This is a genomic window from Paenirhodobacter sp. YD-8 (assembly GCF_056590935.1).
The window spans coordinates 1-56481 of sequence record NZ_CM152649.1; the positions used below are offsets into that span (position 1 = coordinate 1).

The window sequence follows — 56481 nt, forward strand, 5'->3', positions numbered from 1 at the left end:
ATGACCAAAGAAACCTGGGGGCGGGTGTGCAATGAACTTCTCAAGACTGTCGGCAAGAGCAACTACACGACCTGGATTGCGCCGCTGCGCATGATCGACATGTCCGAAGGCATCGCTGCCTTCGAGGCTCCGACGAAATTCATGCGTGACTGGGTGTCGCGCAACTTCGGCGAGGCGATCCTGCGCGAGCTGCGCAACGACGGTCATGTCGTCGAGCGGATCGAGTTCCGCGTGCCCGAGCTGCGCCCGATTCCGGCAAACGAGGTCTCGCGCCCTGCCGTGGCCGCGCCGGCCCCCGCCGCGCCGAAGGCCCGTGCCGAGGAAGATCTGCCCGGCGCACCACTCGATGCCCGCTTCACCTTCGACAACTTCGTCGTCGGCAAGCCGAACGAGCTTGCCCATGCCGCCGCGCGCCGTGTGGCCGAGGGCGGACCCGTCACCTTCAACCCGCTCTTCCTCTATGGTGGTGTCGGCCTCGGCAAGACCCACCTGATGCACGCCATCGCGCATGAGTTGCAGATCCGCCGCCCCGAGGCGCGGGTGCGTTACCTGTCCGCCGAACAGTTCATGTACCGTTTCGTGCAGGCGCTGCGCGAACGCCAGATCATGGACTTCAAGGAGATGTTCCGCTCGGTCGACGTGCTGATGGTCGATGACGTGCAGTTCATCGCCGGCAAGGACAGCACGCAGGAAGAGTTCTTCCACACCTTCAACGCGCTCGTCGATCAGGGCAAGCAGATCATCATCTCGGCCGACCGCGCGCCGGGCGAGATCAAGGATCTCGAGGAACGGATCAAGTCGCGCCTGCAATGCGGCCTGGTCGTCGACCTGCACCCCACCGATTACGAGTTGCGCCTTGGCATCCTGCAGACCAAGACCGAGGCTTACCGCGCGCAATACCCGGGGCTGAAGATGGCCGATGGCGTGCTCGAGTTCCTCGCGCATCGCATCACCACCAACGTGCGCGTGCTCGAAGGCGCGCTGACCCGGCTCTTCGCCTTCGCCTCGCTCGTCGGCAAGGAGATCACCCTCGATCTGGCACAGGAATGCCTCACCGACATCCTGCGCGCCTCGGACCGCAAGGTCACGATCGAGGAGATCCAGCGCAAGGTGGCCGAGCATTACAACGTGCGGCTTTCCGACATGATCGGGCCGAAGCGCGTGCGCACCATCGCCCGGCCGCGGCAGGTGGCGATGTATCTGTCGAAGCAGCTCACCACCCGGTCGCTGCCCGAGATCGGCCGCCGCTTCGGCGGGCGCGACCACACCACGATCATGCACGGCATCCGCAAGATCGAGGAGCTGATGGGCTCTGACCGTCAGATCGCCGAAGATATCGACCTGCTGCGCCGCCTTCTCGAGTCCTGAGTCTTGACGCTTCGGCCAAAGCGGCCGAATGTCCGAAAAAACTTGTGCCGGTGCGGGGAGATGCTACCTTTCCGCCCCCGGTTGCCGTGAGGGATGGAAATGAAGATCAGCATCGAACGCGCCGCACTGCTCAAGGCCGTGGCGCAGGCCCAGTCGGTCGTGGAGCGGCGCAACACCATCCCGATCCTGGCCAACGTGCTGGTCGAGGCAGAGGGCGACAGCGTGTCCTTCCGCGCCACCGACCTTGACATCGAGGTGGTGAACAAGGCTCCGGCGCAGGTCGAACGCGCGGGCGCGACGACGGTTTCGGCGGTGATGCTGCACGAGATCGTGCGCAAGCTGCCCGACGGCGCGCTGGTGGTGCTCGCCGACGATCCGGCCGCGGGGCGGCTGACGATCCAGGCGGGGCGGTCGAGCTTCAACCTCGCCACGCTGCCGAAGGAAGATTTCCCGGTCATGGCCTCGTCGGAATACACGGCGAATTTCACCGCCAAGGCGGGGATGCTGAAGCGGCTGTTCGACAAGTCGAAATTCGCGATCTCGACCGAGGAGACGCGCTATTACCTGAACGGCGTCTACATGCATGTGGCGACCGGCGAGAGCGGCCCGGTGCTGCGCTGCGTGGCGACCGACGGCCACCGCCTGGCCCGCATCGACGCGCCGTTGCCCGCGGGCGCCGAAGGCACGCCGGGCGTGATCGTGCCGCGCAAGACGGTGAACGAGCTGCGCAAGCTTCTCGATGACGACGAGGCCGATATCGCGGTCTCGGTCAGCGAGACCAAGGTCCGCTTCGCCACGCCCGAGATCACCCTGACCTCGAAGGTCATCGACGGCACCTTCCCCGATTATTCGCGCGTGATCCCGATGGGCAACGCCCGTCGGCTGGAAGTCGACGCGGCGGAATTCGCCAAGGCCGTCGACCGCGTGGCGACGGTGTCCTCGGAACGCTCGCGCGCCGTCAAGCTGAGCCTCGAGGAGGACCGGCTGGTGCTCTCGGTCAACGCCCCCGATTCCGGCGCGGCCGAGGAAGAGCTGGCCGTCGCCTATGACGACGAGCGGCTGGAGATCGGCTTCAACGCGAAATACCTGCTGGAGATTGCCAGCCAGGTCGACCGCGAGAACGCCGTCTTCCTGTTCAACTCCTCGGGCGATCCGACGCTGATGCGCGAGGGCAATGACACCTCGGCGGTCTATGTCGTGATGCCGATGCGCGTGTGAGGCGCACGAACGCCTCCGGCGGGAGTCTTTTTGCCAGGAAAACGAGGGGCCGATGCTGCGGGACCTGACGCTGCTGCAGTTCCGCTCGCATCGCCGTGCGCAGTTCACCTTCGACGGCCGGCCGGTGGCGATCTGGGGGCCGAATGGCGCGGGCAAGACCTCGGTGCTTGAAGCCGTGTCGCTGCTGTCGCCGGGGCGCGGGCTGCGCCGGGCGGGCGCCGAGGAGCTGATCCGCCGGCAGGAGGCCGTGGGCTGGAAGATCCGCGCCGAGATCGGCGGTCAGGCGGTCGAGACCATGGCCCTGCCCGGCGCCTCGCGCGAGGTGACGATCGACGGCAAGGCCGCGCCGCAGCTGGCGCTTGGCCGGCTGATGCGGGTGCTGTGGCTCGTGCCCTCGATGGACCGGCTCTGGATCGAGGCGGCGGAGGGGCGGCGGCGGTTTCTCGACCGGATGACGCTTTCCTTCGATCCCTCCCATGCCGAGGCGGTGCTGGCCTATGAAAAGGCGATGCGCGAGCGCAACCGGCTGCTCAAGGACATGGTGACCGACGCGGGCTGGTATGGCGCGCTCGAGACGCGGATGGCCGAGGCCGCCGGGCGGATCAGCGCGGCGCGGACCGAGGCGCTGACCCGGATCGCGGCGGCGCAGGCGGGCGCGGCGACGGCCTTTCCGGCGGCGACGCTGACGCTGGTGAACGAGGGGCCGGCGGATCTGGCGGCGGCGCTGGCCTCGGGGCGGCGGCGTGACATGGCGGCGGGGCGCACGCTCGAGGGGCCGCACCGCGCCGATCTCGAGGCGATCTATGCCGAGAAGGCGATCCCCGCCGCGCAATGCTCGACCGGCGAGCAGAAGGCGCTTCTGATTTCGCTTCTTCTGGCCAATGCGCGGGCCGTTGCGGGCGCGCCTTGCGTGCTTTTGCTCGACGAGGTCGCGGCGCATCTGGACGCGGGCCGGCGCGCCGCGCTTTATGACGAGGTCTGCGCGCTCTCCGCGCAGGTGATGATGACCGGCACCGGGGCCGAGCTGTTCGACAGCCTCGGCACACGGGGTCAGGGCTGGCAGGTGACCGAGGCGGGGGGCACCTCGCAGGTCGAGGAGGTGCGATGAGCTATCCGGTGCAGCGCGTGACCCTGATCACGCTCGGTGTGCGCAACCTGACGAAGGCGCGCCGCTTCTACGAGGCGCTTGGCTGGCGCCCGGCCGAGGCGACGCAGGCGGTGGTGTTCTTCCGCATGCCGGGGATGGCGCTTGGCCTCTTCGGGCTGAAGGATCTGGCCGAGGATCAGGGCCGGCCCGAGGTGCCGCTGGGCACCGGCGCGATCACGCTGGCACAGAATTTCGCCACCGAGGCGGATGTGGACGCGGCCTTCGCGGCCGCGCTCGCGGCCGGAGCCGAGCCGGTGAAACCGCCCGCGCGCACCTTCTGGGGCGGCTATTCCGGCTATTGGGCCGACCTTGACGGCCATGTCTGGGAAGTGGCGCGAAACCCGTTCTGGCCGCTTGCGGAAGACGGCACGCTGGCGCTGCCGGACGGCACCGTCCTGCCCTGAAAACCCCGCTGACGCGTGACATTCCCCCGCCGAACTCCTATAAGTCCGCAACACTTGTCAGGATAGGCGCGCATGACCGAAAACAGCCCGAAGAAGTCCGACTACAGCGCGGAGTCCATCAAGGTTCTCAAGGGCCTGGAGGCCGTGCGCAAACGGCCGGGCATGTATATCGGCGACACCGACGACGGCTCGGGCCTGCATCACATGGTCTATGAGGTCGTGGACAACGGCATCGACGAGGCGCTCGCGGGCTATGCGAATTACGTCTCGGTGAAGATCCATGCCGACAGCTCGGTCTCGGTGCGCGACAACGGCCGCGGCATCCCGGTCGACATGCACCACGAAGAGGGCGTCTCGGCGGCCGAGGTCATCATGACTCAGCTGCACGCGGGCGGGAAGTTCAACAACACCGACGAGGGCGGCAACGCCTACAAGGTCTCGGGCGGGTTGCATGGCGTCGGCGTCTCGGTGGTGAACGCGCTGTCCGACTGGCTCGAACTCAAGGTCTGGCGCAACGACAAGGTCTATTTCGCCCGTTTCGAGAAGGGCGAATGCGTCGAGCATGTGCGCGAGATCGGCGATGCGCCGGGCGAGAAGGGCACCGAGGTGCGCTTCATGGCCTCGGCCAAGACGACCGATCCCGAGGGCACCTTCTCGAACCTCGACTACAGCTTCAAGACGCTGGAAACGCGGTTGCGGGAACTGGCCTTCCTGAACTCGGGCGTGCGTATCCTGCTCGAGGACGAGCGCCCGGCCGAGCCGCTGCATGTCGAGCTGCATTATGACGGCGGCGTCAAGGAATTCGTCAAATACCTCGACCGCTCGAAGAGCGCGCTGATCCCCGAGCCGATCTACATGGTGGGCGAGGTGCGCGGCATCGGCGTCGAGGTGGCGCTGTGGTGGAACGACGGCTACCACGAGACCGTGCTGCCCTTCACCAACAACATCCCGCAGCGCGACGGCGGCACGCACCTGGCCGGCCTGCGTGGCGCGCTCACCCGCACGCTGACGAAATACGCCCAGGACAGCGGCATCGCCAAGAAGGAGAAGATCGACTTCACCGGCGACGATGCCCGCGAGGGGCTGACCTGTGTCCTTTCGGTCAAGGTGCCCGACCCGAAATTCTCCAGCCAGACCAAGGACAAGCTCGTCTCCTCCGAGGTCCGGCCGGCGGTCGAGAACCTGGTGAACGAGAAGCTCGGCGAATGGTTCGAGGAACACCCGGGCGAGGCACGCCAGATCGTCGGCAAGATCGTCGAGGCGGCGCTTGCCCGCGAGGCGGCGCGCAAGGCGCGCGAACTCACCCGGCGCAAGACGGCGATGGACGTCGCCTCGCTGCCCGGCAAGCTCGCCGATTGCCAGTCGAAGGACCCCGCCGATTCCGAACTCTTCCTGGTCGAGGGGGATTCGGCCGGCGGCTCGGCCAAGCAGGGGCGCGAGCGCAAGAACCAGGCGGTGCTGCCGCTGCGCGGCAAGATCCTGAACGTCGAGCGCGCGCGCTTCGACCGGATGCTCGGCTCGGAGCAGATCGGCACGCTGATCACCGCGCTTGGCACCGGGATCGGGCGTGACGAGTTCAACATCGGCAAGCTGCGCTATCACAAGATCATCATCATGACGGATGCCGACGTCGACGGCGCCCACATCCGCACCCTGCTGCTGACCTTCTTCTTCCGGCAGATGCCGGAGCTGATCGAACACGGCTATCTCTACATCGCGCAGCCGCCGCTGTACAAAGTCGCGCGCGGCAAGTCCGAGGTCTATCTGAAGGACCAGGCGGCCTTCGAGGAGTTCCTGATCCATCAGGGCATCGAAGGCGCGCGGCTGCGGCTTGGCGACGGCCAGGAGATCATCGGCGCCGATCTCGAGCGCGTGGTCGAGGAGGCGCGGATGATCCGCCGCATCCTGCAGGCCTTCCCGACGCATTACCCGCAAAGCATCCTCGAACAGTCGGCGATCGCCGGCGCGCTGGTGCCGGGCCGGGTCGATGCCGATGCACAGGGCGTGGCGAATGCGGTGGCGACGCGGCTCGACCTTGTCGCGCTTGAATACGAGCGCGGCTGGAGCGGCCGTCCGACGCAGGACCACGGGCTGCGCTTCGCGCGCATGGTGCGCGGCGTCGAGGAGCACCGCACCCTCGACGGCACCGTGCTGCGCTCGGGCGAGGCGCGGCGGCTGGCGCAGCACACCGCGCTGCTGCAGGAGGTCTATGGCACGCCCGCGAAGCTGATCCGCAAGGACCGCGAGCAGCTGATCTATGGCCCGCTGGCGCTGTTGCAGGCGATCCTGTCCGAGGGCGAGAAGGGGCTGACGCTGCAGCGCTACAAGGGGCTGGGCGAGATGAACCCGGAACAGCTGTGGGAAACCACGCTCGACCCCTCGGCGCGCACCCTGCTGCAGGTGAAGATCGACGACGTGGCCGAGGCCGACGACATCTTCACCAAGCTGATGGGCGACGTGGTCGAGCCGCGCCGCGAATTCATCCAGCAAAACGCGCTCAACGTCGAGAACCTCGACTTCTGAGCCCCGATCGGGCGCCGGCAGATCCGGCGCCCGATCCCGCGCCCCGGGCCTTAACCCTGATGGGCGATCGTTTCCCCATTCTGTGCAATTCCCCCGTATTGTCCCCGCCGGGCCCCATTTGCGCCCGATTTCACACCGATGGATTGAGGGACCGAGAAACGTTCCCGAAGGGTGCACAATGGACCGCCTGACCGAAATGGAAGCCTTCGCCACTGTCGTCGATCAGGGCGGCTTCACCGATGCGGCGAAGAAGATGGGCATCTCCAAGTCTGCCGTGTCGAAGCACGTCTCGGCGCTCGAGGCGCGTCTTGGCGCAAGGCTTCTGAACCGCACCACCCGCCGCGTCTCGCCGACCGAGATCGGCCTTGCCTATTACGACCGCGCCCGGCGCGTGCTGAACGACGCGGGCGAGGCCGACGCGCTGGTCACCGCGATGCAGGTGGCGCCCTCGGGTCTGCTGCGGATTTCCGTTGCCACCGATTTCGGGGTGAACCTGCTCTCGCCGGTGCTGGGCGATTTCCTGCAGGAATACCCCGAGATCACCGTGAACATGGTGCTGACCAACCGCTATGTCGAGCTGATCTCGGAAGGCTTCGACATGGCGATCCGGGTGGGCGAGCTGGAAGACAGCACGCTGCGCGCGCGCAAGCTGACCGAAAGCTCGCGCCGGATGATCGCCGCGCCCTCCTATTTCCAGAAATACGGCCGGCCGCTGAAGATCGACGATCTGAACGAGCACAAGCTTCTGCATTATTCCAGCCAGTCGAACGGCAACGTCTGGAAGATCACCGCGCCCTCGGGCGAGCGGCGGCAGGTGCGCTCGGCCGGCTGGCTGACGGTGAACGACGGGCAGTCGCTGCTGCATGCCTGCATCGCCGGGCTCGGCATCGCCTATCTGCCCTCGTTCCTCTACGCCGACGCGATGAAACAGGGGCTGGTCGAGGAGGCGATCCCCGATCTGCCGATGGAGACGCTCGGCATCTATGCCGTCTATCCGCCCGGGCGCTTCACCCAACCCAAGGTGCGCGCCTTCATCGACTTCCTGGCCCAGACCTTCGCCGACAAGGGCCCCGACAACTGGTGAATTCCCTCGCGCGGCGCCACTCCGTCCGGCGCCGTCACTGGCGGGTCGAGGCCAGCACGGCTTCGACCCGTCTATTTTTGTCCCGCCCCTCGGGGGTGAGGCTGGTGGCGCGCGGCGCCAGCCATCCCGCGCCCTCGGCGCTCAGCTGCTCGGGCGCCACGCCGTAATCGGCGATCAGCCGCGCCCGCACCGATTCCGCCCGCCGCTTCGACAACGCGATATTCGCCTCGAGCCCACCGGTCGCATCGGTATGCCCGACAAGGACGATCACCGCCTCGGGCCGGGTCGACAGGTAATCGGCCAGCGCCTTGAGCGAGGTGAAATCCTCGGGGCCAAGATCGGTGGCACCGCTCTCGAAGATCAGGTCATCGAGGGCAACCGCCCCCTTCGCCTCGATCTGCGTGGCGAAATCCGAGGGCGCGATCGCCGGCGAGGGCGTCGGCGAGGCAAGCGGATTGTCGGGCGTGACCGGGCGCACGTCCTGCACCGTCATCGTCGTCAGATGCACGAAGCCCGATTCCGACGAGCGCGAGACGGTCAGCGCCAGCCAGTCGGTGCCCCGCCGCGCCGAGAGATAGCGGAAATCGCCCAGATCGACGTGCATCTCGGGCTCGGACAGCAGGTCGAGCTCATAGCGGAAGTCGAAGCCGCCGCAGGCCTCGGTCTCGCATTGATAGAGGATGGTATAGCCCGCCGCCTGGATCTGGTCGCGCAGGGGAGCGAGGATCTGCAGCGTCGTCTCCTGATCGGCGCGCAGCCGCCAGGCGGTGTCGGTGCGCGTGCCCTCGAGCGTGCTCGCCGGCCCCATGCCATCCTGCCAGGGACCGGTCAGCACCCGATAACTGGTGGCGGCATTGGTGGCCTCGGCCGAGACCGCCGCGCCCTCGGGCAGCGACAGCTCGAGCGGCGCGGCAAGAACGGGAGAGGCAAGCAGGGTGGCGCCAATCAGCGCCAGAACGGGCAGTCTCATGCGGCAGGCTCGCGGCGATAGTGGTAATTGCCGGCCGGCACCATGCCGAGCGCGGTATAAAGGGCAATCGCCGGCGCATTGGCGCTGCGCACGACCAGGGCGAAGGTCTCGGCGCCCTCGCCCCCGGCCCAGCGGACGGCTTCGGCCATGATCGCGCGGGCAAGGCCGCGACGGCGGAAGGCGGGCAGCACCTCGAGCGCGTGCAGCATCGCGACGCCGTCGTGGATCGCGACGAAACCCGCCCCCGCGACGCGGTCGGACGTGCGGCCCAGAACCGCGGCCTTCGGGCCCGCCGCGCGCTCGGCCACCGCCTGCCGCTCGGGGCCGATCTCGCCCTCGCTCCAGACCTCGCGGGTGATGGCGAGCGGCGGCCAATGCGCGAAGGCGGTGACCGGCGGCACGTCGGAGGGCAGCGCGGCAATCGGCGCGGTGAAGAGGGTGACCGGGTCGAAGAGTTCGAAGCCGCGCCCGGCCAGTGCCGCATCCAGCGCCGCCTCGCCCGGACGGACGATGAACTTCGGCGGCTGGCCAAGGGCGCGATGCGCGGCGACGGCGGCATCGATGTCGGCCTCGTCCAGCGGCACTTCAAGGCTTGCCGTGCTGACGCGCGAGCCGCCGCCCAGCCCCTCGCGCACCTTGAAACCGCCCGCAAGCCGGGTGCTGGCGGCGGGCCAGGTGGCGTCGATCACCTCGAAAAGATCGGTCATTGCCCCTCCGGGAAGGTGGCCTGCAGCGCGGCGAAGGCCCCTTCGAGCGCCGCGGGAACGGTCGAGCGCACCACGAGGTTGGTGCCATAACGCCCCTCGGTGACGAAGGGATAGGAACCGAAGCTCGCCTCGGGATGCGCCGCGGCAAGCGCGCGCAGCGCGTCGGCGATCGTCGCCTCGGGCACCATCAGCTGCAGGCTGCGGCTGAGGAGCGGCGCGCCGCCGGTGAGCCGCGGCAGAAGCCCCGCCACCATCGCCTGGAAGATGTTCGGCACCCCCGCCATCACGTGGCAGTTCTCGACCGAGAAGCCCGGCGCCGCCGAGACCGGGTTGTCGATCAGCGCCGCCCCCTCGGGGATGCGTGCCATGCGCAGACGCGCCTCGGTGAACTCGAGGCCGCGGGCGGCGTAATGGGCGGCCAGGATCGCCCGGGCATCCTCGCGCACGCCGATGGTGCGGCCAAAGGCATCGGCGACGGCATCGGCGGTGATGTCGTCATGCGTCGGCCCGATGCCGCCCGAGGTGAAGAGCTGGTCATGCGCCGCCGAGAGCTCGCGCACCGCGGCGACGATGGTGGCGTGGTCGTCGCCGATGACGCGGATCTGGCGCAGGTCGATGCCCACCTTGACCAGCTCCTGCGCGAGGAACCAGGCGTTGCCCTCGCGGGTGCGGCCGGTGAGGATCTCGTCGCCGATGATCAGGATGGCAGCGGTCGGATTGGGCATGTCGGGCCTCCTTTTGCGCAAATGTATAGGCCCGCGCCCGGTGCCGGAAAAGCCCGGCTCTGGCCAAGCCATGCTTTTGTGACTATCTAGGGGGCCAACAAGCAGGAGAAGATCAGTGGAAGAGAGTCGGGGCCGCGTCACCAAGGACGGGATTCGCATCTACAACACCACCAGCGATTTCGATGGCATCCGCGCCGCCTGCCAGGTCACCGCACAGATCCTCGACGAGGTCGCCGACCTCGTGAAGCCGGGCGTGACCACGGCAGAGCTCGATGATTTCATCCGCAACCGCCTTGTCGAGCTCGGCGCCACCTCGGCGACGATCGGCTATCGGGGCTACAAGCACGCCTCGTGCATCTCGGTGAACCATGTCGTGTGCCATGGCATCCCCTCGGACAAGGTGCTGCACGACGGCGACATCCTGAACATCGACGTCACCGTCATCCTCGACGGCTGGTTCGGCGACAGCTCGCGGATGTATGTCGCGGGCAATCTCAGCCGCAAGGCCGAGCGGCTGATCGACGTCACCCATGAATCGCTGATGATCGGCATCGAGCAGGTGAAGCCCGGCAACACCTTCGGCGACATCGGCCATGCGATCCAGACCTATGTCGAGGGCAACCGGATGAGCGTGGTGCGCGACTTCTGCGGCCACGGCGTCGGCCGCGTGTTCCATGCCCCGCCGAACGTGCTGCATTACGGCCGCGCGGGCTCGGGCCCGGTGCTGGAAGAGGGGATGATCTTCACCATCGAGCCGATGGTGAACCTTGGCCGCTATGAAACCAAGGTGCTGGCCGACGACTGGACCGCGGTGACCCGCGACAAGTCGCTGTCGGCGCAGTTCGAGCATTGCGTGGGCGTGACCGCCGACGGCTGCGAGATCTTCACGCTGTCGCCCGCGAACCGCTTCCATCCGACCTGGCGCTGAGCCGGGGGAAGCGCCGGGGGCCCTGCCCCCGGCCCCCCGGGGTATTTTCGCCAAGAAAACGCCGAAGGCTCAGAGCCCGATCAGGGCCGGCACCTGCGCCATGTCGGTGAAGATCTCTGCCCCCGCCGCCGCAAGCCGCGGGTTCTCTCCCTGCGGCGCATAGCCGAGGCAGCGCATGCCAGCGGCCTTCGCCGCGCGTGCGCCGGTCGCGCTGTCCTCGATCACCACGCAGCGCGCCGGATCGGCGCCAAGCGCGCGGGCGGCGTGCAGGTAAAGATCTGGCGCGGGTTTCGGGCAGCCCAGATCCTGCCCCGAGAACAGCAGCCCCTCGAGCCGGGCACGGATCTTCGGATGCTGGCCCAGCGTCGCCTCCATCTTCGCGCCGCGCCCGTTCGAGCCGACGGCGAAGGGAATCCCCTCGGCGTCGAGCCGGGCGAGCAGCGCGGCCACCCCCGGCATCAGCGGCGTGCCGGCGCGCAGCCGGGCGTAGAGCCGCGGGTAATAGCTGTCGACCCAATCGGCGGGCAGCGTCGCGCCAAGCGCCCGGCCCTGCTCGGCCACGCCCTCGATGGTGCCGCCGATGAACAGATCCTCGAGCGCCGGGATCTCCATCGGCAGCCCGTGCGCGGCAAAGTCCGACTGGATCAGGGCGAAGGTGGCGGGCTCGCTGTCGACGAGCACGCCGTCGCAGTCGAAAAGAACAGCCTGAGGTTTCATGCGGGCATCCGGGCAAGGGTGACAAGGGTATCGCCATAGCGACGCTGGTCGATCTGTTCGAGCGGCGCGGGCACGGTGGGGGAAACGCTTTCCTCCCACACGATCATCGCGCCCGGGGCGATCCAGCCATTCGCGAGACAGGAGGCCACCGCCTTCTCGCCCAGCCCCATACCATAGGGCGGATCGAGGAAGACAAGGTCATAGCCCGCGCCACGGCACGGGCCCATGGCGGTGGCGTCGCGGCGCCAGACATCGGTGACGCCCATCGCCCGCATCAGCTCGATGTTGCGGCGCAGAAGCGCGCGCGCCGCGGTGCCGTCGTCGACGAAGGCCACGCGCGCCGCGCCGCGCGACAGCGCCTCGAGGCCAAGCGCGCCGGTGCCGGCGAAGAGGTCGAGCACCCGCGCGCCGGGCACCGGGTTGCCGTGCGTGCCGTTGATCAGAAGGTTGAAGATCGACTCGCGCACGCGGTCGGTCGTCGGGCGCAGATGCGCCTGCGCATCGCCCTCGCCCACATCGGCGAGCTTCAGGCCACGGCGGTCTCCCCCGATGATCCTCATTTCATCAGCGCCTTCAGGTCGGTTTCGGTGGCGATCTGTTCGGGGGTCACGGGCTTGCCCGCCTCGATCAACCGCTTGCCGATCATGTAGGCCCGGGCGTCGTTCAGCGCGTCGACGGCGAGCAGAGTCTCGCCGCGGAAATACCAGAACGAGGCGCCCTCGCCCTGCCGCGTCACCACCCGGTCATAGCCGGTGTTGAGCCCGGCGATCTGCAGCTTGGCATCGAACTGGTCGGACCAGAACCAGGGCCTGGGCGCATAGGCCTTGCCGGCGCCGAGCATGTTCTCGGCCACCAGCTCGCCCATGTCGATGGCGTTGCCGACGCTTTCCATCCGCAACCGGGCGCCCATCCAGGGGAAGGCGGCGCAATCGCCCGCGGCCCAGATCGACGGGTCGTCTGTGCGGCCCGTCGCATCGACGGCGATGCCGTTCTCGACCTTCAGTCCCGCCGCCGCGGCCAGCCCGGTCTCGGGCGTGACGCCGATGCCGGTGATGACGAAATCGGCGTCGATGACCCGGCCGTCGGCCAGCTCGGCGCCGGTGACGCGGGTCTCGCCGGTCAGCCGCTTCAGCCCGATCCCCTCGAGGATGGTGACGCCATGGGCGACATGCAGGGCGCGGATGGCGTCGGCGGTCTCGGCGCAGGCGACGCGGCCGAGAATGCGCGGCGCCGCCTCGATCAGCGTCACGCTCAGCCCGAGTTTCGAGGCGACCGCCGCGGCCTCGAGCCCGATATAGCCGCCGCCGATCACCACGAGGCGGCGGCCGGCGCGGAATTCGGGCTCCATCGCGTCGACATCGGCAAGGGTGCGCACGGTATAGACGCCGGGCAGCTCGCCGCCGATCGCCGCGGGCAGGCGGCGCGGCGGGGCGCCGGTGCACAGCGCCAGCTGGTCATAGGCGAACACCTCGCCCGCCGCCGTCACCGTCTTCGCGGCGCGGTCGATCGCCTCGACCCGCAGCCCGGTGCGCAAGGTGATGTCATTGGCCGCCCACCAGTCATTGCCGCGCAGCGTCAGCCGGTCAAGCGGCATCTGGCCCAGAAGATAGCCCTTCGACAGCGGCGGGCGCTGATAGGGCGCGACCGGCTCCGCGCCAAGGATCGTCACCGCGCCGACATAGCCCAGCCCCCGCAATTTTGCCGCCATCGACGCCGCCGCCTGGCCGCCCCCGACAATCACGATCCCCGCCATCATCTCACCTCTGGTCCCGTTGCGCGCCGACCCTATATCCTCGGGGCAACGACATGCAACGCGAGAGGGACGACATGACTGTAACGGTTGGGGACGTGCTTCCCGGCGCCACGCTGCTGGTTCTGGGAGACAACGGCCCCGAGGCGGTGAGCCTCGGTGCCAAGATGAAGGGGCGCAAGGTGGTGATCTTTGCCGTGCCCGGCGCCTATACCGGCGTGTGCACCACCGCCCATGTGCCGAGCTTCATCCGCACCAAGGACAAGTTCGCCGCGAAGGGCGTCGACGAGATCATCTGCATCTCGGTCAACGACCCCTTCGTGATGAAGGCCTGGGGCGATGCGACCGGCGCGAATGCGGCCGGGATCTCGATGCTCGCCGATGCGGAATCGGCCTTCACCACCGCAATCGGGATGGATTTCTCGGCCCCGCCCGCCGGTCTCATCAACCGTTCGGCCCGCTATGCGATGCTGGTCGAGGATGGCGTGGTGAAGATCCTGCACCGCGAGGAATCGCCCGGCACCTGCGAGATCTCCGCGGGCGAGGGTCTGCTCGCCGCGATGTGACGATCCGGGGGCGCCGCGTGGCGCCCCTCAGCCTTCGGGCGGGGGCTCCGGGGCCACTGCCGCGGCCTTTTCCGCGCACAGGCAGGCGATCGGGCGCGCGAGATCGAGGACGATCTCGGCCTCGGTCTCGATCGCGTCGAGACAATTCGCCAGCTCGGTGTCCAGCACGCTCAGCCCGCCGCAGGAATGGGTGGTCAGGCGGATGTCCACCACGTTGTAGCTGTTGCGCCAGTCCGGGTGGTGATCCATCTTCTCGGCCTCGAGCGCGACGCGCGCCATGAACCCCCAAGCCTGCGAGAAGCTGCGGAACTTCCAGACCTTGCGCAGCGCGTCCCCCTCGGGGGCGGCACGCCAGCCCGTCGCCTCGAGCGCGGGCAGCAGGGCGGCGCGTTCTTCCTCGCTCAGGATCTCGGCCATTCTCGGTCCTCCGTGCTGTTCGCCCCATCCTTGCACATCGGGGCGCCCGGCCAAAGCCCGCGGTTCACTCCTCGGTGCGGAAGGGGCCAAGTGCGGCCAGCGCCTCGATTTCTGCGGCGATGGCGGGGCGTTCGTCCCCGAGATAATCGCCGACGGCCCGGCGCAGCCCCGGGTGGGTCAGAAGATGCACGGAATGCGTGGTCACCGGCATGTAGCCGCGCGCCAGCTTGTGCTCGCCCTGCGCGCCGGCCTCGACGCGATCCAGGCCATGGGCAATCGCCCAGTCGACGGCCTGATGATAGCACAGTTCGAAATGCAGGAAGGCGTGATCCTCGAGACAGCCCCAATAGCGGCCGAAGAGCGCCTCACGGCCGATCAGGTTCAGCGCCCCGGCGACGGGAATGCCATCGCGCTCGGCCAGCACCAGAAGCACCTCGTCGCGCAGCGCGTGCAGGGCGTCGAAGAAGGCGCGGGTCAGGTAGGGCCGGCCCCATTTCCGCCCGCCGGTGTCCTGATAGAAGGCCCACATCGCTGCCCAGTGCTCGGGCCCGATCGCATCGCCGGTCAGCGCCCGGATGGTGCCGCCGAACCCCTGCGCCCGCTCGCGCTCCTTGCGCAGCGCCTTGCGCTTGCGCGAGGCGAGATCGGCGAGGAAATCGTCAAAGCTGCCATAGCCGCGGTTGGTCCAGTGGAACTGCATGCCAATGCGGTGCAGCCAGCCCGCCCCGGTCGCCGCCGTCACCTCGTCTTCGGTGCAGAAGGTGAGGTGGACGGAGGAGAGCCCCGCGCCCTCGGCCACCTCGGCCATCGCCTGCAACAGCGCGGCGCGGCCCGCAGCCTCGTGCCCCGGGCGGGTCAGCAGGCGACGGCCGGTGACCGGGGTGAAGGGCACCGCGGCCTGAAGTTTCGGGTAATAGCGCCCGCCCGCGCGCTCGAAGGCCTCGGCCCAGCCGTGGTCGAAGACATATTCGCCCTGCGAATGGCTTTTCAGATAGAGCGGCGCGACGGCGATCACCTGCCCCGCTTGCCGCGCCACCATCGGCCGCGGCATCCAGCCGGTGCCCTCGCCGACCGAGCCCGAGGTCTCGAGCGCGGTCAGGAAGCGATGCGTGGTGAACGGATCAAGCGGGCGCCCGCCGTCCTGCGCCTCGGGACAGGCGCAGGCGTTCCAGTCGGTTTCCGAAATCTCGGAAACTCCGGAAAGAATCGAAACTTCGACGGCCGCGCTCATCTGCCCCCTCGGGAAACCTGCCCCGATGGTGGCGCGCCGCGACGCGGCGTCAAGCCGGGATCGGCGCCGGATAGCCCTCGAAGGTGATGTTCTGCGCGATCTTGCGCGCCGTGGCCTCGGCCTCGGGCGAGCGGATCGTCCAGCACAGGATGGCCGCGCCCTGCGCCTTCAGGGCCGCGACCCGTGGCGTGTCCAGCGCCGCCGCCTCGTGCGAAATGAAGCACGCGCCGACGCGGTCGTAATCGGGGATCTCGCGCAGGCTGTCGCGCACCGCGGCGGGCAGCAGAGGCCAGTCCTCGGCGGTATAGGCCGAAGTCGTCAGCCCCACCGCCACATCGGGTGCCGCGGCACGGAAGGCCGCGATGGCGTTCGGGTTGAAAGACATCACCGCGACCGGCCCGGCATAGGCCGCGATCTGCGCCGCCGCCGCGCGTTCGAGCGCACCGTCGGTGCCGCCCATGGCGCCGTGCTGGTCCTTGATCTCGATCAGCAGCGGCACCCGGCCGGCGACGAGGGCCAGAAGCTCTGCGAGCGTCGGGATCCCCTCGTCACCGCCCAGAAGCGGCATCGCGGCCAGCTCGGCCGCGGTGAAGCCGCCGATCCGGCCGGCCACGCCGGTCAGCCGGCGCAGGTCGTAATCGTGAAACACCATCGGCACGCCATCGGCCGAGGGCTGCAGATCGCATTCGATCGCATAGCCCGCGGCAATCGCGGCGCGCGCGGCGGCCAGACTGTTCTCGGGGCGGCCGGCGGCGCGGTCGTGATAGCCGCGATGCGCGACCGGCAGGCGCAGGAAATCGGGGGACAGCATCATGCGACCTCGAAGATCGCCTCGATCTCGACGGCGACGCCCAGCGGCAGCGAGGGCGCAGCGACGGCCGAGCGGGCATGGCGCCCGATCTCGCCGAAGACCTCGACCATCAGGTCCGAGGCGCCATTCACCACCTTCGGCTGGTCGGTGAACTCGGGCGTCGAGTTGACGAAGCCCACGAGCTTGACGACCCGCGTCACCCGGTCGAGATCGCCCAGCGCGGCGCGCGCCTGCGCCAGCAGCGCAAGCCCGCAGCGGCGGGCGGCGGCGGCGCCTTCCTCGATGCTCAGATCGGCGCCGAGACGACCGGTGATCAGCCCCGTCGCATCCGACGAGATCTGCCCCGAGACGAAGAGCTGGTTGCCCGTGCGCACGAAGGGCACGTAATTCGCGGCCGGCGCGGGGGCCGGCGGCAGCTCGAGTCCAAGCTCGGCAAGACGCGTTTCGATCAGGCTCATGATTCCCTCCATGTCCGGCGCGACGCTAGGATCTCGCCGCCCGGGGCTCAAGCGCTTTTGCCGACGAAAGAGGCTGTGAAATGCGCCACAACGCGCTAGATCAGGGGCAGCCGGCGGCACAGGCCGGCGCCGTCGAAAGGGGATGCGATGCGCGAGAGCCACCAGATCGAAGCCGCCGTCAGCCGGGCCGAAGAGGCAAGCCCGATGCCCGACCCGGTCGATCCGCGGCAATTCCGCGACGCGCTTGGCCGGTTCGCCACCGGGGTCACCGTCATCACCACCTGCGAGGCCGATGGCGCCGCGCCGGTGGGGATCACCGCGAACAGCTTCGCCTCGGTCTCGCTCGATCCGGCGCTGGTGCTGTGGTCGGCGGCGCGTTCCTCGATGCGGCACCGGCATTTCTCGGTCGCGCAGGCCTTCGCGGTGCATGTGCTGGGCTTCGGCCAGCAGAGCCTCGCACAGCGCTTCACCGGCAAGGGCGAAGGCTTCGCGGGGCTCGACCACCGGCAGAACGCCGAAGGCGTGCCGGTCTTCGACGACGTGCTCGCCCGGTTCGAATGCCGCACCGAGGCGACGCATGAGGGCGGCGATCACACCATCATCATCGGTCGGGTGATCCGCTTTGCGCTGTGTGGCGAGGGCGATCCGCTGGTCTTCGCCGGCGGTCGCTACGGCCGGTTCGAACCGAGCTGAGCGGGGCCGCGCCCTTCAGCGATACCGCGTGCGGTCGCTTTCGGTGATCTCGCGGATCACCCGCGCGGGGTTGCCGGCGCAGATGACATTCGGGGGAACATCCCCGCGCACCACCGATCCGGCGGCGATGACGCTGCCCGCGCCGATCGTCGCCCCGGGCAGGATCGAGACGCCGGCACCGATCCAGACATCGTCGCCGATCGTCACCGGCCGCGCATATTCCAGCCCCATGGCGCGCTGCTCGGCGTCGAGCGGGTGACCCGCGGTGTAGATGCCGACATTCGGCGCGATGAAGCAGTTGCGCCCGATCGTGACCTTCGCTCCATCCAGGATGACGAGGTTCACGTTGGCATAGAAATTCTCGCCGATCTCGATGTTGAAACCATAGTCGCAGTGGAAGGCGCCGTCGAAGGTGAAGGCCTCCCCGGTGCGGCCGAGCAGGCGCCTGAACAGCACATGGCGCCGCATCTCCTCATCGGGGTGCAGCCCGTTGAGCTCGAACAGAAGCCGCTTCGCCGCGCGACGCTTCTCCACAAGGCCCGGGTCGTGGTTCGCGTCGTAAAGCAAGCCGGCCGCGGCTTTTTCCATCTCGTCCAAGGCGGCGTTCCCTAGTCGAGCCGGGCGATCTGTTCGGCCAGCTGCGCCACCGCCTGCGACTGCGCCGCGGCGATCGCGGCCGGCCCCTCGCCCGCAAGCGGCACGCTCAGGTCGAAGCGGCGCACGATGTCGCGGCCCTCGGCCATCGCCGGGGTGACGTAATAGCTGCCGGTCAGCCGCACCACGCCGTCGGCCTGCGCCATGAACTGCTCGACCCGCACCTCGATGCGGCGCTGCGGCCCGTCGGCCAGCGGCCAGGGCTCGGCGATCACCCGCGCCCCGGAAAGCGCCGAGATCTGCCGCGCCAGCGCCAGCGTCACCGCTCGCGGCGGATCGTCGGCCCAGATCGTCTTCGGCGTCGAATGCAGCGCGCCATCCGCCCCCTGCCAGGCAATCTCCTGCCCCGAGGCATATTGCGGCAAGGACACCTCGCGCAGCTCGGCCATGCCGAGCCGGTCGGGCAGGCGCTGCGTCGCCGCCGGCGGGTCGATGGTGTAGCGCGCGGTCTTTTCCGGGTTCGAACAGGCGGCAAGCGCCGCGACGGTGGCAAGGAGAAGGAGACGGGTCATGGCACTCTCCGGTCAGCGGCCCAGGATGAAGGCGCGCGGGTTTCGTTCGATCATCCGCGCGAGCGAGCCGAAGGCCGCGGTGGCGCGGCGCAGCTCGCTCAGCGTGCTGACCATCTCGGAATTGAAGGTCGAGCGGTCGCCATAGGCGGCCACCAACCCCTGGGCCTGGGTGACGAGCGCGTCAAGCTTTGCCGTCAGCTCGGGCAGCTTGCCCGAAGCGTCGGAGATCGCGCTCGCGGCATCCTGCGTCGCGACCAGCGTGCCGTTCAGCTTCTCGGCCGCCCCGCCCGCGCGCAGCTCCTCGAGCAGACCGGCGGTCTGTTCGAGCGTGTCGGAGAGCGCCTTCGGCAGCCGCTCGGCATCCTTGGTGCCCAGCATGCCGCGGAGATCGGCGATCAGCCCGTCGACGTTCTTGCCGATATCCTCGAGCGGCATCGCCGCCACCGCCTGCGCCGCCTTGTCGGCGGAATCGAGCGTCTCGTGCAGCCCGTCGATCTCGGTCAGGAAGCTCGAGGCCGCCTCGGACACGCCGTCGATCGCGGTGATCGTCTTGTTCGCCGCGTCCTGCTTGTTCAGCTCGCCGACAAGGGTCTGCATCTCGGTCAGCAAGCCCGAGAGGTTCCCCGGAACCGCCCGCGTGTCCTGGCTTTCGGCGATCGCCGAGACCGAATCGAGCGTGCGGATCGCCGAGGCCATCAGCTCCTCGATCGGCAGCTTGTTGATCCGGCCGAAGACATCCTTGGCCGAGGCAGCAAGGTCGTTTTGCGCCGCGGGGGCCGTGGGGATCGTCGGGAAGGGTTTCGCGTCGAGCCCCATCTTCGCCACCGGCAGGTCGGGAATATCGGCAAGCTCGATCACCAGCGTCGTGCCCAGAAGCCCGGTGCCGGCGATGCGGGCGCGCAGCCCGGCCTCGACCTCGGTCTCGAGGAACTCGGTGACGATCTGCGTGTCGGTGTCGCGCGCCAGACCAAGCCGCTCGGGCGAGAGCGCGATCACCACCTGCTGCTGAGCATAGCGGGTGCCGGTGGAATCGGTCTGCACCTTGACCGAGACATCGGTGACCTCGCCCGCCTCGACGCCGCGGAACTGCACCTTCGAGCCGCGCGACAGCCCGCTGATCGCGTCGTCGAACAGCAGCGTGTAGCGCGGCGGATCGACCAGCTCGGCGCCGAAGATCGAGGCCTTCGCCTCTTCCGCGCTCGGATAGAGACGGAAGGCGTGGCCGTTCTCGACCAGGCCGCCACCGGTCGAGAGGGTGTCGAACTCGACCCCGCCCTGCACCAGCGTGGCGAGCGAGCGCATGTCGAGGCTGACCCCCGAGGCCCCGAGCGAGACCGAGATCCCCGAGGTGTCCCAGAACCGGGTGGTGGTGCTCAGCCGCTTGTCATGCGGTGCCTCGATATAGGCGTCGACGGTGACGCCCGAGTCGCCCTCGTTCAGCCGCAGGTTCTGGATCCGGCCGACGGTGACGCCGCGAAACAGCACCGGCGCCCCCTCGGCGATGCCGCCCGCATCGTCGGCGCGCAGCTCGACCACCGTGCCCTTGGTCGGGTCGGGGGCGACGGGCGGGCGGTCGAGCCCGGTGAAGAGGGTCTTGTGCCCCTTCGGCGTCGCGTCCCACCAGCCCTCGATGAAGGCGCCCGACAGCACCGTGTCGAGCCGCGAGATCCCCTGCGTGGTGACCTCGGGGCGCACCACCCAGAAGCGCGCCTCGTCGTCGATGTATTGCGCGACGTCCTTGTTCACCCGCACGCCGACGCGCACCGAGGTGAGGTCGGGGCTGAAGCCCACGCTCTCGACCTTGCCGACATCGACCTCGCGGAATTTCAGCGGCGTCTCGCCGGGCACGATGCCGGTCGCGTCGGCGAAGTCGATCTCGATCAGCATGCCGCGGTCGGCATAGGTCTTCCAGGCGATGCCGAGGGTGATCGCCAGCGCCAGAAGCGGCACCAGCCAGACCACCGAGAGCCGGGTCCAGATCGGGTTCGGCGCGGGTTCGGTCTTCAGCGCGGCGGGCTGCGGGTCAGTCGTCATGGGTCACTCGTTCTCCGTGGGGCCGCGCCAGATCAGCCGGGGGTCGAAGCTTTGCGCCGAGAGCATGGTGAAGGCAACCGAAAGCGCGAAGGCCGCGGCGGCCGGCCCCGGATGGATCGAGGCGACGAAGCCGAGCTGCACCAGCGCCGACAGAACCGCCACCACGAAGACGTCGATCATCGACCAGCGGCCGATGAACTCGACCACCTCGTAGAGCAGCAGATGGCGGTGACTGCCGGCCCGCCGCTCGGTGCCGACGGACAGGGCAAGATAGGCGATGGCGAGGAATTTCGAGATCGGGATCAGGATCGAGGCAAGGAAGATGATCCCCGCCACGCCCCAGCTGCCGTGCTGCGCCAGCTCGACCGCGCCGCCGAGGATGGTGTTCTGCTGATGCCCGGTGAGCGTCGCGGTCAGCAGCATCGGATAGAGGTTCGCCGGAATGTAGAAGATCAGCCCCGCCGCCCACCAGGCCCAGACCGGTTGCAGGCTTGCGGTGCTGACCGGGTGCAGATGCGCGCCACAGCGGCCGCAGCGCGCCGTGCCCGCGGGCCAGACCCGGCCGCAGCTGGTGCAGCCGGTCAACCCGGCATCGGTCGCGGTGAGGAAGGGGGGATGGTCGGTCATCGGCCGATCGCCTCCCAGATCGTCCACTTGCTCATGAAGGCGGTCTTCAGCACGGTGACCACGATCAGCGTGCAAAAGGCCCAGAACGCGGGGCCGAAGGAAATCTCGGCGAGCCCCGCCACCTTCACCAGCGCGACGCCGGTGCCGATGACGAAGATCTCGGCCATCGACCAGGGCTGCAGCTCCTCGGCGAAGCGAAAGGCGAAGGCGGCGTGGCGAAACGGCGGACGGCCGTTCGCCAGCGGCCAGAGCGTGTAGATCAGCGCGGTGAAACGGGCGACGGGCAGCAGCACGATCGCCAGCAGCACGGCAAGCGACAGCGGCGCGAGCCAGCCGTCCGAGAACGCCATCGCCGCCTCGAAGACCGAGCTTTCATGCGACAGCCCGTGCGAGGAGATGCCGAGGAAGGGGAAGAACACCGCCGCCACCATCAGGATCATCGCGGTGAAGGACAGCGCCACGACATGCAGGAAGGACCGGGTCCGCGGGGTGATCAGCAATGTGCCGCAGCGCGCGCAGGCGGCGCGCTCGGTCTCGGCCAGCGCATGGCTGCGATGCAGCGTATCGCAGCGCGGGCAGGCGATCAGCGCGTCTATGGTCTCGGGCGGCACGGACATGCCCCGAACATAGTCTCCCCCCGCCGCGCCGCAAGTCGCGCGCGACCGCCGGCGGATTTTTCCCGTTAAGGGCACATTAATGCCGCGCTGCTAGGCCTGCCGGAGGAGCAGGCGGGGGGCACCGATGAGCATGCGCGACAACGCCGTCCCGGTGATCATCAAGCGCAAGAAGGTGGTGCGCGGCGGCGGCGGGCACGGCGGCGCTTGGAAGGTGGCCTATGCCGACTTCGTCACCGCGATGATGGCCTTCTTCCTGGTGATGTGGCTGCTGAACGCGACCACGGAGAAACAGCGCAAGGGGCTGGCCGACTACTTCAATCCGACGGTGCCGATCAACCGGGTCTCGGGCGGGGGCGACGGCGCCTTCGGCGGCGATTCGGTGTTCTCGGACCGGCAGATGGCGCAGAACGGCACCGGCGCCTCCGAACAGCGGCCGACGACCGTGCAGCAGGCGCAGGGCGCTGGCGGCGCGGACGTCGCCGACGGCTCGCAGGACCAGCAGCAATTCGCGCAGATGGCGCGCGATGTCGATTCGGCCCTGCAGGGGCTGGGCGGCGAGTCGATGGCGACGCAGAACCTGGCGCGGCACATCGTGACGCGGGTGACGGACGAGGGGCTGATCGTCGAGTTCTTCGATCTCGACGGGGCGCCGCTGTTCACCGGCGACAGCGCCACGCCCGAACCCGTTCTGGGCGAGATCGCGGCGGTGCTGGCGAAGGTCTTCGGCCTGGTCACCAACAAGGTCGCGCTGAACGGCCATGTGCATGCCTATCCCGCGATGCTGCGCGAGAACCCGGTGTGGGACCTGTCGCTGGCCCGGGCGCAGGCGATGCGCGCGCAGCTCGAGCAGAAGGGATTCGACCGGCAGCGGATCCAGCGGGTGACCGGCTATGCCGACCGCGCCCCGGCGACCGAGCCGCCGATGGCGGCCCGCAACAACCGGCTCGAACTGATCCTGCTGCGCGAGCAGCACTAGAAAAGCGGGAAAATCGGCCATGTTAGGCGGCTGTTAACACGGCCTGCCGCAGAGTTCCGGCTGATCGAAGGACGCAGCAGCAGAAAGGCGCTTTCATGTCCATTTCCTCTTCGCTCAATGCGGGTGTGGCCGGCCTTGCGGCCAATGCGACCCGACTCGCGACGATCTCCGACAACATCGCCAATTCCGGCACCTATGGGTACAAGCGCGCCACCACCGATTTCGAAAGCATGGTTCTCGCGCAGACCCGCAATTCGGGCACCTATTCCGCCGGCGGCGTCCGCGCCTCGACCGGGCGGCTGATCGACGAGCGCGGCTCGATCGTCTCCACCGCCAACGCGACCGATCTCGCGGTGTCCGGCCGTGGCTTCCTCCCCGTTGCCAGCGCCGCGACCTATGACAAGACGCAGGGCGAACAGCCGCTGATGATGACCACCACGGGGTCGTTCCACACCGACAGCGACGGCGTGCTGCGCACCGATTCTGGGCTTGTGCTGCTGGGCTGGCCGGCGAATGCCGACGGCTCGATCCCGACGATGCCGCGCGACACCGTCGGCGGCCTCGTTCCGGTGGTGATCAACGCCAACCAGACCGCGGGCGACCCGACCACGGCGATGAACCTCGGGGTAAATCTGCCCTCCTCGGAAACCGGCGCGGGCAGCAGCGGCGATGCGCTGCCGCTCTCGGTCGAGTATTTCGGGAACCTCGGGAATTCGGAATCGCTCGACATCACCTTCACGCCCACGGTGCCGGCGAGCGGCTCCTCGAACGAATGGACGATGGTGATCCGCGATTCGGCGACGATCGACGATCCGGCCACCGCCGCGGACGAAAGCATCATGGGCGAGTATACGCTGGTCTTCGACAACACCAGCGTGAACGGCGGCACGCTCGCCTCGGTCTCGACGCTGTCGGGCGGCACCTATGACCCCGCGACCGGCACCGTGAGCCTCGGCGTGGCCGAGGGGCTGCAGAACATCACCCTGACGATCGGCAAGATCGGCGATGCCAACGGTCTGACGCAGCTCGCCACCGATTTCGCGCCGACCTCGATCACCAAGGACGGCTCGCCGGTCGGCAATCTGACCGCGGTCGAGATCGACGACGCGGGCTTCATCAAGGCCACCTACGACACCGGCTTCATCCGGACGGTCTATCAGATCCCGCTGGTCGACGTGCCGAATCCGAACGGGCTCAGCGCGCTCGACAACCAGACCTTTCAGGTCTCGCCGACCTCCGGCTCGTTCTTCCTGTGGGATGCCGGCGACGGCCCGACGGGCACGATCGAGGGCTATGCGCGCGAGGGCTCGGCCGTCGACGTGGCGCAGGAGCTGACCAACCTGATCCAGACCCAGCGCGCCTACTCCTCGAACGCCAAGGTCATCCAGACCGTGGACGAGATGTTGCAGGAGACGACGAACATCAAGCGCTGAAGCCCGTAAGCGGGAGACGATCTCATGAGCATCTCATCGGCCTTCAACAACGCCACCTCCGGGCTGACGGCCACGTCGCGGATGGCAGAGGTCGTCTCCTCGAACATCGCGAATGCGCTGACCGATGGCTATGCGCGGCGCGAGGTCGGGCTCTCCGCCCGCACCGGCGGCGGGGTGAGCATCGACAGCGTGTCGCGCGCGGTCAGCGAGTCGCTGCAGCAAAACCTGCGTCTTGCCGGCGCCGCAGCCGGCAATGCCGAAACCCGGACCAGCTTTCTGCAGCGCTTCGAGGATCAGCTTGGCACGCCCGGCGAGAGCGGGTCGCTCTCGACCGCCTTTTCCGATCTCGAGACCTCGCTGATCGCGGCCTCGAGTCAACCCGACAGCACCGCCCGGCTGACCGCCGCCGCCACCGCGGCCGGCACGCTCGCCGACAAGCTCAACGCGGTTTCCGCCGATCTGCAGCACAGCCGGCTGGAGGCCGACCGCTCGATCGCGACGCAGGTCGACACCCTGAACGCGGCGCTGCAACAGGTTGCCGATCTGAACCGGACGATCACCGGCGAGCTGGCGAACGGGCGCGATGCGAACGGCCTGATCGACACGCGTCAGGCCCTGATCGCCAAGATCGGCGAGATCGTGCCCTTGCGCAGCGCCCCCCATCAGGGCGGGCAGGTGACGCTTTACACCACCGGCGGGGCGCTTTTGCTTGACGGGACCTCGACGGTCGAGATCGGCTTCACCCCGGTCGGGGCGATGACCGCGGACATGACCCTGGCGGGCGGCGCGCTCTCCGGTCTGACGATCAACGGCCAGCCGATCGCGTCGACGGATGACGGCGTGCTGGGCGGCGGCACGCTCGGCGCCACATTCGCGGTGCGCGACACGCTCGCCCCCGCGGCGCAATCGCAGATCGACGCCCTCGCCCGCAACCTTGTCGAGCGTTTCGCGGACCCGGGCGTGGACCCGACCCTCGCGGCAGGCGCGGCGGGCCTCTTCACCGATGCCGGCACGGCCTTCGATGCCGCGAACGAGGCGGGGCTCGCCGGCCGCCTCCGGCTCAACGCGCTGGTCGATCCCGCCGCGGGCGGTGCGGTCTGGCGCCTGCGCGACGGGCTCGGGGCCACGGCACAGGGGCCGGTCGGCAATGCGACGCTGCTGAACGCACTCTCCGACGCGCTCGCCCAGGACGTCGTGCCGGCGTCCGGTGCGCTTGGCACGGCCGCACGCAGCGCTGCGGGCCTCGCGGCCGAGCTGCTCTCGCAGGCCTCGACCGCCCGCCAGTCCGCCGAGCTGCGCAGCACCTCGGCGGCAGCACAGCACGACAGCCTGTCGGAGGCGGCCTTGTCCGAGGGGATCGACACCGATTACGAGATGCAGACCCTTCTGCAAATCGAGCAGAGCTATGCGGCGAACGCCCGTGTCATCCAGGCGATCGACGACATGATGCAACGGATTCTGGAGCTTTGAGATGGCCTATGTATCGATCGGCGACATGGCGCAGAGCTTCCGCTTCCGGCAGCACAACCAGCAGCTGAAGACCACCCTCGCCCGGCTGACCGACGAGGTGGCAAGCGGCGTGCAGCAGGATGTCGGCGCGGCGCTGAAGGGGGAATTCACCGGCTATTCGGCCCTCGTCGCCTCCATCGCGCGGCTCGATGCCTATGACACCTCGGCCAGCGTCACCGGCACCTTCCTCTCGGTGATGCAGACCGCGCTCGGCACGATCCAGGATCAGACGGCGGAATTCGGGACGACGCTGATCTCCGCCGGGCAGAATGGCGACAGCGCGGCCCTTGCCGCCGCGGCGAAGGACGGCGCGCAGCGGTTTGCCGCGGTGGCGGGCGCGCTGAACACGCAGGCGGCCGGACGCTATGTCTTTGCCGGGATGGACACCGCCACCCGGCCGCTGGCGGATCCCGACCAGATCCTGACCGCGCTTTCGACCGCGGTCTCGGGGCTTTCGACGGCGGACGAGATCATCACCGCGGTGAACGACTGGTTTGCCGCCCCCGCCGGCAGCGGCGGCTATGGCGATCTGGCCTATCAGGGCAGTGCCAGCCCGCTCGCGCCGCAGCGCGTTTCCGAGACCGTGGCCGTCTCCGCCGACATCACCGCGGCGGACACCCGGCTGCGCGATGTCCTGCAGGGGCTGGCGCTGTCGGCCCTTGTCGCGAAGGACATGGTGCCGGCGGATGCTGCGCTGCGCTCCCGGGTACTCGAGACCGCCGGTCAGCAGGTGCTCTCGGCCAGCAGCGCGCTCACCGGCACCCGCGCCGAGGTCGGCGTGGCGGAAGAGGCCACTGCGGCGGCGAAGACCCGCAACGGCGCCGAACGGACCAGCCTTGAAACCGCGAGGCTCGGCATGGTGGCCGCCGATCCCTATGAGACTTCAACCGCCCTGAAGGCGGTCCAGACCCAGCTGGAAACGCTCTACGCGCTCACCTCGCGGCTTTCCGGCATGCATCTGACGGATTACCTGTGATGCGCCTTCTCGCCCTGCTGGTCCTGCTGCTCCTGCCCCTCTCGGTCGAGGCCGCCTCGATCCGCATCAAGGATCTGGTCGAGTTCGACGGCGTGCGCGGCAACGATCTTGTCGGATACGGGCTGGTGGTCGGCCTGAACGGCACCGGCGACGGCATCCGCAACGCCCCCTTCACCGAAGAGATCATGTCGAACGTCCTCGAACGTCTGGGCGTCAACGTGACCGGCGAACAGGTCCGGCCGAAGAACGTCGCGGCGGTTCTGGTGACCGCCTCGCTTCCCGCCTTCGCCCGCTCCGGCCGCGAGATCGACGTGACGGTTTCCGCGATCGGCGATGCGAAGAGCCTGCTTGGCGGCACGCTGGTGATGACCCCGCTAAAGGCGGCGGATGGCGAGATCTACGCCGTCGCGCAGGGCACGATCATCGCCGGCGGCGTCTCGGCCAGCGGCCAGGCCGCCAGCGTGACGCGCGGCGTGCCGACCTCGGGCACGATCCCGTCGGGCGCGCGCGTCGAGCGCGAGGTCGCCTTCGAGCTCGACAGCCTGCGCGAGGTCCGCCTTGCACTCCGGACGCCAGATTTCACCACCGCCTCGCGGATCGAGGCCTCGATCAACCGCGAATTCCACCGGCGGGTCGCGCGGATGACGGATGCGGGCACGGTCTCGGTCGACCTCGGCCAGGCCGGGGCCTCGAACGCCGCCCATGTCATCAGCCGGATCGAGAACATCCGGATCGAGCCCGAGCAGAAAGCGCGCGTGGTGATCGACCAGCGTTCGGGCACGATCGTGATCGGCGAGGATGTCCGGATCTCCCGCGTTGCCGTCAGCCAGGGCAGCCTGACGCTGCGGATCGAGGAAACCCCGATGGTATCGCAGCCGAACCCCTTCGCCCGCGGCGAGACTGTGGTCGTGCCGCGCACCAATGCCAGCATCGAGCAGGGCGGCGGCTCGAAGATCGCCGAGATCGCCAGCACAAGTTCGCTCTCGGATGTCGTTGCAGGGCTGAACGCGCTCGGCGTGCCCCCGCGCGACATGATCGACATCCTCAACAGCATCCACGCCGCCGGCGCGCTGCATGCGGAGATGGTCCTGAACTAGGGGCGCGCCAAGCGCGGCGGCCACCGGGCCGGGGAGAGCGCCGACGCTCGCCCTCTGCCGGACGCACGGTGGCGCGGCGCTGCCCCCCGCGGCAGCCGTCCCGAAGGGCGGGTCACGGCCCCTCCCCTTGATCGGGGCACGCTCCCGACCTAGCAATGAAGCCGCCTCGTCGAGGCGGATTTCACAAGGACGGACGCATGGCACAGCAAAGCGCGGTTTGGGGCATCCACATGGGCGAACATGTCGCCGCGCGGCCGATCGAACTTGGCTATGTCGCCATCGGCTGGCCCGAACTGGGCGATCTCGGCCAGTATCCGGACCGCGAGGCGCTGAAGACCGCGCTCGCCCGCACCTATCCCGACAAGAAGCCGGGCGCCCTGCCCGTCGATGCCGGCACGTTGTTCCGCTTCTGCCGCGAGATCCGCCCCGGCGACATCGTCATCTATCCCTCGAAGCACGACCGCATGGTCAATATCGGACGCTTCCGGGGCGATTACGCGCATGTGCCGGGCGATCCCGACGAATACCCCAACCAGCGCCACGTCGCGTGGCTGGGCCGGTTCCCGCGCAGCAACTTCAGCCAGAGCGCGCTGAACGAGATCGGCTCCTTCATCACGCTCTTCGCCGTGCGCGAACACGCGGCGGAGTTTCTGGACAAGGTCGGCCTGGCCGTGCCGCAACCGCCCGAGGCCGCCCTCCTGCCGGCCGAGACCGCGACCGATGACGATACCGCCACCGTGGCGGTGTCGCGGCAGGCCGAAATGACGACCGGCGATTTCGTGATCCGGCAGATCATGACGAAACTGACCGGCTATGAATTCGAGGAACTCGTCGCCCATCTGCTCGAGTGCATGGATTACACTGCCCGCGTGACGCCGCGGGCGGGCGACGGCGGCGTCGACGTGATCGCGCATCGCGACAAGCTGGGGTTCGAGCCGCCGATCCTGAAGGTCCAGTGCAAGCGCAGGACCGATCAGATTTCACGCCCCGAGGTCGATCAGCTGCTCGGCACCCTGGGCGACGGCGAATGCGGTCTTTTCATCACGCTCGGGTCCTTCAGCAGCCAGTCGATCCAGCTGGAGCGCAACCGCCCGAAGCTGCGGCTGATCGACGGCGAGGACTTCGTGGAGCTGCTGCTCGCGCATTATGCGCGGCTCGCCCCGCGCTATCGCTCGATCATTCCGCTCAAGCAGATCTACGTGCCCGATCTGCAGGGCTGAGCCGGTCGCGGCGCCGCCCCACCCCAGGCCGCCCCTCCGTTTCGCAAGTTCCCGAATTCCGGCAGAGGACAGTTCCGATGGCCCGCGCCCTGCGCCTTTTCTCCAATGTCCTTTTCGCGCTGACGGTGCTGGCCGGCAGCCTCTGGGCCGCTACGGCGCTCTGGCTGCACCTGGCGGGCCTCCCGCGCCTTGCCGCCCTCGCCGCGCTGGTGCTGGCCGCGGCCGGCGCCGTCACCGCACGGACCCGCAGACGCCCGGCCGGCTGGGCCGTGCTGGCCCTGGCGGCGCTGGTGGTTGGTGGCTGGTATCAGACGATCACCCCGCGTGCCGACCGGGACTGGGCGGTGGACGTGTCGCGCGGCGTGACGGCGCGGGTTTCGGGCGGGATCGTCACGCTCGCGGACATCCGCGACTTCGACTGGCACAGCAAGGACGACGCGACGCCGCGCTGGATCACCCGCCGCGTCGATCTGGACCAGCTTGAGACCGTCGACATGATCACCTCGGTCTGGGACAACCCCGATATCGCCCATCTTCTGGTGAGCTTCGGCTTCAGCACCGGCGAGCATGTCGTCTTCTCGGTCGAGATCCGTCGCGAAAAGGGCGAGGAGTTCAACGAGATCGGCGGCTTCTTCCGGCAGTTCGAACTGGTGCTGATCGCCGCGACCGAGCGCGACATCCTGCGCCTGCGCACCGACCTGCGGCGCGAGGAGGTGCGGATGTATCCGGTGATTCTCACCGCCGAACAGCGCCGCACGCTGTTCCTGTCCTATGTCGAGCTTGCCCGGCAGCTCGAACGTCAGCCGCGCTTTTACAACACCATCACGGCGAATTGCACGACGGTGGTCTATGGGCTCGCGCTTGGCCTGAAATCGGATCTGCCGCTGAACGACAAGCTGATCCTGTCGGGCCGCCTGCCCGAATATCTCGAGGCGCTCCATGTCCTCGGCGGCGAGGGCACGATGGCCGAACGGCGGGCCGCGGCGCTGCTGCGTCCCGGGTCCGAGGGGCGGCATCCCGGTCTTGGTTACTCCGCGGCGATCCGGCTGAGATAGCGGCGTGGCCGGCGCCCCGGGAGCGCGCGACGCGGCGGTCTCCCGGCATCGGCAGCGACGGCCAGAAAACACGAAAGCCTCGCAACCTGAAGGGGTTGCGAGGCTTTCGAAGTATTGGTGCCCAGAAGAGGACTCGAACCTCCACGCCTTGCGGCACACGGACCTGAACCGTGCGCGTCTACCAATTCCGCCACCTGGGCCGGTGATGTGAGGGGGATTTACCGACCCCCGCCGGGAGTGTCAACAGGGTTTCGAAAGAAAATCTTCACGTCGCTGCAACACCTTCGTCAGGGTCTTGTTTGGCAGGGGGGTTGGCGGTAATCAGAATGCGACTTTTTCTCAGCAGGGGGCCGAAGCCGATGTCGAAGCTGGTCACGATCTATGGCGGTTCGGGTTTCGTCGGGCGGTACATCGCCCGCCGGATGGCGAAGGAAGGCTGGCGCGTGCGCATCGCCGTGCGGCGCCCGAACGAGGCTCTCTTCACCAAGCCCTATGGCGCCGTCGGCCAGGTCGAGCCGGTGCTGTGCAACGTCCGTGACGACGCGAGCGTGCGCGCCGCGATGCACGGCGCGGATGCGGTGGTGAACTGCGTCGGCATCCTGCTCGGCCGCGGCAAGAACCGCTTCGGTGCGATCCATGCCGAAGGCGCGCAGCGCATCGCGAAGATCGCGGCGGAAACCGGCGTCACCCGGCTGGTGCACATCTCGGCGCTTGGTGCCGATGCCGGCTCGCACAGCGAGTACAGCCGGACCAAGGCCGCAGGCGAGGCGGCGGTGCTCAAGGCCTTCCCGACGGCGATGATCCTGCGCCCCTCGGTGATCTTCGGCACCGAGGACCAGTTCTTCAACAAATTCGCCGCGATGACGAAATTCGGCCCGATCCTGCCGATCGCCGGCGGCAACACCCGCTTCCAGCCGGTCTATGTCGACGACGTGGCGAAGGCCGCGGTCAAGGGCGTGCTGGGCGAGGCGCAGGGCGTCTTCGAACTGGGCGGCCCGGACGTCGAGACCTTCAAGCAGCTGATGCAGCGCATGCTCGCGGTGATCGACCGCCGCCGTCTGGTGCTGAACCTGCCGCGCGTCGTCGCCTCGGCGATCGGGGTCGCGGGCGATGCGGTGCAGGGGCTGACCGGCGGGCTCGTCGCGAACAAGGTCCTGACCTTCGACCAGGTCCGCAACCTCTACACCGACAGTGTGGTCTCGGCCGGCGCCAAGGGCTTCGACGCGCTCGGCATCACCCCCACGCCGATGGGGGCGATCCTGCCCGACTACCTGTGGCGCTTCCGCCCGCATGGGCAGTACGAGACGATCCAGGCCTCGGCGAAGAACCTGCGCAAGCCGTCCTGATCCGGGGCGGCGGCAGCACATCCCGCATGGGAGGACAGCTTGTCCTATCTGAATGACGTGCTCCTCGGCATCATCGAGGGCATCACCGAGTTCCTGCCGATCTCGAGCACCGGGCACCTGCTGCTGGCCGAACACTGGCTTGGCGCCCGGTCCGACACCTACAACATCGTGATCCAGGCGGGGGCGATCCTCGCCGTCACGCTGATCTACTGGCAGCGGATCGTCGGGTTGTTCCTGAACTGGCGCGACCCCGAGAACCGCGATTACCTGCTCAAGCTGGCCATCGCCTTTGGGATCACCGCCGTGCTTGGCCTGGTGGTGAAGAAGCTGGGGTTCGAGCTGCCCGAGACGGTCACCCCCATCGCCTGGGCCCTGGTTCTGGGCGGTTTCTGGATCCTCGGCGCCGAGGCCCTTGCCGCGCGGCTGCCCGACAGCACCCGCATCACCTTGCGCGTCGCGATTGCCGTGGGTCTTGCGCAGATCGTCGCCGGGATCTTCCCCGGCACCTCGCGCTCGGGCGCGACGATCTTTGCGGCGATGCTGCTCGGCACCCCGAACCGCGCCGCGGCGACCGAGTTCGCCTTCCTCGTCGGCATCCCCACGATGTATGCGGCGAGCGGCTACGAGCTTCTGAAGCAGGTGAAGGACGGCGTCGGCCAGGAAGACTGGACCGGGCTCGGCATCGCCTTTGCCGTGTCGACCGTGACCGCCTTCGTCGCGGTGAAATGGCTGCTCGGCTTCATCCGGACCCATCGCTTCACCTCTTTCGCGATCTATCGCATCGCCTTCGGCGCGGTTCTGCTTGCCCTTGCGCAGGCCGGTGTCGTCAACTGAAACGAGAGAATCACCCTCACATCGGTGATTCCCGCCCCTGATTTTCTTGCCGAATTGCGCATAGGTCATCACTGCTGACGTTATTTGACCCAAAAAATTCACCCACCCCCGGTCATCCCGGTATTTTTCGGCCATTTAGGTCATATATGCTGACTTTTATTCCTCCGCGAAGCGGTGTAACTCATGCGCACCCGGAATTGCACCAATGGGAGGCGCATCCATGGCACAGCAACGCATGCTCAAGTTCGTCCACACGGCGAAGGAGATGCCCGAGAAGCGTGACGCGACCGTGCGCTCGCAGGATTTCCACGAGATCTACCGCGAGTTCGCCGATGCCAAGGCGGCCGAGCAGGCCAGCCGCTGCAGCCAGTGCGGCGTGCCCTACTGCCACTCGCATTGCCCGCTGCACAACAACATCCCCGACTGGCTGCGCCTGACCGCCGAGGGCCGGCTGCAGGAGGCCTACGAGATCAGCCAGGCCACCAACACCTTCCCCGAGATCTGCGGCCGGATCTGTCCGCAGGATCGCCTGTGCGAAGGCAACTGCGTGATCGAGCAGTCGGGCCACGGCACGGTGACGATCGGCGCGATCGAGAAATACATCACCGACACCGCCTGGGACATGGGCTGGGTCAAGCCGATCAAGCCGGCGGTCGAGCGCGCGGAAAGCGTGGGCATCATCGGCGGCGGCCCGGGCGGCCTTGCCGCGGCCGACGCGCTGCGCCGGGCGGGCGTGCAGGTGACCGTCTATGAACGCCACGACCGCGCCGGCGGGCTGCTGACCTATGGCATCCCGGGCTTCAAGCTGGAAAAGGACGTGGTGATGAGCCGCGTCAAACAGCTCGAGGAAGGCGGCGTCGAGTTCGTGCTGAACTGCAACGTCGGCGAGGACATCTCCTTCGACGCGATCCGCGGCAAGCATGACGCGGTGCTGATCGCCACGGGCGTCTACAAGACGCGCGACCTGCGCGACCCGGGCGCCGACGCCGCGGGCATCGTGCGCGCGATCGACTTCCTCACCGCCTCGAACAAGAAGGGCTTCGGCGACGACGTCCCGGAATACGACGACGGCACGCTGAACGCCGAGGGCAAGCGCGTGCTGGTGATCGGTGGCGGCGACACCGCGATGGACTGCGTGCGCACCTCGATCCGTCAAGGCGCGACCTCGGTCAAATGCGTCTACCGCCGCGACCGGGCGAACATGCCGGGCTCGCAGCGCGAGGTGAAGAACGCCGAGGAAGAGGGCGCCGAATTCGTCTGGCTCGCCGCGCCCAAGGCCTTCTCGGGCAACCCGGTGCGCTCGGTGTCGATCCAGCGCATGAAGCTCGGCGCGCCCGACGCCTCGGGCCGGCAGTCGCCGGAACCGATCGAGGGCGGGATCTACGAGGAACCGGCCGATCTGGTGATCAAGGCGCTCGGCTTCGAACCCGAGAACCTGCCCGAGATGTGGGGCGTCGACGCGCTCGAGACCACCCGCTGGGGCACGATCAAGGCGGCCTTCGGCACCCATGCGACCTCGCTGCCCGGCGTCTATGCCGTGGGCGACATCGTGCGCGGTGCCTCGCTCGTGGTCTGGGCGATCCGTGACGGCCGCGAGGCCGGCGCCGAGATCGTCAAGTATCTCGACGGCGCCTCGCGCGTCGCGGCCGAGTGAACGACCTTTCCCGTGTCCGGCCCCGGCCGGCACGGGAGGTCCCGACCCAGTTCGGAAGAAGGATGAGAATGCGTCCGGCTCTGGCATATCTGGCTCTGTTCGGAGGGCTGTGCGCGGCACTGCCGGCGCAGGCCGGCGGCACCTTCGCGCCGCCGCCGGGCTGCACGCTCGAGATGACGGTGCAGCTGCATTCGTGCCAGGTCGCCAACCACTATCGCTGCGCGGGCGACCCCGCGGGCGATCAGTGGGTGTCGCTGGCCGATGGCAAGGGCGAGTTCTTCCGCAGCCACATCGACAGCGAGACGCGCTGGATCGCCAGCCTCGACCTCGAGACCGGCGACTATGACGCGCTCGACGCCGCCGCCTCGGCCGACAATGCCTCGTTCAGCGCGCTGCTGTCGACGGGCCGTGACGATTACGACTTCATCACCCGCTCGACCAGCGGCGAGGTGCGGCGCTACATCGGCCACGACCAGCTGACCGGCGAGAGCGTGACGATCGGCGGCGTGGCGCTCGAACGCTGCGGCTTCGAGATGCGGATCGAGGACGGCGCCGGCAATGCGCTTGCCACCCGCAAGGGGATGCAGCTGATCTCGCGCAAGCTGCGTCTCTTCTTCTCGGACACCGAGACCTATGAAACCGTCCAGGGCGACCGCAGCGAGATCTCGCAGGCGCCCGTGACCTTCGCCTTTCCGGGCGACAAGGGCTTTGCCGCGGCCGAGCCCGAATTTGATTGCGACATGATGATGACCAACATGTCCCCGAACCCTGACCGTCCCACTCTCTGAGGAGGCACTGTGATGACGAAATACGATGAAGCCTGGGTTGCCGCCGAGGAAGCGAAGCGCAAGTGGATGGCAGAGAACTCGCTCTACCGCGACGACGATGAAAAGTCGTCCTGCGGCGTGGGTCTCGTCGTGTCGCTCAACGGCAAGGCCTCGCGTCGGGTCGTGGCGAACGGCATCGAGGCGCTGAAGGCGATCTGGCACCGCGGCGCGGTCGATGCCGACGGCAAGACCGGCGACGGCGCGGGCATCCACGTGCAGATCCCGGCGCCCTTCTTCTATGACCAGATCCGCCGCACCGGCCACGAGCCGGACATGGAGAAGAAGGTCGCCGTCGGCCAGATCTTCCTGCCGCGCACCGACTTCAGCGCGCAGGAGCGCTGCCGCACGATCGTCGAGAGCGAAGTGCTGCGGATGGGGCACTACATCTATGGCTGGCGCCACGTCCCGGTGAACACCGAGGTGCTGGGCGAGAAGGCGAACGCGACGCGTCCCGAGATCGAGCAGATCCTGATCCGCTGCGAGAAGGACATCGACGACGAGACCTTCGAGCGCGAGCTCTACATCATCCGCCGCCGCATCGAGAAGGCGGCGATCGCGGCGCAGATCGCCGGGCTCTACATCTGCTCGCTGTCGACGCGCTCGATCATCTACAAGGGCATGATGCTGGCCGAGCAGGTCGCCGAGTTCTATCCGGACCTGAAGGACGAGCGCTTTGAATCGGCCTTCGCGATCTATCACCAGCGCTATTCCACCAACACCTTCCCGCAGTGGTGGCTGGCGCAGCCCTTCCGCATGCTTGCCCACAACGGCGAGATCAACACGATCAAGGGCAACATCAACTGGATGAAGAGCCACGAGATCCGCATGGCCTCCTCGGCCTTCGGCGACGCGGCCGAGGACATCAAGCCGATCATCCCGTCGGGCACCTCCGACTCGGGCGCGCTCGATGCCGTGTTCGAGGTGATGGTGCGCTCGGGCCGCTCGGCGCCGATGACGAAGACGATGCTGGTCCCCGAGGCCTGGTCGAAGGCGACGACCGACATGCCGAAGGCGTGGCAGGACATGTATGCCTATTGCAACGCGGTGATGGAGCCCTGGGATGGCCCCGCGGCGCTCGCGATGACCGACGGCCGCTGGGTCTGCGGCGGGCTTGACCGCAACGGCCTGCGCCCGATGCGCTATGTGGTCACCGGCGACGGCATGCTGATCGCGGGCTCCGAGGCCGGCATGGTTCCGGTCGACGAGATGAACGTGCGCGAAAAGGGCGCGCTCGGGCCGGGGCAGATGATCGCCGTCGACATGCGCGAGGGCAAGCTCTACCGCGACAAGGACATCAAGGACCGGCTCGCCAACAGCCAGCCCTTCGGTGCCTGGGTCGAGAAGGTGATCGACCTGAACGCGATCATGCGCGACGTGCCGGAAAAGGCGCTGCACGCGGGCGCCGATCTGCGCAAGCGGCAGATCGCGGCGGGCTACTCGCTCGAGGATCTCGAGCAGATCCTTGCGCCGATGGCCGAGGACGGCAAGGAAGCGCTCGCCTCGATGGGCGACGACACGCCGCCCGCGGTGCTGTCGAAGCAGTATCGCCCGCTGAGCCACTTCTTCCGGCAGAACTTCTCCCAGGTCACCAACCCGCCGATCGACTCTCTGCGTGAAAGCCGGGTGATGTCGCTGAAGACCCGCTTCGGCAACCTGAAGAACGTGCTCGACGAGGACAGCTCGCAGACCGAGATCCTGATCCTCGAGAGCCCGTTCATCGCCAATGCCGAATATGCCGAGATGATGAAGGTCTTCGGCGAGTCGGTGACGGTGATCGACTGCACCTTCCCCGCCGGCGCCGATCAGGAAGCGCTGCGCGAGGGGCTGGAACGGATCCGCGCCGAGGCCGAGGATGCCGTGCGCTCGGGCGCGCTGCACCTCGTGCTGACCGACGAGTTCCAGGACGCCGAGAAGGTGGCGATGCCGATGATCCTCGCGACCTCGGCGGTGCACAGCTGGCTGACCCGCAAGGGGCTGCGGACCTTCACCTCGGTGAACGTGCGCTCGGCCGAATGCATCGACAGCCATTACTTCGCCGTGCTGATCGGCTCGGGCGCGACGACGGTGAACCCCTACCTCGCGCAGGACAGCATCAACGACCGCATCGAGCGCGGCCTGCTGACCGGCTCGCTGGTCGACAACATGCGCCGCTATCGCGACGCGATCGATGCCGGCCTGCTGAAGATCATGGCGAAGATGGGGATCTCGATCATCTCCTCCTATCGCGGTGGTCTGAACTTCGAGGCGGTGGGCCTGTCGCGCGCCATGGTGGCCGAGTTCTTCCCGGGCATGCATTCGCGCATCTCCGGCATCGGCCTGCACGGCATCCAGCACAAGCTGGAAGAGGTGCACAAGAAGGGCTGGCTGGGTGGCCAGGACGTGCTGCCGATCGGCGGCTTCTACAAGGCACGCCGCACCGGCGAGAAGCACGCCTGGGAAGCGCAGACGATGCACCTGCTGCAATCGGCCTGCGACCGGGCAAGCTATGACCTGTGGAAGCAGTATTCGGCGATGATGCGGGCAAACCCGCCCATTCACATCCGCGACCTGCTCGACATCAAGCCGCTGGGCAAGGCGGTGCCGATCGAGGAGGTGGAATCGATCACCTCGATCCGCAAGCGCTTCGTCACCCCGGGCATGTCGCTCGGCGCGCTCGGGCCGGAGGCGCACAAGACGCTGAACGTGGCGATGAACCGCATCGGCGCGAAGTCGGACTCTGGCGAGGGCGGCGAGGATCCGGCGCATTTCGTGCCCGAACCGAACGGCGACAACCCGTCGGCGAAGATCAAGCAGGTGGCCTCGGGCCGGTTCGGCGTCACCGCCGAATACCTGAACCACTGCGAGGAGCTGGAGATCAAGGTCGCGCAGGGCGCCAAGCCCGGCGAGGGCGGCCAGCTTCCGGGCATGAAGGTGACCGAGCTGATCGCGCGTCTGCGGCACTCGACCAAGGGCGTGACGCTGATCTCGCCGCCGCCGCACCACGACATCTACTCGATCGAGGACCTCGCGCAGCTGATCTACGACCTCAAGCAGATCAACCCGCGCGCCAAGGTCACGGTGAAGCTGGTGGCGTCGTCGGGCGTCGGCACGATCGCGGCGGGCGTGGCCAAGGCGAAGGCCGACATCATCCTGATCTCGGGCCACAACGGCGGCACCGGCGCTTCGCCCGCGACCTCGATCAAGTTCGCGGGTCTGCCGTGGGAGATGGGGCTGACCGAGGCGCATCAGGTCCTCGCGATGAACAAGCTGCGCGAGCGCGTCACGCTGCGCACGGATGGTGGTCTGCGCACCGGCCGTGACATCGTGATGGCGGCGATGATGGGCGCCGAGGAATACGGCATCGGCACCGCGGCGCTGATCGCCATGGGCTGCATCATGGTCCGTCAGTGCCAGTCGAACACCTGTCCGGTGGGCGTCTGCACCCAGGACCCGGTGCTGCGCGCCAAGTTCCACGGCACGGCCGACAAGGTGGTCAACCTGATCACCTTCTACGCCCAGGAAGTGCGCGAGATCCTCGCCTCGATCGGCGCGCGCTCGCTTGACGAGGTGATCGGGCGTGCCGACCTGCTGACCCAGGTCAGCCGCGGGTCTGCCCACCTTGATGACCTCGACCTCAACCCGCTGCTGATCACCGTCGATGGCTGGGACAAGATCGTCTACGACCGTTCGAAGCCGCGCAACTACGTGCCCGATACGCTCGATGCCGAGATCATCAAGGACGGCCACCGCTTCTTCGAGGACGGCGAGAAGATGCAGCTGTCCTATGCGGTGCGCAACACGCTGCGCACGATCGGCACGCGCGCATCGAGCCACATCGTGAAGAACTTCGGGATGCGCAACGCGCTGCAGCCCGACCATCTGACGGTGAAGCTGACCGGCTCCTGCGGCCAGTCGCTCGGCGCCTTCGCGGCGCCGGGGCTGAAGATCGAGGTCGCGGGCGACGCCAACGACTATGTGGCGAAGGGCCTGTCGGGCGGCACCATCGTGGTGCGTCCGCCGATGTCCTCGCCGCTCGTCGCGGCCGAGAACACGATCATCGGCAACACCGTGCTCTATGGCGCGACGGACGGCTATCTCTTTGCCGCCGGCCGCGCGGGCGAGCGTTTCGCGGTGCGCAACTCGGGCGCCAAGGTGGTGGTCGAGGGCTGCGGCTCGAACGGCTGCGAATACATGACCGGCGGCGTCGCGGTGATCCTTGGCCGGATCGGCGCGAACTTCGGCGCCGGCATGACCGGGGGCATGGCCTATCTCTACGATCCCGAAGGTCTCGCCGAGGATTACATGAACCTCGAGAGCATCGTGACCTGCGGCATCGGCCACCCGCACTGGGAGACGCAGCTGCGCACCCTGATCGAGCGGCACGCGAAGGAGACGGGCTCGCGCAAGGCCTCGGACATCCTGCAGAACTGGGAGTCGGAACGGGCGAACTTCCTGCAGGTCTGCCCGAAGGAGATGCTGGTGCATCTGCCCTATCCGCTCAGCGACGAGCCGGCGGCGATGCCCGCCGAGTAAGACGGAACGAAACGGCGCCTCGTGCGTTGACGGGCGGGACCTTCGGGTTCCGCCCTTTTCGTTTGCAGCCGCGGGAGAGCGAGATGACCGAGCTTCTGATCCTAGCCTTCGAGACCGAGACGGCGGCCTTCGGCATGCGCGATTCGCTGGCCGAGCTGCAGCGCACGGGCTTCCTCGACGCCGAGGACATGGTGGTGGCGACGCGCGACGCCGAGGGCGCGGTGATCCTGCACCAGCCGCTGAACCTGACGGCAAGCGGCGCGCTTGGCGGCACCGTCTGGGGCGCGCTGATCGGGCTGGTGTTCCTCGCCCCCGTCGCGGGCGCGGCGATCGGGGCCGGGGTCGGCGCACTCGCCGGCGCACACGCGGATATCGGCATCAACGACGATTTCATGCGCCGCGCCGCCACCGCCCTGCCGCAAGGGGGCGCCGTTCTGTTCCTGCTTCTGCGCCGGGCGCGGGCGGCCGAGGTGCTCGAACGGCTGCGCAATCTCGGCGCCACCGGCCGCAGCCTGAGCACCGAGCTGCCCGAGGACATGGAGGCGCGGCTGCGCGTCGCGATCGCGCGCGCAGGCACCACCTCGGTCAGCGCCGAGGAGATGACCGCCGCCGCGGCCGAGCGGAAGCGGCCGGTGATCGGCGCAGGCCCCGACTGAGGGCCGCGGATGGCTTGACCTGACGGGCCATGGCATGACTTATGGCGCCATGGCAGCACGCAGGACATCACCGGGCAAGAAGGCCGCCGGGGCGGCCGCACAGGGCGCAAGCGCACCCCTGCGGTGGGCGCTGCGCTGGCTGGCGCGCCTCGTGCTGGGCATTGCGGCGGCCTATATTGCGCTGGCCGTCGTCTATATCGTCATCAACCCGCCGATCACCCTGACAATCTGGTCGGAGATGCGCCGGCTCGGCTCGGTCGATCAGCAATGGACGCCGATGGAGGAGATCGCGCCGGTGATGGCGCGCTCGGTCGTCGCGGCGGAGGACGCGAATTTCTGCCGCCACTGGGGCTTCGACATGAAGGCGATCCGGCAGGCGATCGATGCCGGCGCCGACCGCGGCGCCTCGACGATCAGCCAGCAGACGGTGAAGAACGTCTTCCTGTGGCAGGGCCGCAGCTGGCTGCGCAAGGCGATGGAGGCGGCGCTGACGCCGGTCACCGAATTCGTCTGGAGCAAGCGGCGCATCCTCGAGATCTATCTCAACGTCGCGGAATTCGGCGAAGGCGTGTTCGGCGTCAATGCCGCGGCCTTCCACTATTTCCGCACCACGCCCGACAAGCTGACGGCGCGGCAGGCGGCGCTGCTGGCCGCAGTGCTGCCCGATCCGAAGGGGCGCTCGGCCTCGCACCCGTCGACTTTCGTCTCGCGCCGCGCGCGGGCGATCTCGGACGGGGCCGAGACGATCCGCGTCGACGGCCGCGCCGCCTGCTTCTCGGACAACTGACGCTCAGAACACGAAGATGTCGTCGGCGCCAAGCACCGTGCCGGCCGCGAAGGTGGCGACCAGAACCCGTTGCCCCGCCCCGTTGCCGTCGGCGTCATACCACAACCGCCCCGCCGCCGCGTCATAGAGGAAGCGGTCCTCGGCATCCTGCGCGACCGCCCCGGCCTGAAACGCCGACGGCGCCAGCGCGCCACGATCGACCGCGCTGAAGACCGCGTGATCCATGCGCAGCGTGTCGCCCTCGTCCACGGCAGTGCGGTTGAAGTCGAGGATGTGGTCGACGTTGCCGGCGCCGGGGGCGCGGTTGAACACGAAGGCATCGGCGCCGGCACCGCCGCGCAGGGTGTCATTGCCCCAAAGCCCGGTCAGCGTGTTGTCGAAACCGTTGCCGAAGATGGTGTTCGCCAGAACGTTGCCGGTGCCGCTCAGCCCCTCGATGCCCACGCCCGCGGCATCGCGGGCGGGTTGCAGGAACAGCCGCTCGACATTCGGCGCAAGCACGGTCGAGACGTAGGCCCAGACCGAATCGAGCCCCCGCCCCGCCGCCTCGATCACCTGGTCGCCGGGGTCGCGCACGACGTAGACGTCATTGCCCGCGCCACCGACCATGGTGTCGACTCCCCGCCCGCCATCGATGAAATTGTCACCGGCATTGCCGGTGATCCGGTTTGCGAGCGCATTGCCGAAACCGCGCTGCGCGGTGCCGGTGAGCACGAGGTTTTCGAGATAGCCCATCGTCAGCGAGAAATTGACCGAGGAGAAGACCCGGTCGATCCCCGTCCCGCCGGCCAGCTCGACGATCCGGTCGGCCGTCGAGTCGACATAATAGAGATCGGCGCCGTCGCCGCCGACCATCCGGTCCGCCCCGGCGCCGCCCGCAAGCGTGTCCGCGCCGGCACCGCCGAACAGCACGTCATTGCCGAAGCCGCCATTCAGCAGGTCGTTGCCGTAACCGCCGTCCAGCGTGTCGGCGCCCGCACCGCCGAAGAGCCGGTCGTTGTCCTGCCGGCCATAGAGCAGATCCGCCCCGTCGCCGCCGTTCAGCAGGTCGTTGCCGATGCCGCCGTCCAGCGTGTCGGCGCCCGCCCCGCCATTCAGCGTGTCGGCCCCGGCCCCGCCGAAGAGGCGGTCCGCCCAGGGCGTGCCGGCCAGCAGGTTCGCGGCATCGTCGCCACGGATCATGGTGATGGCCGGCACCGCCTCCGAGGCCTGCGCATCGAGCGCCACGTTCTCGGCGCCGATGGTGATGGTGCGGCGCACCACGCCCGAAAGCCCGCCGCCCGAGAATTCCACCGAATAGCTGCCCGGATCGAGGGCCAGCTGATAGCCGCCCGCGTCCCAGGTCGTGGTGGTGACGGTGCGGCCGTTGCCCACGATGGTGACGGTGACCCCGCCCATCCCCTCGCCCGCATCATAGAAGGAATCGCCATCGGCATCGTCGAAGACCGCGCCCAGCAGTTGCACCGGGGTATCGGCGCGGGCGCCGAAGTCCTGCGTCACCACCCAGGGCCCGACGCTGGTCGCAGAGGACCGGTCGGCCAGCACACCGATGCCAATCTCGGTATAGGCGCCGTTCAGGATCGTGATCCGGTGCCCCGCCGGATCCTGCATGCCGCCGGTGCCATAGCCCCAGTCGATGAAGAAGCCGGCATGGGCATAAAGCGCATTCTCGGCATAGGCGAAGATGTTCTCGCCCACCCGCAGCGCCGCATAGCCGGTGGCCAGGATCCGGGGGCCAAGCGCGGCCTCGCCGGTCAGCTGATGCGCCTGCGTGTCCTGGTCGATCATCAGCTGGCTGTGCCCGAGCGCGGCATCGGCCAGAAGCCCGTTCCAGGCCAGCGGCGCAACCGGATCATAGGCGGCAAGCTGCTCGCGGAACAGCGCAAGATCGACGCCGAAATAGCGGATCGCGGTGGTGACGTCGGCCGCGACGGCGGTGCGGCTGTCGGCATTGGCGATCAGCGCGTCGAACTCTCCGGCCGGGTCCATCCGGGCGCGGTTGATGTATTGCAGCAGTTCCTGCTCGAAAGCCGTCGGTTGTCTCATTGCGCGATCCGTTCTGCCAGCGTCCGTCGCGGTCGGGGCAGCGTCGGCGCAAGGTGAGGTCAATGGTCCGCCTTCTGTAAAGCAGAATTCTGCGGCTTTTTCATGGCCGACACGCCGCCCCCTGTGCCCGATGTCGCTCGGGCCGAGCGAATGGGCTGCCTTTCGCCGAGAAAATCCCATATATGCCGCAGGAAACAGCCTGCAGGCATTGCGTGAAGGACGAACCATGACTTCCATCGTGACCATCGGCGACATCGCGATCGGCGGGGCGAACCCGATCGCCCTGATCCTCGGCCCGTGCCAGCTTGAAAGCCGCGACCACGCCCGGATGATGGCCGAGCGCATTGCCGAGGCCTGCGCGCCGACCGGCACGCGCTTCATCTTCAAGGCGAGCTATGACAAGGCGAACCGCTCCTCGCTCGCGACGACCCGCGGGCTCGGGATGGAGGTCGGGCTGCAGATCCTCGGTGACATCGGCAAGGAATTCGGCGTGCCGGTGCTGACCGACGTGCATGAGCCCTGGCATTGCGCCATCGCCGCCGAGGTCTGCGACGTGCTGCAGATCCCCGCCTTCCTGTGCCGCCAGACCGACCTGCTGCTGGCCGCGGGCGAGACCGGCCGGGCGATCAACGTGAAGAAGGGGCAGTTCCTCGCGCCCTGGGACATGGCCAATGTCGCCGCCAAGATCGCCTCGACCGGCAACGAGCGCATCATGCTGTGCGACCGCGGCACCTCGTTCGGCTACAACACCCTGGTGACCGATTTCCGCGGTCTGCCGATCATGGCGCAGACCGGCTATCCGGTGGTGTTCGACGCCACCCATTCGGTGCAGCAGCCGGGCGGTCAGGGCACCACCTCGGGCGGGCAGCGCGAATTCGCGCCGGTGCTGGCGCGGGCCGCCTGTGCCGTGGGGGTCTCGGCGCTCTTCATCGAGACCCACCAGGACCCGGACAACGCCCCCTCGGACGGGCCGAACATGATCCCGGTCGATCAGCTCGGCGGCCTGGTGGCCGACCTGCGCGCCTTCGACGCGCTCTACAAGGAACGGATCGCGAAATGACCTCTGACGCCTGCATCATCATCCCCGCGCGCTATGCCTCGACCCGCTACCCGGGCAAGCCGCTTGCCACGCTGAAGGGGGCGAAGGGCACGGTGCGCAGCCTGCTCGAGCGCTCGGTGATGGCCGGGCGCAAGGCGATCGAGGAGGCGGGCGGCGAGATCTCGCTCTACGTCGCGACCGATGACGACCGCATCGCCGACGAGGCCGCCCGCATCGGCGCAGAGGTGATCCTGACCGATGCCGCCTGCCGCAACGGCACCGAGCGCGTCGCCCAGGCGATCGACCGCGCCGGGATCGGCGCCGAGATCATCGTCAACCTGCAGGGCGACGCCCCGCTGACGCCCCCCGGCTTCGTCACCGCGCTGATCGCCGCGATGCGCGCCAACCCGTTGTGCGGCATCGCCACGCCGGTGCTGCGCTGCGATGCCGAATCGGTCGGCCATTTCATCGAGGATCGCCGCAACGGCCGCGTCGGCGCCACCACCGTGGTGTCGAACAACCTGGGCCAGGCGCTTTACTTCTCGAAGGAAGTGATCCCCTTCACCAATGGCAAGGGCGAGGTCGACGGCATCGTGCCGGTGTTCCACCACGTCGGGCTCTACGCCTATCGCCGCGCCGCGCTCGCCGCCTATTCCGGCTGGGAGCCGGGCACGCTCGAACAGCTCGAAGGGCTCGAACAGCTGCGGTTCCTGGAAAACGGCTACCCGGTCTCGACGGTCGAGGTCTTTGCCCCCGGTGCGAAATTCTGGGAGCTGAACAACCCGAGCGACGTGCCGCTGATCGAGGGCTATCTCGCGCAGATGGGCGTCGACTGAAACGTCGCCATTACGTTGAAAATTTGAAGCATTCGGGGCCGGCAGAAATGCCGGCCCTTAGCTTTCCGTTAGCATCTCTTTGCAAGGATCACCTCGCATTCCGATGGAATGGCGCGGCGACGCAACAGGCGTGCCGCATGGTCAGAACGCCACGAGCGCCGCCTCCCAAAAGGGAGCGGCATCTGAAGCCGGCGCAAAGCGCCGAATGGAAAGTGAAGGACTGACATGTCCAGCATTCTGACGAACACCAGCGCCATGGTCGCGCTGCAGACGCTCAAGGGCATCAACTCCAACCTCTCGAAGACGCAGGGCGAGATCTCGACCGGCAAATCGGTGGGCAGCGCGAAGGACAACGCGGCCGTCTGGGCCATTTCGAAGGTGATGGAAGCCGACGTGAAGGGCTTCCAGGGCATCTCCGACAGCCTGTCTCTTGGGGAATCGACCGTCGCCGTGGCCCGCCAGGCGTCGGAGACGGTGACCGATCTGCTCACCAAGATGCAGGCGAAGATCGTCTCGGCGCAGGACGAGAACCAGGATCGCAGCAAGATCCAGACCGACGTCGACGCGCTGAAGGCGCAGATCGCGTCCGTGGTCAGCTCGGCCCAGTTCAACGGGCTCAACCTGATCGACGGCAGCAAGGCCTCCACCAACATCCTGTCCTCCCTGGACCGCACCCTCGGCGGGGATGTCTCGGCGGCCTATATCTCGGTCGCGGGGGTGGATTTCTCCGCCGGCAGCTACACTGCCCGCAGCGTCTTCGGGACCGGCTCGGGGGCAGCCGGCGCGCTGAGCGCCGCCGGGGCCGACACCACGGCGTTCAGCCTCGATGCGACCAGCGGCGCTGGCTCGATCGTGGTCGACGGAACGGTTGCCGGCCTGGCCGCGGGTGACTCGATCTCGGTGAACATCGGCAACCAGAGCGCGACCTACACCGTCACCGAGGACGACCTGCGGGCCGGTGTCGACAAGTCGGAATCGATCGCCTTCGGCCTGAAGAACGCGATCGACGCCCTCGGGATCTCGGGACTGACCGTGACCTACGACGACACGACCACGACCGGCACGCTCAACCTGTCGAACACCAGCGCGAATGCACTGACCGTGACGGGCCAGTACAAGAACGCGGATTCGGGCGATCTGTCGCTGCTCGCGACGATCGACGTGACCGACGACTCGACCCTCGCGGCGCAGCTGACCAACATCGAGAAGATGATCGATTCGGCCACCACCGCCGCCGCGAACTTCGGTTCGGTCGAATCCCGTCTGGAGACCCAGGCGGACTTCGTCTCCAAGCTGACGGATGCGATGAAGACCGGCATCGGCGCCCTTGTCGACGCCGACATGGAAGAAGCGTCGGCCCGCCTGCAGGCGCTGCAGACGCAGCAGCAGCTTGGCATCCAGTCGCTGTCGATCGCGAACCAGCAGCCGCAGAACATCCTCTCGCTGTTCAAGTGATGACATCCGGCGGGGCGCCTTCAGGCGCCCCGCTTTCCGCGCCAAAGCTGCGCGATGCCCGCCTCGATACAGAAAGGTATTGCCGTGTCCGCAACGACCATGGCCAAGATGGCCTACGAAAACCCCGCACAACCGATCCGCACCCCGCGCGCCACCGAATACGAGGTCTTCGCGCGCGTCACGCGACGGCTGAAACAGGCCGACGCCCGCTCCGATTTCGTCGAGCTCGCCAGCGCCATCCATGACAACCGCCGCCTGTGGACCATCCTTGCGGCGGATGTGTCCCTGCCGGAAAACCCGCTGCCCGCACCGCTGCGCGCGCGCCTTTTCTATCTTGCCGAATTCACCCAGGCCCACAGCCGCAAGGTCCTGCTCGGTCAGGCCCGGGCGGACATTCTCGTGGACATCAACACCGCAATCATGAAGGGATTGCGCAGCGAAGGAACACAGGGATGACCGGTCTCGTTCTCAAGCTGGCCCCGAAGGAGAGGGTCCTGATCAATGGCGCGGTGATCGAGAATGGCGACCGTCGCTCGCGGCTCGCGATCATGACGCCGAACGCCCATATCCTGCGCCTGCGCGACGCCGTTCACCCCGACGAGGTCAACACCCCGGTCCGGCGCGTGTGCTACATCGCCCAGCTCGTCCTCTCGGGCGATGCCGAATGGGATGACGCGAAGGTGCAGCTGCTGCGCGGGATCGAGCAGTTGAGCCAGGCGCTGACCGATCGCGACAGCCGCGCGCAGCTTGCGCTTGCCACCTCGGCGGTGCTCGAGGGGCAGACCTATCAGGCGCTGAAGGCGCTGCGCAGCCTGCTGCCCCGGGAGGAGCGGCTTCTCGCCGCAGCCAGGGCATGAGCTATACGCCCATCCTTCCGTTCAGTGGCTATGCCGGCTGGAGCCTGCTGAACCGGACGATGGAGCGGCAGATGACCGCCTTCACGGCCTCGCAGGACATCCAGCGCAGCGAGACCTATTTCCGCGAGAAGATCGGCTCGATCAAGACCGCGGAAGACCTTGTCGCCGACCGCCGGCTGCTGACCGTCGCCCTTGGCGCCTTCGGGCTCGAGGGCGACATCAACAACAAGCACTTCATCCTGAAGGTGCTGAACGAAGGCACGCTGGAGTCCGGGTCTTTGGCGAATGCGCTCTCCGACAAGAGCTACTTCAAGCTGTCGGAGGCCTTCGGCTTCGGCGATTTCTCGGTCCCGCGCACGCAGCTTTCCGATTTCGCCGACGAGATCTTGCAGAAATACGAGAGCCGACAGTTCGAGGCGGCGGTGGGCGAGGCGGACGACAGTCTCAGGCTGGCGCTCTCGGCCCGGCGCGAACTGCCCGAGATCGCCGCGAAGCAGAGCACGCAGCGGGCCGGCTGGTATGCCGTCATCGGCTCGCGTCCGATGAGCTCCTACCTGCAGACGGCCCTTGGCCTGCCCTCGCAGGTCGCCTCGCTCGATGTCGACCAGCAGGTCGAGACCTATCGGCAGAAGGCCTTCGAGGTTCTGGGCTCGTCGGATCTGTCGGTGATCGCGGCGGGCGACTCGCTCGAGAAACTGAACAGACTCTATTTCGCCCGAACCCAGATCGCCGAGGTCAGCTTCACGAGCCCCGCCGCCGTCGCACTCACGCTGCTGCAATCCTGACCATCCGCCTTTCCGGGCCGATCCGATTCGAAAATCCCCCGGCCGGGTCGGGCCTTTCCGTATCCGCGGGGCTTGCGGGTGCGGATGTGCCGCCCCGGATTCACCTTGCCCTCGCGCGCAGCACGCGCCGACCGACACCGGGATTTTGGCTCCCGCGCAGAAAACAGCCTTGCCTTCGAAAATGGAGCAGGCGTTTTCAACTCGCACCTGAGGGGCCGATCTGTCAGGTCCCGCGCCCGGCCTCCCCTCCGTGCCGATCGCGCAGGGCACGGTGAGGCGGCCCAAGCTCTTGCCGGCATTCACCGCGGAAACCGTCGGGATTTGCGCGCTGTCAACGACCCGACGGAGAGCACGGCAAGATGGGCTCGTCCGTCCGTGACGGCAAGACCGCGCCTGCCCACGGCAGCATGATGCGGCGTCGTCTTCCCCGCGTCATGCCGATCGCCTCCAGGGCCTCAGGCTGGCCGTGATCGACGCGATTTCCCCCGGCGCGGCGGAGTCCGGACCAGTTGCAGCCCCGGCTGGCCGCCGGGGCTGGGGGCATTCCGCAACTTCCGGAGCGGTCTTGCCGCAAGGTCCGCAACCGGCGCGAGCATTTCCGCTTTGCCACAGCCCGCCGGGCGTTTAAGACTTAAGAGGTTCTGGTTATTATTTGTGCAGACGTTAAATTTAGAGGCAGATATAACTCAGGGGCTCCGGTCAGACCGAGATGCCCCGAAGAGAGTCAATTTCGAGGGAGATCGCAATGGCACGGGGCAGCCTGAGAGAGCGGAACAAGCGGCTGCGGGCTGAGCAGGTTCTGGATGCGGCGGCACTGCTGTTTCACGAACGTGGCTATGAGGGCACACATATCGAGGCGATCGCGGAACAGGCGCTGGTCGCGCCGGCGACGGTCTACAACTACTTCGCCACCAAGCCGAACCTGCTGATGGCTCTGGCACTGCGCCATGTCCGCGCGTCGTTGCCCGAGCGGCGCGACTTCCTGCGCAACCTGCCCGAGGAACCGCTGCAAGGGGTGATCGCCTTCGAGACGCTGCTTGCCAGCCAGGCGATGCGGCACCTCTCACGCGAATGCTGGCGGGTCATCCTGTCCGCGGCCTTCCTCGAGCCCGAAGGCCCGGCAAGCCGCACCGGCGCGCGACTCAATACCCTGATCCTGCGCCATTACATCCGACTGGTGCTCCGCTACCAGGAGGCCGGAAAGGTCCGTGCCTCGGTCGATGCGGCGGCGCTGGCCGAGATCATCGTCGGCCTGACCACGCAGTATTTCGGCAATTTCGTCACCGCCCCTTCGCGTCCGATCGAGTCGCTTCTGGACCAGATCGAGAACCACGTCAGCATCGTGCTGAAGGGCGTGCTGACGGAAGAGATGGCACAAAAGTAACTCCGAATCTAAATCTGTAGTATGATATAAATTTCGACTGCTGCCCCGGTTCGCGCGCCCCAGGATTGGGTGATCCCCGGCCCATGCCCCCGCGCTTGGCGCACCCGGCTGGCGCAACAAGGCCCTGTGCGGCGACGACGGGGCAACGCCGCCGAGACGGCGCATGGCAACGTGGGTCGGTTGCGCGACGCGTTTCACCGCGGCAAGGTGAACACCACCCTGCCAATCCAGACCTCCCGCACCTCGCGGCAAGCTTCGTCGCGAGCGCCCGCCATGCCGATGGGCCCGAGCCCGTTCCTCCGTGCTCGCGTGGGCGCTGGCCGAAACCGACCCGGTGAAATCCTGGTCACTGCAACGCGGAAGCACGTGGCACTGAGCAGGACGATGGACGACAGCATCAGAGATTGGACGGCGCAACGGAAGACCGTGCTCGTGATCGCGATCATCCAGGGGCAAGACAACGGTTGTCGAAGCCCGCCGCTTGTTCGATCTGACGCCTTCGGAGATGGACGGATGGGGCGCCGCAGCGGCGCGGCATTGGCGCCCCCAGCAAGATACATCGAAAAATGCATGAAATGCCCCTTGCAAATCCCCGGGCAACTCTGTAGTTCCGCCGTCACGGTCGGAGCGTAGCGCAGCCTGGTAGCGCACCTGCTTCGGGAGCAGGGGGTCGGAGGTTCGAATCCTCTCGCTCCGACCAAATTTTCCCGTGTCGATAGTCAGGGCATTTGCCCTTTCGCGTCAGGATGTGCCCTTTGGGGGCCAATGTGCCTTGGCTCGGTTTGCCCGCCGCTAGAGGGCAAACACCTTGTCTGCACCAGCTGCGCAGGTGCGCTGTTTCATGAAAATATGAAGACTGACAGCTGAGCCTGTAGTTTACTGTGGTTCCGCGGCAGTCACCTGTCGGGCACGTGCCATCGCCACGGGGCGCCTTCCCGGAAGCCGGCATCTGGGGCGTGATGCGGAAAAATCCAAAGGAAAATGTCACGAGTGCGGACAAAGTTGCCGCTCAAACAGCGTCGAGCAGTGCGCGAAAATCGGCAGCGTCCGCATGGACCAGATTTGAAGCACAGGCATCGCCATGCGCGGCCAAATAACGCCCGACCAGTTCATAGCCGAGGGAGTAGCCCACCCATGCCGGGAACTCCTGTGATCCGAAGAACCATTCAGCATGGTTATAATCGGGGCTCTGCCAAGCAGCTTGAGCCTTGAGGACGTAGGTGCGCAAGATGCTGACTGGCAGTTGCTCCCAGGGCTCGCGCTCGCCGCCAAAGGCTTCCTGCGCGAAATGCCCCGCCAATCCCTCCGAAACAAGAGCCTCGCCGAGTGTTTTGCCATACCCAGGGCCGTCCCACCGCGATGAGTGATGCAGTTCATGCGCCAGCATCCGTTCCAAAGACTGTGATGGATTCGCCCGCAAGACAGGACTTTCGGGATCTACGGTAACGTAGATCACCCCGCTTTCGGGAGCATATCCCAGATGCCCCTTCTCATGAATGACGGCTTTACCGGCTCTCAGAATCACATCCGTATCGAGCAAGGGCAAATGCTTGGCTGATACCGAAAAAGCATCGTCCAGCCTCTCCGAAAGCCATTTAGCTATGCTGGTAAGCTGATGGCGAGCATTGATTATGTGCAAGGTCATCTTGGGCATGGCTGGAATCATCGCATTTGGATGCCAATAGCCGCAATGGGCTCGGCGCGGTCATGGGGCGGTGCGGCGACCCTTTCTTGAGGCCCGGCCAACCTTTCGAGGACCAGATTACCAGCGCGCTTGATGGCAATGCTGATCGGGTTCGCCGCACTGGTGCCATGCGGATCAGCTTGCACCCCGCACGCCCGCGCCCAATCGCGCAATATTCACACTTCCCATAGGTGACAGCCCCGAGTGCATTGTGGGCTTGGATTTTTCATGATTGGCCATTTATCTGCTTGAATAACTTTTTTGAGGTATCCCACAGAATCCATGCTTGACCTTTCGAACCTTCGGCCTGATCCCGCCACGCTTCGGACGCCGTTCGAAGGCTTGATCTGCTGCCTCGCACGCCGTTTTCCGCCGGAGGAAGGGGCGACGTTCAACTGGATCGCGGGGGCTGGCGGAGATGGAGGGCTCGAGGCCTATTGGACGACCCCGGCAGGGGATGAAGTTGGCTACCAGGCCAAATTCCATCGCAGTTCGGGGGAAGTCGACTGGAGCAAGATCGACGCATCCGTGTCCGCCGTCCTCACCTCCCATCCAAGGCTAACACGCTACGTGGTCGCGCTTGCCTGCGATCTCACTGATGAGGTCCCTGGACGGCGCGGCAAGTCTGGTCGGGCCCACTGGAGAGACCACAAAGCGAAGTGGGAGACCGACGCGCTAGCTCGAAATATGTCGGTGGCGTTCGAGCTTTGGGACTTGTCTGAGATCGAGGATCGGCTGACGCAGTCCTGCGCGCAGGGATTGCGGTCATACTGGCTAGGCGAATTGGAATTGACTAGGCAGTGGTTCTGCGGCGCATTTGAACGGACCTCCGCAGCTCTTGACGAGCGCTACCAACCCGACGACCATGTCGAGGTGGAAGCCGAGGAGACATTCGGAGGCCTCCTTCGCGACGAGCGCATTCTCCGGCGTCTTCGGGAAACGCTTGTGGCGCTCCATACGATCGAGCTGGAAACGCCTAATGAGGCGCCACTCGGAGTTCGCAGCGCCATTGATTGCGCACGCGAAGCGCTCAACGCGATCGGGACCTTGGAAGCGAATGTGATCCTCGCGAAAGCTCCGACCATACCGATGGCCCCGGCGCCGCTTCGACAATACTTGCACGCGCTGCAGACCGCAGGTTGCGCAGCCCTTGACGCCATAGTTGAACATTCTCCTAAGTCGGATAACGGGCGGTATGCGGGTACAGCCGCAACACGCCACAGCTATGACAAGGCCTATGGCAGCCTCCAGTCTGTACTAGATGGGGCTCAAGAGGTCGAGGCGTTCCTGTCTTCGAGCGCTGTCTTTGCGGACACGGCGCGGTGCGTCCTGGCCACGGGAAGGGCTGGCACGGGGAAGTCGCACGTTCTGGCTGCGGAGGTGGACCGACGGATAAGAAGCGGTGCGCCAACTATCATGCTGCTGGGGTCTTGGTTCTCGGATGGTTTGCCTCTCGCGGGGCAGATACCAGGTGTGCTTGGCCTCGATGCGACTTGGGATGCACTTCTTGATGCGATGAACGCTGCGGCGGAGGCTTTGGGCACGCGAGGCCTCGTTGTGATCGATGCGATCAACGAAGGGGGTGGGCGCCGTTGGCGCGACGAACTGGGCACATTGATACACGACGTAGAGCGGCGTCCTTGGCTTGCGTTTGCGGTCTCGTGCCGTACAGAATATGAGCAGTTCCTCATCACGGGCGGGGTAAAGAAAAGTGCTGCCTACGTCGCGATAGAGGGGTTCTCAACCGAGGCGGAGCAAGAGCGCGCCGCGCAGGTCTATCTCGACGGCCGGGGTATTCTTCGTCCGACAAGTCCATGGCTGCCCCCAGAGTTCGTCAATCCCCTGTTCCTGCGAACCACCGCGAATGCGCTGCGAGAGGCAGGTCGAAGCGAGTATCCCACGGGTCTTCACGGCACAAAGGAAGTCCTGCGCTTCTACCTCGACGTCGCGGGCCGCCATCTGGGAACGGAGCAGGATGGTTCGTCGGTGTTGGTTGCCCCAACAGTTAACGCGGTCAAATCTATAGCCAAGGAGATGGCAAAGACGCGCGCGGATCACCTGCTGCTGAGTGAGGCTCGGCGCCACGCTGACGCAGCGTTCACCCCTCACCAAGCCCCGATCGGCATGTCTTGGTTCGATGTGCTGCACCGCCGCGGCATCCTGCGCCTCGATCCGCCAGTATCTGTCGACGAGACGGACCCGCTTGACGTGCCGGAGGATGTTGTGCGGTTCGCGTTCCAGCGCTTCGGGGACCATCTTATTGCGGACGCGCTCCTGGACGAGTTGACCCCGTCTGGTTCCGCTTTCGAGGAGGGCGGCGCACTGGCTTTCCTAATCGAGCGGCACCAGGGGCGCGCCTGGTTGTCCTGGGAATGGTCAGGCGTATTACAGGCGCTCTGGATAGCTCACGCCGAGAGGAACGGCGGCGAATTGATCGACGCGCTACCAGAGAATATTGAAGGTCTTCGCGTCGACGAGTTCATCGAGACCATATACTGGCGTTCCTCCAAGGCCTTCACTGATCGCACGCTTGATCTCTTCAACCGCTGGGTGGTTCAGGAAGGAGACTACATGCCAGCAAGGCACCTTCAGGTGCTTCTGCGTCTCAGCCTCCGCGATCACCCATGGAACGTAGAGCTTCTCGACCGGAATTTGCGCGAACGCCCGATGCCCAAGCGCGACGCGTTCTGGACCAGGCCCCTCTCCGATCTTGGACGATATGGCGCCGAGTACAGTGAGGCGCACAGCCTAGCGCACTGGTGCAACGGGCCGGCGGTTGAGCGTGCGAGTGACGACGTCCTCGCTCGGGCGCTCGTCCTACTCGGCTGGTTCTTCACCACGACCGACTGGGCATTGCGGGACGTGGCGACCAAGGGCGCTACCCACATTCTGCTAAAACGTCCTGCCCTAATTCTGGCGTTCACCCAGCGTTTCGCGGGTTCGGATGACCCCTATGTCCTGGAGCGCGTTGCAGCAGCCTGCGCCGGCGCGTGCCTGCGTGACCCGAACTCGGAACGTCTCGCCGCTGCATCCGAGGCGATCTACCATGCGTTCTTCAGGAATACGCCGCCAGTTCATCTCCTAACACGCGACTATGCCCGTCTGATCGTTGAGCTCGCTCACGACCGGGCGGCCCTTCCCAGTGGGATCGAGATTGCACGCTGCCGCCCGCCTTACGGGGCCCGGCCGCCGGGTGGGCCTGCGAACGAGGAGGAGGTTAAGGCGCGGATCGACGCAGCCGGGGCTCAGACCATCCTGTCGTCTTGTGCCGGATGGGCCGGGGACTTTGGGCGCTATGTGATCGAGGGACATGTGAAGGAGTTCTCCACCATTCCGCTGGATTCGGCACCACCCTCATTGCCAGCCGAAGCAGATTGGTCGGCCCACTACGACCTCAAGCACCGATTGCAACAAAATGCGAAGGATGCGTGCCTTTGGGTCGCTGACCGCGCCCTCTCGCTCGGATGGACTTCGGACCTTTTCCCGAAGGACGCAACTGTCTCCAATGATCGTCTCCGCGGACGCATCGAGCGGATTGGTAAGAAGTATCAGTGGATTGCCCTTCACGAGCTGCTCGCGCGCCTAGCCGACAACTTTTGGACTATTGACGACTACCGCAACCCGACCTTCAAGCGCTACGACACCCCGAACGACGTGCCGTACGTTCGGGACATTGAGATATCGCTTCCTCCGCTGGATGAGCGAAGCCTGCCTCCATCGGTCGAAATTTTGGTGGAGCCTCTGCAGCTGCACGAGATGCCCGAAGATGCTTGGGCCGACTGGGCATTCGATGAAAGTTTTCCGGTTAGCCGTATGCAGCAAGGATCGACAACAGGCTCGGGACCTAACGATTGGAGCATCCTGTACCGCTATGCCTCCGAGCGCATCTCTTGGCCCGCCGGACAGCAAGCCGAGTTCGGCATCACGACCCGACAAGAGGAATTTTGGTTCGAGATGATGATCGGCCTGCCGATTGGACGGGCCACTGAGATAGCTGCAGCATGGAAACGACAGAAGATTGATTTCCACGATTGGCTGCCTCAGAACAGGACGGATCGGGGCTACCTCTACGAGCTCGATCGGAGGGGCACATGGGACGATGGACGGCAGGGGCCGGAGCGGGGGCGTTCCGACGGTTCCGATACGTTCCGGCAGTTTACCGTAGGATACCACTGGGAGAGCCACCTCGACAAAAGCATGCCCGTTGGCTTCGAATTTCAGGTCCCGTCCGCTTGGCTCGTCAGGGCGTTGCGACTCAATCCGAACCCCTCCCTACCAGGTGTGTTCGAGAATCGAGACGGTCGAGCGGTAATCGTCTGCGAGCGTGGACCAGGCCGCATCCTCTGCGCCGTTCGCCGCACGGAGATCGAGGCCCTTCTGTCTAGCGAGGGACTCGACCCAATGTGGATCGGGATCGGAGAGCGCAGCACATATCCACGTGAGGGAAGCAGGGCCAAGTTTCACCGCCGACGTTGGAATGGTATGCTCCTGCCGTCGAAGTCAAATGCTGGTGTGTCGTTCTGGACGGAAGACCATAGTAGCCATTCCGGTTAGAGCCACTAAAGCACGATCAGCGGCTGAATGGCGCCAACCGTCGCGGCGACACCGCCGGGCAGCCGATAGGCGGCGACAAACAGCAGCCACCAGAAAATCGAGAAGTTGAGCGCGCCGAGCACGACGGAGCGGACCAGCCACACCCCTTGCGGCAGCTGGCGGGTCACGAGCAGCAGGAGCAGGCCTGCGGGCAAGGCGCACAGCACCGCAGCCGTCATCGGATACCCGTCCGGCAGCAACTGGGTCGTGACGATGTAGGTGCTGCCCCAGATCGTCGGCGCAAGCGCCGCCAGGAACAAGTCAAGAGAGCGGGACATGGGAGGTTCCTTTCCATTATCTTGACGTCGAGATAAATTCCGATAATCTTGACGTCAAGATACTTTCTCGTCATAAGACCGAGATGGACGCAGTTGACCTAATACTTGAACAATGGCGGCAGGCGCGGCCTGACTTGGACGTAAGCGCAATGGGTCCGATCGGACGCCTCTCTCGCGTCATCCAACACCATGCCCGTCAGATGGGGGAAACCTTCGCCCGGTACGGTCTGAATGCGGCCGGGTTCGATGTGCTGGCGACGCTGCGTCGTGCCGGTCCCCCTCATGCCCTGTCCCCGGGGGAGTTGATGGCCTCGATGATGATCACCTCCGGAACGATGACCAACCGCATCGACCAGCTGATCAAACAGGGCCTGGTCACGCGGGCCAAGGATCCGGACGATGCCCGTCGCGCGGTGGTGAAGCTGACCAAGGCAGGGTTCGACCTGATCGACCAGGTTGTTGCCGAGCACGTGAAGACCCA

General features: G+C 67.1%; 49 protein-coding genes, 2 tRNA genes and 1 pseudogene (1 of these 52 only partly in view). 33 read left to right on the top strand and 19 right to left on the bottom strand.

Annotated features, from left to right (window positions below; translation table 11 throughout):
- The 6 genes from dnaA (at nt 1) to AC0QTQ_RS00030 (ending at nt 7744) form a co-directional block, all read left to right on the top strand.
- Nucleotides 1–1368 carry a chromosomal replication initiator protein DnaA gene (dnaA, locus tag AC0QTQ_RS00005; protein WP_220668845.1) on the top strand — a complete coding sequence of 456 codons (1368 nt, stop codon included), beginning with the start codon at nt 1–3 and terminating at the stop codon, nt 1366–1368.
- Nucleotides 1369–1467: 99 nt separating this feature from the next.
- Nucleotides 1468–2586 (top strand): DNA polymerase III subunit beta, encoded by a 1119-nt coding sequence (dnaN, locus tag AC0QTQ_RS00010; protein ID WP_121534049.1) that lies wholly within the window; start codon nt 1468–1470, stop codon nt 2584–2586.
- A 52-nt stretch (nt 2587–2638) separates the two neighbouring features.
- The gene (gene recF, locus AC0QTQ_RS00015; RefSeq protein ID WP_480257744.1) at nt 2639–3694 is read left to right on the top strand and encodes a DNA replication/repair protein RecF; all 1056 of its coding nucleotides are present in this window, start codon (nt 2639–2641) and stop codon (nt 3692–3694) included.
- A complete protein-coding gene (locus tag AC0QTQ_RS00020; protein ID WP_121534047.1) occupies nt 3691–4137 on the top strand; it encodes a VOC family protein in 447 nt (148 codons plus the stop codon). The genes recF and AC0QTQ_RS00020 overlap by 4 nt, the downstream gene beginning before the upstream one ends.
- Nucleotides 4138–4209: 72 nt before the next feature.
- Nucleotides 4210–6660 carry a DNA topoisomerase (ATP-hydrolyzing) subunit B gene (gyrB, locus tag AC0QTQ_RS00025; protein ID WP_480257745.1) on the top strand — a complete coding sequence of 817 codons (2451 nt, stop codon included), beginning with the start codon at nt 4210–4212 and terminating at the stop codon, nt 6658–6660.
- 178 nt (nt 6661–6838) lie between these two features.
- Complete coding sequence (locus AC0QTQ_RS00030) at nt 6839–7744, top strand: LysR family transcriptional regulator (RefSeq protein ID WP_121534045.1); 906 nt, start codon at nt 6839–6841, stop codon at nt 7742–7744.
- A 34-nt stretch (nt 7745–7778) separates the two neighbouring features.
- Here AC0QTQ_RS00030 and AC0QTQ_RS00035 read toward each other — a convergent pair whose 3' ends face one another.
- The 3 genes from AC0QTQ_RS00035 to AC0QTQ_RS00045 are packed head-to-tail and all read right to left on the bottom strand — an operon-like array spanning nt 7779 to nt 10146.
- Nucleotides 7779–8714 (bottom strand): OmpA family protein, encoded by a 936-nt coding sequence (locus tag AC0QTQ_RS00035; protein WP_480257746.1) that lies wholly within the window; start codon nt 8712–8714, stop codon nt 7779–7781.
- On the bottom strand, nt 8711–9421 hold the full coding sequence (locus tag AC0QTQ_RS00040; protein WP_480257747.1) for a GNAT family N-acetyltransferase: 711 nt from the start codon (nt 9419–9421) through the stop codon (nt 8711–8713). The genes AC0QTQ_RS00035 and AC0QTQ_RS00040 overlap by 4 nt, the downstream gene beginning before the upstream one ends.
- A complete protein-coding gene (locus AC0QTQ_RS00045) occupies nt 9418–10146 on the bottom strand; it encodes a competence/damage-inducible protein A (protein ID WP_480257748.1) in 729 nt (242 codons plus the stop codon). Before AC0QTQ_RS00045 ends, AC0QTQ_RS00040 begins: the two co-directional genes overlap by 4 nt.
- Nucleotides 10147–10261: 115 nt before the next feature.
- On the opposite strand from AC0QTQ_RS00045, the gene map reads away from it, so the two are divergent.
- A complete protein-coding gene (gene map, locus AC0QTQ_RS00050; RefSeq protein ID WP_121534041.1) occupies nt 10262–11074 on the top strand; it encodes a type I methionyl aminopeptidase in 813 nt (270 codons plus the stop codon).
- Between the two features lie 69 nt (nt 11075–11143).
- Here the strand turns inward: map and AC0QTQ_RS00055 are convergent, their stop codons facing one another.
- Genes AC0QTQ_RS00055 through AC0QTQ_RS00065 form a run of 3 tightly spaced genes read right to left on the bottom strand, consistent with a single transcriptional unit; the run spans nt 11144 to nt 13544 of the window.
- The gene (locus AC0QTQ_RS00055) at nt 11144–11791 is read right to left on the bottom strand and encodes an HAD family hydrolase (RefSeq protein ID WP_480257749.1); all 648 of its coding nucleotides are present in this window, start codon (nt 11789–11791) and stop codon (nt 11144–11146) included.
- Nucleotides 11788–12351: a 16S rRNA (guanine(966)-N(2))-methyltransferase RsmD gene (gene rsmD, locus AC0QTQ_RS00060; protein WP_480257750.1), complete on the bottom strand. Its 564-nt coding sequence runs from the start codon at nt 12349–12351 to the stop codon at nt 11788–11790. The genes AC0QTQ_RS00055 and rsmD overlap by 4 nt, the downstream gene beginning before the upstream one ends.
- Nucleotides 12348–13544: an NAD(P)/FAD-dependent oxidoreductase gene (locus AC0QTQ_RS00065; protein ID WP_480257751.1), complete on the bottom strand. Its 1197-nt coding sequence runs from the start codon at nt 13542–13544 to the stop codon at nt 12348–12350. Before AC0QTQ_RS00065 ends, rsmD begins: the two co-directional genes overlap by 4 nt.
- Nucleotides 13545–13618: 74 nt before the next feature.
- Between AC0QTQ_RS00065 and AC0QTQ_RS00070 the strand changes: the two genes are divergently transcribed.
- Nucleotides 13619–14107, top strand: a complete 489-nt coding sequence (locus AC0QTQ_RS00070) for a peroxiredoxin (RefSeq protein ID WP_121534038.1) — start codon at nt 13619–13621, stop codon at nt 14105–14107.
- A gap of 27 nt (nt 14108–14134) precedes the next feature.
- Here AC0QTQ_RS00070 and AC0QTQ_RS00075 read toward each other — a convergent pair whose 3' ends face one another.
- From AC0QTQ_RS00075 to AC0QTQ_RS00090, 4 genes are all read right to left on the bottom strand, one after another.
- On the bottom strand, nt 14135–14524 hold the full coding sequence (locus AC0QTQ_RS00075) for a 4a-hydroxytetrahydrobiopterin dehydratase (protein ID WP_480257752.1): 390 nt from the start codon (nt 14522–14524) through the stop codon (nt 14135–14137).
- A gap of 64 nt (nt 14525–14588) precedes the next feature.
- A complete protein-coding gene (locus AC0QTQ_RS00080; protein WP_480257753.1) occupies nt 14589–15755 on the bottom strand; it encodes a GNAT family N-acetyltransferase in 1167 nt (388 codons plus the stop codon).
- Between the two features lie 49 nt (nt 15756–15804).
- Complete coding sequence (locus AC0QTQ_RS00085; protein WP_121534035.1) at nt 15805–16569, bottom strand: glycerophosphodiester phosphodiesterase family protein; 765 nt, start codon at nt 16567–16569, stop codon at nt 15805–15807.
- Nucleotides 16566–17024, bottom strand: a complete 459-nt coding sequence (locus AC0QTQ_RS00090; protein ID WP_121534119.1) for a RidA family protein — start codon at nt 17022–17024, stop codon at nt 16566–16568. The genes AC0QTQ_RS00085 and AC0QTQ_RS00090 overlap by 4 nt, the downstream gene beginning before the upstream one ends.
- A 147-nt stretch (nt 17025–17171) precedes the next feature.
- Here AC0QTQ_RS00090 and AC0QTQ_RS00095 point away from each other — a divergent pair, with 147 nt between their 5' ends.
- Nucleotides 17172–17717: a flavin reductase family protein gene (locus AC0QTQ_RS00095; protein ID WP_480257754.1), complete on the top strand. Its 546-nt coding sequence runs from the start codon at nt 17172–17174 to the stop codon at nt 17715–17717.
- A 15-nt stretch (nt 17718–17732) separates the two neighbouring features.
- Here the strand turns inward: AC0QTQ_RS00095 and AC0QTQ_RS00100 are convergent, their stop codons facing one another.
- Genes AC0QTQ_RS00100 through AC0QTQ_RS00120 form a run of 5 tightly spaced genes read right to left on the bottom strand, consistent with a single transcriptional unit; the run spans nt 17733 to nt 22161 of the window.
- Entirely contained in the window at nt 17733–18305 is a 573-nt protein-coding gene (locus AC0QTQ_RS00100) for a sugar O-acetyltransferase (protein WP_480259249.1), read from the bottom strand.
- Nucleotides 18306–18325: 20 nt separating this feature from the next.
- On the bottom strand, nt 18326–18883 hold the full coding sequence (locus AC0QTQ_RS00105) for a PqiC family protein (protein WP_121534032.1): 558 nt from the start codon (nt 18881–18883) through the stop codon (nt 18326–18328).
- 12 nt (nt 18884–18895) lie between these two features.
- Nucleotides 18896–20917 carry a PqiB family protein gene (locus tag AC0QTQ_RS00110; RefSeq protein WP_480257755.1) on the bottom strand — a complete coding sequence of 674 codons (2022 nt, stop codon included), beginning with the start codon at nt 20915–20917 and terminating at the stop codon, nt 18896–18898.
- A gap of 3 nt (nt 20918–20920) precedes the next feature.
- Complete coding sequence (locus AC0QTQ_RS00115) at nt 20921–21544, bottom strand: paraquat-inducible protein A (protein WP_480257756.1); 624 nt, start codon at nt 21542–21544, stop codon at nt 20921–20923.
- A complete protein-coding gene (locus AC0QTQ_RS00120; RefSeq protein WP_480257757.1) occupies nt 21541–22161 on the bottom strand; it encodes a paraquat-inducible protein A in 621 nt (206 codons plus the stop codon). Before AC0QTQ_RS00120 ends, AC0QTQ_RS00115 begins: the two co-directional genes overlap by 4 nt.
- A gap of 124 nt (nt 22162–22285) precedes the next feature.
- Between AC0QTQ_RS00120 and AC0QTQ_RS00125 the strand changes: the two genes are divergently transcribed.
- The 7 genes from AC0QTQ_RS00125 (at nt 22286) to AC0QTQ_RS00155 (ending at nt 30427) form a co-directional block, all read left to right on the top strand.
- Nucleotides 22286–23137 (top strand): flagellar motor protein MotB, encoded by an 852-nt coding sequence (locus AC0QTQ_RS00125; protein WP_480257758.1) that lies wholly within the window; start codon nt 22286–22288, stop codon nt 23135–23137.
- A gap of 95 nt (nt 23138–23232) precedes the next feature.
- Nucleotides 23233–24570 carry a flagellar hook protein FlgE gene (locus AC0QTQ_RS00130; RefSeq protein ID WP_121534027.1) on the top strand — a complete coding sequence of 446 codons (1338 nt, stop codon included), beginning with the start codon at nt 23233–23235 and terminating at the stop codon, nt 24568–24570.
- Between the two features lie 24 nt (nt 24571–24594).
- Nucleotides 24595–26040, top strand: coding sequence for a flagellar hook-associated protein FlgK (gene flgK, locus AC0QTQ_RS00135; RefSeq protein WP_480257759.1), 1446 nt, complete (start codon nt 24595–24597; stop codon nt 26038–26040).
- 1 nt (nt 26041) lies between these two features.
- Complete coding sequence (locus AC0QTQ_RS00140) at nt 26042–27055, top strand: flagellin (protein ID WP_480257760.1); 1014 nt, start codon at nt 26042–26044, stop codon at nt 27053–27055.
- A complete protein-coding gene (locus tag AC0QTQ_RS00145; protein WP_480257761.1) occupies nt 27055–28152 on the top strand; it encodes a flagellar basal body P-ring protein FlgI in 1098 nt (365 codons plus the stop codon). Before AC0QTQ_RS00140 ends, AC0QTQ_RS00145 begins: the two co-directional genes overlap by 1 nt.
- Before the next feature lie 197 nt (nt 28153–28349).
- Entirely contained in the window at nt 28350–29372 is a 1023-nt protein-coding gene (locus AC0QTQ_RS00150) for a restriction endonuclease (RefSeq protein ID WP_480257762.1), read from the top strand.
- Nucleotides 29373–29449: 77 nt separating this feature from the next.
- Entirely contained in the window at nt 29450–30427 is a 978-nt protein-coding gene (locus AC0QTQ_RS00155; protein WP_480257763.1) for an Lnb N-terminal periplasmic domain-containing protein, read from the top strand.
- Between the two features lie 115 nt (nt 30428–30542).
- Here the strand turns inward: AC0QTQ_RS00155 and AC0QTQ_RS00160 are convergent.
- Nucleotides 30543–30627, bottom strand: a tRNA-Leu gene (locus AC0QTQ_RS00160).
- Between the two features lie 159 nt (nt 30628–30786).
- Here AC0QTQ_RS00160 and AC0QTQ_RS00165 point away from each other — a divergent pair.
- The 7 genes from AC0QTQ_RS00165 (at nt 30787) to mtgA (ending at nt 41043) form a co-directional block, all read left to right on the top strand.
- Nucleotides 30787–31773 (top strand): complex I NDUFA9 subunit family protein, encoded by a 987-nt coding sequence (locus tag AC0QTQ_RS00165; RefSeq protein ID WP_480257764.1) that lies wholly within the window; start codon nt 30787–30789, stop codon nt 31771–31773.
- Between the two features lie 39 nt (nt 31774–31812).
- Complete coding sequence (locus AC0QTQ_RS00170) at nt 31813–32607, top strand: undecaprenyl-diphosphate phosphatase (protein WP_480257765.1); 795 nt, start codon at nt 31813–31815, stop codon at nt 32605–32607.
- A gap of 220 nt (nt 32608–32827) precedes the next feature.
- On the top strand, nt 32828–34261 hold the full coding sequence (locus tag AC0QTQ_RS00175; protein ID WP_121534019.1) for an NAD(P)-dependent oxidoreductase: 1434 nt from the start codon (nt 32828–32830) through the stop codon (nt 34259–34261).
- A gap of 68 nt (nt 34262–34329) precedes the next feature.
- Nucleotides 34330–35049, top strand: coding sequence for a hypothetical protein (locus AC0QTQ_RS00180; protein WP_480257766.1), 720 nt, complete (start codon nt 34330–34332; stop codon nt 35047–35049).
- 12 nt (nt 35050–35061) lie between these two features.
- The gene (gene gltB / locus AC0QTQ_RS00185; protein ID WP_480257767.1) at nt 35062–39600 is read left to right on the top strand and encodes a glutamate synthase large subunit; all 4539 of its coding nucleotides are present in this window, start codon (nt 35062–35064) and stop codon (nt 39598–39600) included.
- 83 nt (nt 39601–39683) lie between these two features.
- Entirely contained in the window at nt 39684–40256 is a 573-nt protein-coding gene (locus tag AC0QTQ_RS00190; protein WP_480257768.1) for a DUF1269 domain-containing protein, read from the top strand.
- A gap of 34 nt (nt 40257–40290) precedes the next feature.
- The gene (gene mtgA, locus AC0QTQ_RS00195; protein ID WP_480257769.1) at nt 40291–41043 is read left to right on the top strand and encodes a monofunctional biosynthetic peptidoglycan transglycosylase; all 753 of its coding nucleotides are present in this window, start codon (nt 40291–40293) and stop codon (nt 41041–41043) included.
- Nucleotides 41044–41046: 3 nt separating this feature from the next.
- Here mtgA and AC0QTQ_RS00200 read toward each other — a convergent pair whose 3' ends face one another.
- Nucleotides 41047–43089 carry a carboxypeptidase regulatory-like domain-containing protein gene (locus tag AC0QTQ_RS00200; protein WP_480257770.1) on the bottom strand — a complete coding sequence of 681 codons (2043 nt, stop codon included), beginning with the start codon at nt 43087–43089 and terminating at the stop codon, nt 41047–41049.
- Between the two features lie 226 nt (nt 43090–43315).
- Here AC0QTQ_RS00200 and kdsA point away from each other — a divergent pair, with 226 nt between their 5' ends.
- The 8 genes from kdsA (at nt 43316) to AC0QTQ_RS00240 (ending at nt 50145) form a co-directional block, all read left to right on the top strand.
- Nucleotides 43316–44149, top strand: a complete 834-nt coding sequence (gene kdsA, locus AC0QTQ_RS00205) for a 3-deoxy-8-phosphooctulonate synthase (protein WP_480257771.1) — start codon at nt 43316–43318, stop codon at nt 44147–44149.
- A complete protein-coding gene (gene kdsB, locus AC0QTQ_RS00210; RefSeq protein WP_480257772.1) occupies nt 44146–44964 on the top strand; it encodes a 3-deoxy-manno-octulosonate cytidylyltransferase in 819 nt (272 codons plus the stop codon). Before kdsA ends, kdsB begins: the two co-directional genes overlap by 4 nt.
- Before the next feature lie 225 nt (nt 44965–45189).
- Nucleotides 45190–46419 (top strand): flagellin N-terminal helical domain-containing protein, encoded by a 1230-nt coding sequence (locus tag AC0QTQ_RS00215; protein WP_480257773.1) that lies wholly within the window; start codon nt 45190–45192, stop codon nt 46417–46419.
- Between the two features lie 84 nt (nt 46420–46503).
- Entirely contained in the window at nt 46504–46875 is a 372-nt protein-coding gene (gene flaF, locus AC0QTQ_RS00220; RefSeq protein ID WP_480257774.1) for a flagellar biosynthesis regulator FlaF, read from the top strand.
- Nucleotides 46872–47276, top strand: coding sequence for a flagellar biosynthesis repressor FlbT (flbT, locus tag AC0QTQ_RS00225; protein ID WP_480257775.1), 405 nt, complete (start codon nt 46872–46874; stop codon nt 47274–47276). The genes flaF and flbT overlap by 4 nt, the downstream gene beginning before the upstream one ends.
- Nucleotides 47273–48061 (top strand): DUF1217 domain-containing protein, encoded by a 789-nt coding sequence (locus AC0QTQ_RS00230; RefSeq protein WP_480257776.1) that lies wholly within the window; start codon nt 47273–47275, stop codon nt 48059–48061. The genes flbT and AC0QTQ_RS00230 overlap by 4 nt, the downstream gene beginning before the upstream one ends.
- A gap of 745 nt (nt 48062–48806) precedes the next feature.
- Nucleotides 48807–49445: a TetR/AcrR family transcriptional regulator gene (locus tag AC0QTQ_RS00235; RefSeq protein ID WP_480257777.1), complete on the top strand. Its 639-nt coding sequence runs from the start codon at nt 48807–48809 to the stop codon at nt 49443–49445.
- 623 nt (nt 49446–50068) lie between these two features.
- Nucleotides 50069–50145 (top strand) — tRNA-Pro (locus AC0QTQ_RS00240).
- A gap of 309 nt (nt 50146–50454) precedes the next feature.
- Here AC0QTQ_RS00240 and AC0QTQ_RS00245 read toward each other — a convergent pair.
- The gene (locus AC0QTQ_RS00245; RefSeq protein WP_480257778.1) at nt 50455–51099 is read right to left on the bottom strand and encodes a DUF2268 domain-containing putative Zn-dependent protease; all 645 of its coding nucleotides are present in this window, start codon (nt 51097–51099) and stop codon (nt 50455–50457) included.
- A gap of 312 nt (nt 51100–51411) precedes the next feature.
- Here AC0QTQ_RS00245 and AC0QTQ_RS00250 point away from each other — a divergent pair, with 312 nt between their 5' ends.
- A complete protein-coding gene (locus AC0QTQ_RS00250) occupies nt 51412–55683 on the top strand; it encodes an ATP-binding protein (RefSeq protein WP_480257779.1) in 4272 nt (1423 codons plus the stop codon).
- An 8-nt stretch (nt 55684–55691) separates the two neighbouring features.
- On the opposite strand, the pseudogene AC0QTQ_RS00255 reads toward AC0QTQ_RS00250, so the two are convergent.
- Nucleotides 55692–56000 (bottom strand): annotated as a pseudogene (locus AC0QTQ_RS00255) (EamA family transporter); the annotation flags it as partial.
- A gap of 83 nt (nt 56001–56083) precedes the next feature.
- On the opposite strand from AC0QTQ_RS00255, the gene AC0QTQ_RS00260 reads away from it, so the two are divergent.
- Nucleotides 56084–56481, top strand: the 5' portion of a protein-coding gene (locus AC0QTQ_RS00260; protein ID WP_480257780.1) for a MarR family winged helix-turn-helix transcriptional regulator. Its footprint extends 100 nt past the window's final position; 398 of the gene's 498 nt are visible here — the first part of the coding sequence; its start codon is at nt 56084–56086; the stop codon falls past the right edge of the window.

Bases quoted from the DNA above. Each gene is read 5' to 3' on its own strand.
- AC0QTQ_RS00120 (WP_480257757.1), bottom strand. From the start codon at position 22,161: ATGTCCGTGCCGCCCGAGACCATAGACGCGCTGATCGCCTGCCCGCGC.
- AC0QTQ_RS00115 (WP_480257756.1), bottom strand. From the start codon at position 21,544: ATGACCGACCATCCCCCCTTCCTCACCGCGACCGATGCCGGGTTGACC.
- gyrB (WP_480257745.1), top strand. From the start codon at position 4,210: ATGACCGAAAACAGCCCGAAGAAGTCCGACTACAGCGCGGAGTCCATC.
- AC0QTQ_RS00080 (WP_480257753.1), bottom strand. From the start codon at position 15,755: ATGAGCGCGGCCGTCGAAGTTTCGATTCTTTCCGGAGTTTCCGAGATT.
- AC0QTQ_RS00230 (WP_480257776.1), top strand. From the start codon at position 47,273: ATGAGCTATACGCCCATCCTTCCGTTCAGTGGCTATGCCGGCTGGAGC.
- AC0QTQ_RS00065 (WP_480257751.1), bottom strand. From the start codon at position 13,544: ATGGCGGGGATCGTGATTGTCGGGGGCGGCCAGGCGGCGGCGTCGATG.
- AC0QTQ_RS00035 (WP_480257746.1), bottom strand. From the start codon at position 8,714: ATGAGACTGCCCGTTCTGGCGCTGATTGGCGCCACCCTGCTTGCCTCT.
- AC0QTQ_RS00105 (WP_121534032.1), bottom strand. From the start codon at position 18,883: ATGACCCGTCTCCTTCTCCTTGCCACCGTCGCGGCGCTTGCCGCCTGT.
- rsmD (WP_480257750.1), bottom strand. From the start codon at position 12,351: ATGAGGATCATCGGGGGAGACCGCCGTGGCCTGAAGCTCGCCGATGTG.
- AC0QTQ_RS00155 (WP_480257763.1), top strand. From the start codon at position 29,450: ATGGCCCGCGCCCTGCGCCTTTTCTCCAATGTCCTTTTCGCGCTGACG.
- AC0QTQ_RS00030 (WP_121534045.1), top strand. From the start codon at position 6,839: ATGGACCGCCTGACCGAAATGGAAGCCTTCGCCACTGTCGTCGATCAG.
- flbT (WP_480257775.1), top strand. From the start codon at position 46,872: ATGACCGGTCTCGTTCTCAAGCTGGCCCCGAAGGAGAGGGTCCTGATC.
- dnaA (WP_220668845.1), top strand. From the start codon at position 1: ATGACCAAAGAAACCTGGGGGCGGGTGTGCAATGAACTTCTCAAGACT.
- AC0QTQ_RS00175 (WP_121534019.1), top strand. From the start codon at position 32,828: ATGGCACAGCAACGCATGCTCAAGTTCGTCCACACGGCGAAGGAGATG.
- AC0QTQ_RS00100 (WP_480259249.1), bottom strand. From the start codon at position 18,305: ATGGAAAAAGCCGCGGCCGGCTTGCTTTACGACGCGAACCACGACCCG.
- AC0QTQ_RS00140 (WP_480257760.1), top strand. From the start codon at position 26,042: ATGGCCTATGTATCGATCGGCGACATGGCGCAGAGCTTCCGCTTCCGG.
- AC0QTQ_RS00165 (WP_480257764.1), top strand. From the start codon at position 30,787: ATGTCGAAGCTGGTCACGATCTATGGCGGTTCGGGTTTCGTCGGGCGG.
- AC0QTQ_RS00190 (WP_480257768.1), top strand. From the start codon at position 39,684: ATGACCGAGCTTCTGATCCTAGCCTTCGAGACCGAGACGGCGGCCTTC.
- dnaN (WP_121534049.1), top strand. From the start codon at position 1,468: ATGAAGATCAGCATCGAACGCGCCGCACTGCTCAAGGCCGTGGCGCAG.
- AC0QTQ_RS00090 (WP_121534119.1), bottom strand. From the start codon at position 17,024: ATGAGCCTGATCGAAACGCGTCTTGCCGAGCTTGGACTCGAGCTGCCG.
- AC0QTQ_RS00045 (WP_480257748.1), bottom strand. From the start codon at position 10,146: ATGCCCAATCCGACCGCTGCCATCCTGATCATCGGCGACGAGATCCTC.
- AC0QTQ_RS00150 (WP_480257762.1), top strand. From the start codon at position 28,350: ATGGCACAGCAAAGCGCGGTTTGGGGCATCCACATGGGCGAACATGTC.
- AC0QTQ_RS00125 (WP_480257758.1), top strand. From the start codon at position 22,286: ATGAGCATGCGCGACAACGCCGTCCCGGTGATCATCAAGCGCAAGAAG.
- AC0QTQ_RS00070 (WP_121534038.1), top strand. From the start codon at position 13,619: ATGACTGTAACGGTTGGGGACGTGCTTCCCGGCGCCACGCTGCTGGTT.
- AC0QTQ_RS00055 (WP_480257749.1), bottom strand. From the start codon at position 11,791: ATGAAACCTCAGGCTGTTCTTTTCGACTGCGACGGCGTGCTCGTCGAC.
- AC0QTQ_RS00250 (WP_480257779.1), top strand. From the start codon at position 51,412: ATGCTTGACCTTTCGAACCTTCGGCCTGATCCCGCCACGCTTCGGACG.
- flgK (WP_480257759.1), top strand. From the start codon at position 24,595: ATGAGCATCTCATCGGCCTTCAACAACGCCACCTCCGGGCTGACGGCC.
- AC0QTQ_RS00180 (WP_480257766.1), top strand. From the start codon at position 34,330: ATGCGTCCGGCTCTGGCATATCTGGCTCTGTTCGGAGGGCTGTGCGCG.
- mtgA (WP_480257769.1), top strand. From the start codon at position 40,291: ATGACTTATGGCGCCATGGCAGCACGCAGGACATCACCGGGCAAGAAG.
- AC0QTQ_RS00110 (WP_480257755.1), bottom strand. From the start codon at position 20,917: ATGACGACTGACCCGCAGCCCGCCGCGCTGAAGACCGAACCCGCGCCG.
- AC0QTQ_RS00145 (WP_480257761.1), top strand. From the start codon at position 27,055: ATGCGCCTTCTCGCCCTGCTGGTCCTGCTGCTCCTGCCCCTCTCGGTC.
- AC0QTQ_RS00040 (WP_480257747.1), bottom strand. From the start codon at position 9,421: ATGACCGATCTTTTCGAGGTGATCGACGCCACCTGGCCCGCCGCCAGC.
- AC0QTQ_RS00215 (WP_480257773.1), top strand. From the start codon at position 45,190: ATGTCCAGCATTCTGACGAACACCAGCGCCATGGTCGCGCTGCAGACG.
- AC0QTQ_RS00130 (WP_121534027.1), top strand. From the start codon at position 23,233: ATGTCCATTTCCTCTTCGCTCAATGCGGGTGTGGCCGGCCTTGCGGCC.
- AC0QTQ_RS00095 (WP_480257754.1), top strand. From the start codon at position 17,172: ATGCGCGAGAGCCACCAGATCGAAGCCGCCGTCAGCCGGGCCGAAGAG.
- gltB (WP_480257767.1), top strand. From the start codon at position 35,062: ATGACGAAATACGATGAAGCCTGGGTTGCCGCCGAGGAAGCGAAGCGC.
- kdsA (WP_480257771.1), top strand. From the start codon at position 43,316: ATGACTTCCATCGTGACCATCGGCGACATCGCGATCGGCGGGGCGAAC.
- AC0QTQ_RS00235 (WP_480257777.1), top strand. From the start codon at position 48,807: ATGGCACGGGGCAGCCTGAGAGAGCGGAACAAGCGGCTGCGGGCTGAG.
- recF (WP_480257744.1), top strand. From the start codon at position 2,639: ATGCTGCGGGACCTGACGCTGCTGCAGTTCCGCTCGCATCGCCGTGCG.
- AC0QTQ_RS00245 (WP_480257778.1), bottom strand. From the start codon at position 51,099: ATGCCCAAGATGACCTTGCACATAATCAATGCTCGCCATCAGCTTACC.
- kdsB (WP_480257772.1), top strand. From the start codon at position 44,146: ATGACCTCTGACGCCTGCATCATCATCCCCGCGCGCTATGCCTCGACC.
- AC0QTQ_RS00085 (WP_121534035.1), bottom strand. From the start codon at position 16,569: ATGATGCTGTCCCCCGATTTCCTGCGCCTGCCGGTCGCGCATCGCGGC.
- AC0QTQ_RS00020 (WP_121534047.1), top strand. From the start codon at position 3,691: ATGAGCTATCCGGTGCAGCGCGTGACCCTGATCACGCTCGGTGTGCGC.
- AC0QTQ_RS00075 (WP_480257752.1), bottom strand. From the start codon at position 14,524: ATGGCCGAGATCCTGAGCGAGGAAGAACGCGCCGCCCTGCTGCCCGCG.
- AC0QTQ_RS00200 (WP_480257770.1), bottom strand. From the start codon at position 43,089: ATGAGACAACCGACGGCTTTCGAGCAGGAACTGCTGCAATACATCAAC.